The sequence below is a fragment of the Megasphaera hutchinsoni genome (assembly GCF_001553405.1).
GTDB classification, from domain to species: domain Bacteria; phylum Bacillota; class Negativicutes; order Veillonellales; family Megasphaeraceae; genus Megasphaera; species Megasphaera hutchinsoni.
The window spans coordinates 269,307-326,977 of record NZ_KQ960952.1 but is presented as its reverse complement, the minus strand read 5'-3'; the positions used below and the strand labels follow the sequence as shown (position 1 = coordinate 326,977).

The window sequence follows — 57,671 nt, the reverse complement described above, 5'->3', positions numbered from 1 at the left end:
CTACGGGCGGATTTTCGCCTTATAATGATAGTGTCGCCCATTTTCATAGTCCCTATATTGAAGGGATACTTATCGTCTTTATGTTGCTTTCGAGTGCAAATTTTGGGATGTATGTTGCGATGTGGAAACGAGGGTGGCGTGTTGCTTGGGAGAACACGGAATATCGATGCTATTTGGCGTTGGTTGCTATTGCTACGCTTACCATTGCTGGCAATATTATGATGGTTATGGATGTACCGGGGATTACGGCGGTACGACAAGCATTATTCCAAGTGGTGTCATTGTCTTCTTCAACTGGTTATGTATCAACGGATTTTGATCAATGGCCAAGTTTTTCAAAATTGGTCTTATTATTGTTGATGTTTATTGGCGGTTGTGCTGGTTCAACAGCTGGTGGTTTTAAAGTTACGCGTGTGATGTTGTTAGGGCATTTGCTACTGAACACGATACGGCAAAAAATTCATCCTGGTGCAGTGATGACGGTATATTCTAATCATGAGGAAGTATCAGCGGATATTGTTCATGGCGTTGCCCGATTTTTTTTCGTATGTGTCATGATTAATGTGGTATGTGTTTTTTTGTTAGTATGGGATGGTGTGCCTCTTTTTGCGGCGATGAGTGTAAGTGTTTCTTGTTTGAGTAATTGTGGACCAGGGTTTGGTATGTTTGGCGCTACGTGTACGTATGCACCCTTACCAGCATTTAGTAAGGTTATTGTGTCCATCGTCATGTTGATGGGACGGTTGGAGTCTTTCACGGTGTTAGCATTATTCATGCCGTCTTTTTGGAAAAGTTATAAAAATTGGTAAAGACGATAACGTAAAAACGTATCCTTAAAATATATTTTTGGGATACGTTTTTTATTTTTATAACGTTGTTATTGGGGTTGTATGAAGAATTGATGAAGTTTTGCCTCTTTCTATATGTTGTTGGTTACAATAAAAGCAAGGATACGTATGTACTGTAAGGAGGACATGTGATGAAAAAATGGAAACTTGGGTTATGTGTGATTGCAATGAGTGTAGTTGGTTTGACTAGTTGGCAAATATACATGTCACAACAGGTTACAGCAAAACCCGTTCCTGTTGTGACGAAACCAGAAGATGGGATTCATTATGTGTTTATTACGGGAGCGGTTCGGCATCCGGGATTATATAGTTTTGATGAAGGCGTGCGTATTGGGGAAGTGGTCCATGCTGCAGGCGATGTGGTGGCCTATGCGGATGTTAGCAAAGTAAATATGGCAGCGACGGCTACTGATGGAAGTCATATTCATATTCCTTATACTCGTCAAGGGGTGCCGAAAGATACACAAGAAGATGATGGATTGGTGAATATTAATCAGGCCGATGAACGAGAATTAAGTACATTATCAGGGATTGGCCCGACCACGGCGAAACGGATTGTCATGTATCGCAATAAAAATGGCCCTTTTACAACTTGTCAGGACATTTGTAAGGTTAAGGGAATTGGACCATCTAAATATGATGAGTTTAAATATTCGATAAAAGTATGAAATATGTCGGCATTAGTATGGCCCTAGCTATGATTGCAGGAATTTTGGGAACTGCATATGGTTTTCCTATTTGGGGGAGCGGTGGAGTTGTCTGTTTAGGGGCGTTACTTTTAGGACGGAAACATTTGCCAACGGCACAGCTTTTTGTGTGTTTGATGTTGATTGCTTTAGGCATAGGGGTAATACGAATTCAATTTGCTGAAAGTGAGTATGCACAGCTGCCATATTATATGATCGGTAAATATATACAAGTCGTAGGCGTGGTGGAAGAGAAAAAAAGAACAATTATAACGAATACGGGCGAGATGACTACGTATATAGTATCGTTGCAAGCACCTTATAAGGGGAAAATATATCTTCGCATACCGGCAGAACCAAAGTATCAAATAGGGGATGTATTGCGGGTGCGTGGAAAGATACAAGCACTTTCGTATTACCAAAATCGAGGTAGTTTTGATCGCTATCATAGGGATAAAGAACAGCATATATTTGGCTCCATGTATATTAAAAAAAACACAGAGGTATTTTATGTAGCAACTCGTTCGGGCTGGCGATATCGTATGATGAATATACGTCAGCAGCTGTATTGGAAGTTTCAGTCCGCCCTTGGTACTAAGGATGCACGCGTTATGAGTGCCTTGTTATTTGGGGGCGAATATGAAACGTTACCCCCATCTTTAGTAGAGTCTTTTGCGATAACGGGTCTTATTCATATTCTTTCGGTGTCGGGTTCACATATGATTTTATTATTTACGATTTTACAATTGATTGGTCGAGGGATAGGTGTAAAAGGGTATTCTTGGTTTTTTGTTGTTGCAACGGTCATGATTATTTATGGTGCATTATCGGGGTTTGTAGCTCCTGTCACGCGTTCTTTATTGATGAGTTTAATCAACGTATATAGCCTCGTAGCTAAACGCGAATATATAGGGGTGCATGCGTTGGGTATAGCTATGGGTATCATGATGCTAAGCAGTCCGTTTATTGTATTTGATTTAGGATTTCAATTATCTTGTGGTGCTACGGCTGGAATCTTGTGTTTTTATTCGCGCATGAAAGAATTTTTTTCTTTTTTACCGTCTTTTTTGTGTGAAACTACGTCGCTATGTGTAAGTGCACATGTATTTATCGTGCCCTTATTATTTAAGGCATTTCAAGCATTTCCCGTTTATTCGTTGGTAGCCAATATATTGGTAGCACCTGTACTAGATGTAGTAATTATATTAGGCTTGAGTGCGGCTGTTATAAGTTTTTTTTCTTTAGGCATGATGCATGTATGTTTAGCCATCGCACAGCCGTTATTGTTGCTTGCTATTAAGGGAAATGATTTTTTAGCGGCCCTGCCATATAGTCGTTATTGGCATGGTGCTTGGTTGGTGCCAGATGTGATTCTTTGGTATGTTTTTATTGGGTGTTTACTTTTTTCTTCTTGGCGTTGTCGTTCCGTTATTTATTCCTTGGTTATGAGTTGTGTGCTCTGGCATATGGTGTTGTGGTGGTATCAGCCAACGTATCGTGTATATAGTTTTGATGTTGGCAAAGATACGGCAATTTGTGTAATAGATAAAGATAATTTAGCTCGATTATGGTATAATAAAGAAAGTCGTAAAACGGCAGAACAAGTCGTATCTACAATAATACCTTTGTTACGGTATGAAGGCGTTTTCGTTTTACAGGAATGCACCCTTACGGGCAGGGAAACGCCGGCGTTAGCTTCCTTATTAGCACCATATATGGACATAGGTGCATCTATCCATCAGTTGAAAAAGGGAGGATGTGAAATGCTTTGTAATCCAGGTATTCCTTATTTCTGGTGGGATGGTATTGGTTTGTATAAGGTGCCGACAGGATCCTGTGTAGAATTATATCGTGCTGATACGGGTAATGTTATTCCCCCAATAGGTGCGGGAGTGTGGATTGTTCATTGTCCGGTTAAGGGTATTCCTGCTTGTACGGCGTGGTTACAAAAAGCAGCATATGAGGGAATTTCTTGCTTTTCGCCAGCTACGACAGGCGAGTTGATTGCTTCATATTATAAGGGAAAATGGTATTTTCAACGATATAAAGGAGTTACCCTATGAACGGAATTTGCTTTGTTTTGGGACAAGAAGAATATTTATTAGAACAGGGGAAAAAGTCTTTTTTACAAGCTTGTTCGACACGGCTAAAAGCGGAGATACGGGTACACACTTATGGCGCTGCGGCAACGATGCAAGAAGTCGTTGAGATGTTAGAGTCAACCGATTTGTTTGGCGGAAAAGATATTGTCATATGGCAACAACCCAGTGTTATACGAGGAAAACACAAAGGGGCCTCGCGAAAAAAATTGACGTCTCAAGAAGAATGGTTTATAGATAAAGTTACTTCATTGGCAGAAACAAGTGGTTTGTTATTCTATATAGAAGGAACAGTCGATGAAAAAGATCCTTTATTTAAGGCACTACTTCCGTTTGCTTCAGTTGTACGTTGCAATCCCTTAGAGGTATCCGATATTCTTACGTTTATACAACAATATCTGCAGCAACAGGGGCATCGTTTATTGCCAGCTGGGAGAACGTATTTGCAAGCATTATTTTCGACATGGGAAACACTCCCTCTTCGTTATATTGTTTCAGAATTAGAACGTTTATGCCTTATCATCGAGCCGCATCAAGATATCCGAAAAGAGGATGTCGATCATTTATTTGTGGATAATATGGATAAAAAATTGTTTACTTTTATGGATTATTTTTTTGCTCAGCAGCAAGAGAAAATACAGCCTTTTTGTGCATCCTTGTTTAATAGTAAACAGTATATAAAAAATTTAGGAACGTTAGGTAGGACCGTGCGGTTAATGATTGCTTATAAGGAATTACAAGCGATGAGGATGGGCGAAAAGCAGCTGTTAGAGATTATGCAAGAAATCAATATGGGAAGACCGATGAGAGGCGAATTATGGCATATTAAACAAAAGGGAAAGAATTGGTCGATTGCATCATTAAGAGCATTATCTCTTTTTTTGTTTCATTTACAGTTTGATATTCGTCAAGGGGTATTATCAATTGACGATATAGAACCCTTGTTGTGTAGTGCATGTAAGCCTAATTATCATAGTATATTATGATAGTGGGTAGGGATAGAAAGGTAAGGAGTGTAGTATGAAAGTATGGCGTATTGTTCCTAAAAAAACATTCGTTGTGCCGTGCACCGAGAAGAAATCTATACAAATAAAAGAAATACGTGTCAATCCATCGACAGAAGAATATTGGGTGTATACAACATCTGATACGGCTACTGTCACTACAACAGAAATTCAAGCACGTGTAGCTGAGGTATTAGCTATTCATGGAAAATTGGAAATACACCACACTCAGCCAGAGGGGAATTCCATTGATGATAATCCAGTTGAGGGGATGGAGGAATTACAATCCATTGCTACGTTTGATAATACGCCTAATATAGGGGAATATGATATTCCTCATGAAGACTATTACGATCTGGTGCATAAGGAAAACGAAGATATTTATGATGAAGCTTATTGGAATGCTTGTAAAGTAGTAAAACAATCTTCGAAACAAGTAAAGGCGGATGAACAGCATACTTCGGATGTATTGTTAGGCAAAGCTATTACAGCTGAGCCTACTGCGATTAATGAGGTGTTAGGAGAAGAAGACAATAAAGTTGTGCTAAAGGGAAAAGTGGTTAAAGTCGATTTTCGTGAGTTTAAATCTAAGCGTATTTTACTTACCTTTCAAATGGCGGATAAGACCAATGGGGTAAGTGGTAAACGTTTTTTTGAGATATCAAATCAAACGAATGGAAAGTTTAAACGCCGTAATTCGCTTACGCAAGGTATGTATGATAGTCTTAAGGCACAATTTGTGGTGGGAGCACATGTCTTGGTAAGTGGAAGTATGCAATATGATGAGTATGAAAAGGATTATCTCTTGAATGTAGAAGATATTATGCTGGTTGAAGATGATGCAGTAGAACGAGAAGATAAGCATCCAACACCGCGTGTTGAATTACATTTACATACAGTGATGAGTGATATGGATGCCCTTATTACGGTTAAAGATTTGATTAAAACGGTAAAAAAATGGCGTCATCCTGCTGTTGCCGTGACGGATCATGGAGTTGTGCAGTCTTTTCCACTATTACAAGAAATATCGCAGGATAAATCTAATCAGGTAAAAGTTATTTATGGTATGGAAGGATATTTATTTGATGAGCATATCGATCAATCGTATCACATCATTATTTTAGCTAAAAATCAGATTGGTATCCGTAATTTATATAAAATAGTTAGTATTTCTCATCTTAAATATATTTATCGCGGACGTCCGCGTATTCCACGAAAAGTGCTAAATGAGTATCGTGAAGGGTTAATTTTGGGAACAGCCTGTGAAGCAGGGGAATTGATTCGGTCCATGGTGCAGAAAAAATTGCCATATGCGGAATTAAAGAAGATTGCTTCGTGGTATGATTATTTAGAAATTCAACCTATTTCTAATAATGAATTTTTATTACGTGAGGGATATGTGAAAGATGAGGAAGCACTTCGTCAGATTAATCGCACGATTTTACGCTTAGGGGATGACTTAGGAAAATTGACCGTAGCCACTGGTGATGCACATTTTTTAAATCCTGAAGACAAAATTTATAGAGAAATCTTAATGACTGGAAAAGGATTTAAAGATGCACAGTATCAACCTGATTTGTATTTCCGGACTACCGATGAAATGTTAGAAGAATTTGCGTATTTAGGTGAAGATCGAGCTAAAGAAGTGGTTATCACTAATACGAACAAAATTAACGATATGATTGAAGCTGTACGGCCGATACCAAAGGAAACATTGTATTTTCCAAAAATTCCTGGTTCATCGGATGCATTAAAAAATATGTGTTATACAAAGGCTCATCAAGTTTATGGAAATCCTTTGCCCGAGATTGTTACAGCTCGCTTGGAAGAAGAATTTACGTCTATTTTAGGAAATGGGTTTGGTGTGTTATATTATATTGCGCATAAGTTAGTTAAGCACTCGCATGATGATGGTTATTTGGTTGGTTCGCGTGGATCCGTAGGTTCGTCTTTTGTAGCGACGATGGCGGATATTACGGAAGTAAATCCATTGCCACCGCATTATGTTTGCCCTTATTGTCAATATAGTGAATTCTTTACGCATGGCGAAGTGGGAGGTGGTTTTGATTTACCTGATAAGGTTTGCCCACATTGTGGTACGGTTTTACATAAGGATGGGCATAATATTCCGTTTGCTATTTTCCTTGGGTTTGATGGAGATAAGGTACCTGATATAGATCTTAATTTTTCTGGTGAATATCATCCGAAGGCTCATAAATATACGGAAGAACTTTTTGGTAAGGATAATGTATTTAGGGCAGGCACGATTGGTGCTGTTAAGGATAAAACGGCATATGGATATGTGATGAAATGGGCAGAAGCGAAAAATATTACTGTTAATGAGGCTTACATTAATAGTTTGGTAAGTGGGTGTACAGGTGTTAAAAATACGACGGGGCAACATCCAGGCGGCGTTATGGTCATTCCTCGGGATATGGATGTGCATCATTTTACGCCCGTGCAATATCCAGCTAATAAAAAAGATTGTGGCATTATTACTACTCATTTCGATTATCATTCTATTGAAGGTCGATTGGTAAAGCTTGATATATTAGGACATGATGATCCAACAGTTATTCGGTTGTTAGAAGATTGGACGGGAGTCAATGCACGTGATATTCCTTTTGATGATCCCCAAACGATGAGTTTATTTTCTAGTACTGATGCTTTAGGCTTAACGGCGGAAGAATTAGGTTCACCTGTGGGAAGTTTAGGTATTCCTGAGTTTGGTACATCTTTTGTACGTAAGATGCTTGTTGATACACGTCCTAAAACATTTTCTGAATTAGTGCGCATTTCTGGTTTTTCACATGGAACAGATGTATGGTTAAATAATGCTCAAGATTTGATTACGTCTGGAACGGTACCTTTAAAAGAAGCCGTTTCTACACGTGATGATATTATGAACTATCTCATTCAGCATGGCATTGCACCTAAGACGAGTTTTAAAGTTATGGAAAATGTGCGCAAGGGAAAAGGCATTGATAAAGTTAATAAAGTAGGAGAAAAGACAACGAATTATGAAAATGAATTAAAAGAGGGAAATATCCCGGCATGGTTTATTGATTCCTGCAAGAAAATTGGCTATCTCTTTCCACGTGCTCATGCGGTAGCGTATGTTATGATGGCATTCCGCATCGCCTGGTTTAAGATTAACTATCCTTTAGCTTATTATGCTGCGTATTTTTCCATTCGTGCAAAGGCCTTTAAGTTGTCGGCGATGATTCACGGATTGGAAACACAAAAACATGTGATGAAAACGATTGCCGCCAAAGGAAATGCCGCATCGAAAATAGAGCAAGACTTGTACTCGGCCTTAGAGCTAGCCGTGGAAATGAGCTTGCGTGGGTTCTCTTTTTTGAATGTAGATATTCAGCGTTCGCATGCGAAACATTTTATCATCTGTGAAGGGAAAATTTTACCTCCTTTGACTGCTGTTGAGGGATTAGGTGAAAATGTGGCGGAACAAATCGTGGAAGCACGTAATCACGGTTTATTTACATCTAAAGCCGATTTGCGGGTTCGGGGTAAAGTAGGGCCGACGTTAATCGAATTAATGGCAGAAGAGGGTTGTTTAGGGGGGCTTCCCGATGATGAACAAATGGATTTATTTGCAATGTAAAGATATCGACATGTATGCTGGTGTGCATTATAATAAGCATGAATTTAATTGATAGGAAAGCTTGAGGTGTGATAAATGAGCACTAATAAAAAATTACAAGGTCCTCTTAATGATCAGCTATTTGCAGCTATTTTAAAGCTTAAAACGATGGAAGAGTGCTATGAATTTTTTGAAGATATTTGTACAATTGCAGAAATTAAGGCAATAGCTGCTAGGTTAGAAGTAGCACGTATGCTCAAGCAGGGCGAAATTTATGAAGATATTGTAAAACAAACAGGGGCTAGTACGGCTACAATTAGCCGTATTAAACGGTGTTTAGTATACGGGACGGGTGGTTATGATAAAATTTTAGAACGATTATACCCTTCTCATAAGAAGAAATAAATGCAGTTTGTTGATAGAATAAATAGAGTTACTTCGTTTTGGAGTGAATCAAGTGATAGTATGATAGTACCAGTGCATAAAGAAAAGACTCCTTGATGAGGAGTCTTTTCTTTATGCGGAATATATCTAAAGGAGTGTATAGGATGCGTTCAAGCTTGGATATTACTATTTTTAAAAATGGGGATATAAATATATGTAAAGGATCAATGTATAATATCTTATGGGAAGATTATGTTTTTTATCGTGATTGTGCTAATCATGCTTGGCGGAAGGGAAATAAGCATGATGATTTTTTGGCTAGTCGGTATGAACGAGCGGCGTGGGTTACGTTAGTTTATTTTTTTGATAGTATTATAGAGCAATGGTTGTTAACGTTGATGGCAGAAGAGCCAATTCTGTCGGCATCACGGTGGCAGAAGTGTTTATTTATATTGCAGTCTCAGTATACACAAGAAGATATTAACCAATATGATTTTTCTCGTTTGCAACAGCAGGTAATGCATTGGGAAAAACAAAAAATTATGTTATTAGAACAGGTGTCGTGGGAAACGTTAGAAGAAATGGAAGAGGTGATTGATTCGTTTTTTTCTTTCATTGAACAACAAGGTACGTTATATCGTTTTCCCATAGAAACGAAGGAAACAAAATCGGTTGTAGAAAAAATCAGTTCTTTATTTCATCGCCGTGATCATATATAAAAAAGCTATACGTATGCAGTATAATTGTATACGTATAGCTTTTTTATATGTTGCTTATTTCCAAACAATAACTAGAGAAGTATTAAATTCTTTTTTAAATTGCTTGATATATTGATGAATGGCTGAATCAGAAGCGTCGTGATTAATACCTGGAACAGACGTTAATATTAACACAACGATATTATCTTGTAATGTGACATGACATTCTGTTATTACTTGTTCATACGTAATATCAGCTGCATCGGCAATAGCTAAAAGGGTAGAAAGCTTACGAATCATAACCCAATCTTCGGGCGAAGCCATATTGGCATACCGATAAGCAATCCAAGTCTTGCGACTAATACCATGATGGAAACCAGCGATAAATGCAGCGATCAGTTGTTCGCGATGGGTAAGTCCATATAATGGGGCATGGCCGATCATAAAAGCAGAATGCCTAGCGTGATTATAAAAATTAATCACTTTGCCGATATCATGTAAGCGTGCTGCTGTCATGAGTAATTGTCTCTCCGTTGGGCCATAGTGATGTAACGATTGTAATTGATCAAAGAGTTGCAGGGACAAGGCAGTTACATGTTGATTGTGAACTTGATTAATAACAGAGCCAAGTGTGCCAATAAAATTGGTAATGCTGAAATCAAGTATATTGGGAATTTGGGGTGACGGAAAATGGCAACGTTTGGTGTAGTATTCGTAAAAAATGCCTTCGCGTAAGCCACAACCGCTGATAATCATTTCTTCGCTTTCGGCAAGAGCAAAAACTTCTTTGAGTACAGCGGCTCCAGAAACGATGACATCGACTCGATCATTTGAAAGACCAGGTATTTTTTTCCGCCGACTATGCGGTTTGGAAACAACTTGCGTATATAGGGCAAGGAAGCGGTCGAGGGAAAGATGATAATTATGAATTTTAGAAAAATCGTAATTTGTTGCCTTTTGGTTCATTTTAGCAAAGGTTCGTGCAGTGCCACCAATTCCAATGAGTGGTAGTTTAGTTTTATGTAACCAAGAGATAGAGGACAAGGTTTTGCGAATGTATTTTTCACAATTTTGTAAGGCCTTTTCGGTGATATTGTCTTGGAGTTGAAAGCGCTCCATCAAGGTAACGGCACCAATAGGTAGTGAAACGGATTGACGAGGAGAACCATCGCGAACTAAGGTTAACTCGATACTTGCACCGCCCAAATCAAAAAGAAGAAAATTTCGTTCTTTTATCGTATTGATAACTCCTAAATAACCTAAATAGGCTTCTCTTTCGCCAGAAATGACGTCTAACTTAATTTGTGTTTCTGTGTAAATTTGTTCTAAAAAAGCCTGTCCGTTTGTAGCGTTTCGCACGGCAGCCGTAGCGACCGCTAAACAAGTCGTAATATTCATGACAGACATTAAATGTTTGTACATGGTTAAACACTGTAAGGCTTTTTGCATTCCTTCGTCACGTAATTTTCCTGTTTTGGCAAGTCCTAATCCCAACCGGATGGTTTCTTTCTCTTGATAGACAAAGGAAAAAGAGTTATTATCAGCTATTTCCAATACTAAAAAACGAATAGAATTAGAACCCATATCGATGATGGCCAGTTTTTCCATGAAATACCTCGTTTGACTTATTTTTTGATGTACATAGGTTAATATGTATCTATTATACACAGTATTATGATGATTTTCTATTTTTTATGAAAGAAAATAAGGGGGATTTTACTTTTGATTATGAAACTCTATTTTATAGGAATATTTAGAGATTGGTTTCTATTTAGTTTTTAGGAGATTATTTGTGGAGGATGTAGCAATAACGTATATAATATAAGAATAATAAGTATATTTTTTATTGCAGGAAAGATAATATACATGTTTTTTGTATGGTGTATATAATAGAATACATTACATATATATGGTATAATAACATTAATTAACAGTAGTTTGGGAAGTATAGGCGTTACGTTTCTATGGGGAGAAGATAGGCATGTCTACATATGAATCGCATGAGTATTTTTTAAATCGAGAATGTACTTGGATTACCTTTAATGAAAGGGTGTTACGTGAAGCGGTTGTTCCGTCAAATCCAATTATGGAACAATTAAAGTTCATTGCTATTTCGGCATCAAATTTGGATGAGTTTTTTATGATTCGTGTTGCTGGTGTAAAGCATTTAATTGAAAGTGGTGTAAAGCATATTGATATTTCTGGATTAACCCCACGTCAACAATTTGCCGCAATTCAGGGGATGGCACATGAATTGGTACAAACTCAATATCGATATAGTCGTAGTATTCTTGCTCGTTTACGGGATAAAGGGATCGCATTTATACCTGTATCCGCACTGACGGAGGAACAACAAAAATGGTTAGAATCCTTTTTTGAACGTGAAATATATCCGGTTGTTACGCCGATGGCCGTGGATTCTAGTCATCCTTTTCCGTTTTTGGCTAGTTTGAATTTAAATTTAGCGGTGTTATTGAAAAAACGAGATGGCACTGTGAAAACCGCTATTTTACCAGTGCCATCGCCAATTATTAAGCGAATTGTCAAGGTGCCATCATCTACGGAAATAAGAGAATTTTTGTTCTTAGAAGATATTTTGGCGGCTTTTGCAGAGCGATTTTTTTTGGGTTATGAAATTTTAGAAACAGTTCCTTTTCGGGTTACTAGGGATGCCGATTTTGATATTAATGAAGATGTAGAAGATGTGCTAGTGGAAGTTGAAAAATCTTTGAAAAAACGAAAAAAAGGGGCGGCAGTACGTTTAGAAATTGCGAATACGTCTAGTAGGTTAGTAAAAGAATTTTTGCGGAAAGAATTACAACTTGAAGAACGTGATATTTATACTGTTGCGGGTCCGCTAGATCATACAGTATTTTTCTCTGTTGCGAATACGATGGGAGAAGAAGGAATGCATTATATTCCATATAAACCACAACCTTCTTTTGAATTGGCTGAAGTAGGTGAAAAGGATTTATGGAAAGCAATTTTGGCAAGAGATATTATGGTACATCATCCGTATGAACAGTTTGAAATAATCGAAGAATTTATTCGTCTGGCTTCAGAAGATCCAAAAGTTTTAGCTATTAAGCAAACCTTATATCGTGTGAGTAGTAAGTCGCCCATTATTTCAGCTTTAGCCGCGGCAGCGGAAAATGGCAAGCAAGTTACGGTGCTAATGGAAGTAAAAGCACGGTTTGATGAAGAAAATAATATTTATATGGCACGGAAATTAGAAAAAGCTGGTTGTCATGTTATTTATGGTTTAGTGGGTTTAAAGACCCATTCTAAAATTACGTTAGTGGTGCGGCGTGAAGAGGATGGGATAAAGCGATATGTTCATTTGGCTACGGGAAATTATAATGGGAAAACGGCACGTATTTATACGGACGTAGGTATTTTGACAGCCAATTCGTTAATAGGCGAGGATGCTTCCGCTTTTTTTAATTTTCTTTCGGGATATTCTGATCCACCTAAATGGCATAAATTATCGGTTGCTCCGATTCATTTGCGAGAAGATATTTATAGAGAAATCGAGCAGGAAATAGCCCATGCGAAGGCGGGTAAAAAAGCATTAATTCAAGCGAAAATGAATTCATTGTTAGATAAAGCGGTTATTGCTAAGTTGTATGAAGCGTCTGCAGCGGGGGTTAAAATTCAATTAATTGTACGTGGTATTTGTGTGTTACGGCCCGGTGTACCAGGGGTTAGTGAGAATATAGAGGTTCGTAGTATTATTGGAAGATTTTTAGAGCATAGCCGGTTGTTTTATTTTTATAATGATGGCAAGGAGGATGTATTTTTATCTTCTGCTGATTGGATGCCCCGTAATTTGAATGAACGGGTTGAATTAATGGTTCCTATCGAGTACGAGCCACATAAACAACGGGTGAAAGAAATTTTGTCACTTTATTTACAGGATAATACGAAGTCATATATTATGGATTCTGATGGCGTGTATCATTATGTAGGGATAAAAGGAGAAGCACCTATACAAGCACAGGAACAGCTGCAACGTGAAGCAGAACAGCGGATCAAACATTTACATACGATAAGGGAGCATTAAATGAAATATCCTTTTTACTGAAATTGGTAAAGAGGATATTTTTATATGGATTATTTTTATGAAAAATGATCGGTCATATAAGTAGTTTTTGGGCAGAATGGAAGTTCTTATAATGGCTTGGTCAAAAGAAAAAAAACGCAATGTCCATTACTGAGGGACAGAGAAAAGGGGCATAAAAATGGGAAAAAGAAAAAATATGAAGAGCGTCAATTTTAAAGTGGGTGAAATTAGTTAAAATCATCAAAAAAATAAAAATTAAGGGATTCTAAATAGAAGTTTTTAAATGAATTTTAAAATGAAAGTGGTGATTAACGTTAACCTTTATCAAATTCCCTCAATACGCAGTATTACAAGCTAAAACAACCGTACTATAAAGTTGACAATTAGACGAAAAATGAATGAAAAAGCCAATTAACCCCTTTATTGTAAACCACGTAAAATTGACAGTCGTGTCCGTCTTTGGTAGAATGTGGCTCAGTTAGGAGGGATTTGATGACCAAACGATATCAAGGGCCCATAACTCGTATGTATGTCACTATTGTTGCTCTTATTTTAGTGGTTTCGCTAACTGGTTTTGTGAAAAATGGCAAAACGGTTGTTATCGAATTAGATGGGGCAAAACAGATTGTCTATACGTATGCAATAAAAAAAGATGCATTATTACGAGAACAGAATATTCTATTGGGACCATATGATGAAGCAGAACTTTCTACGCCGAATTTAGAAGATGGAACTACGATTACAGTGAGAAGAGCTGTTCCCGTGACGTTAGTCTGTCGTGACCAAGTAAAACAGGTGATGACAGCGAAAAAAACGGTATGGGAAGTAGCAGAACAATATGGGTATAGTCGCAAGCATTATCGCCCATATGGCAATCCTCAACAAGCGGTTGTTAAAGGTATGACGATTACAGTTGGTTCGTTTAGTGAAAAAGAAATCCAAGAAGACGAAATAGTTCCATTTGCCATAGAAAATATTCCTGATGAAACGCTGCTGAAAGGGCAAGAAAAGCAGATCCAATTAGGACAAAATGGGGTTAAAAAGGTAACTATTAAAACCATTACGATGGAAGGAAATGTAGTTTCGCGTGAGGTGGTTAAAACAAAAGTAGTCACCGAAATGAAACCTTTAATTCGTCGTGTTGGTACAAAACAAGCTATTCACACAGGAGCAGGAAATATATCTGCATATACGAAACGGATTTCGATGAAGGCGACGGCTTATCTACCTACTGATGGTAATGGCAAGGGGCTGACGCGTATGGGAACTCGTGCGAGGCGTGGGGTTGTAGCTGTGGATCCTCGTGTTATTCCGCTAGGTACAAAAGTATATGTACCTGGTTATGGTGTTGCCGTAGCAGAGGATACGGGTGGTGCTATTTTAGGAAATCGCATTGATTTATGTATGGAAACGTATAATGAGTGTCGTACTTTTGGGCGACGTAATGTTTCTGTATATATTTTAAAATAATAGTAGTATGATTCATAAGAACGAGGGATACATCTTGTTTATCTCTCGTTCTTGTGATATAATAGCAAAGGTTTATATTACACACGTTCACAGAGTCTGTACCTGTGCTTAAAATAGTGATGGCAGATGATGAAGGAACGGCGGAAAAAACAGGAGGAATGAATTATGGCAGTAGTATCAATGAAACAATTATTAGAAGCGGGTGTTCATTTTGGACATCAAACACGTCGGTGGAATCCTAAAATGAAACGCTTTATTTTTACAGAACGCAATGGGATTTATATTATTGATTTGCAGAAAACCGTGAAGAAAACGGAAGAAGCGTATAATTTTGCTCGCGACATAGTAGCTAATGGCGGAAAATTGCTTTTTGTAGGAACAAAAAAGCAAGCTCAAGATTCGATTAAAAGTGAAGCTGAACGGTGCAATCAATTTTTCGTTAATGAACGTTGGTTGGGCGGTATGTTGACTAACTTCCAAACGATTGAAAAACGTGTGAAACGCTTGAAAGAATTAGAAAAACAGGAAGCTGATGGTATTTTTGATGTATTACCTAAAAAAGAAGTTATCTTGTTAAAACATGAAATGGAAAAATTACATAGATATCTTGGCGGTATTAAAGAAATGAAGAAGTTGCCGGATGCACTTTTTGTAATCGATCCGAAGAAAGAAGAAATTGCTGTAGCGGAAGCACGTAAATTGCATATTCCTATTATTGCAACCGTAGATACAAATTGTGATCCAGATTTAATTGATTATCCAATTCCCGCAAATGATGATGCTATTCGTGCAGTAAAATTATTAGCTGGTAAAATTGCTGATGCTGTATTAGAAGGTAATCAAGGGGAACAGGTTGAAGCAGGCGAACAAGCTGAAGAAAGTGCAGAAAACTAGATATATCGGAATTATTAGTCGTAAATATGGTATAGTTGGAGGTTGTATAGAATGGCAATTACAGCAGGTTTGGTAAAAGAATTAAGAACGAAAACTGGCGCTGGTATGATGGATTGTAAAAAAGCTTTAAGTGCTACGGATGGAGATTTAGACAAGGCCATTGATTTTTTACGAGAAAAGGGATTGGCTGCTGCTGCTAAGAAAGCAGATCGTATCGCTGCAGAAGGTTTAGTATATTCTTATATTCACGGAAATGGTCGTATTGGTGTATTGGTAGAAGTGAATTGTGAAACAGATTTTGTGGCACAGACAGATGGTTTTAAAGATTTGTGTAAAGATATAGCGATGCAAATTGCTGCAGCAAAACCGGCTTATTTAAAACGTGAAGAAGTACCTCAAGAAGTATTGGATCATGAACGCGAAGTATTATCGAAGCAAGCGTTAAATGAAGGAAAACCACAACATATTGTCGATAAGATGATCGTGGGCCGGATTGAAAAATATTATAAAGAAAATTGTTTACTTGACCAAGAATTTATTAAAGATGCAGATAAGACGATAAGTCAAGTCATTACAGAACAAATTGCTAAAATTGGTGAAAAAATTGATATTCGTCGATATGTTCGATATGAATTGGGCGAAGGCATGGAAAAACGCAATGATGATTTCGTTTCTGAAGTAATGGCACAAGTTAAAAAATAAGTTTATTTAAATAAGAGAACGCTTTATTTGGTGTTCTCTTATTTTCTCATACTATTTGAACAGCACGGGAGGCCTAGATGGAGACGAAACAGTATAAACGCATTATTTTAAAGCTAAGTGGCGAAGCCTTAGCAGGAACAAAAGGATATGGAATCGATACAGAAACTGTTGAAAGAATTGCAAAGCAGATCGCGTTTGTTAATCAAGCAGGTATTCAAGTAGCTATTGTTGTCGGTGGTGGAAATATTTGGCGGGGGTTATCGGGTAGTTCACGTGGAATGGATCGCGTATCGGCTGATTATATGGGGATGCTTGCGACGGTGATGAATGCATTGGCGTTACAAGATGCGTTAGAAAATTTTAATGTTGCTACACGGGTGCAAACGGCAATTAATATGCAACAAGTAGCAGAACCCTATATTCGGCGTAGAGCTATTCGACATATGGAAAAAGGTCGGGTTGTTATTTTTGGCGCGGGCACAGGAAATCCTTATTTTTCTACGGATACAACTGCGGCTTTGCGTGCTGCTGAAATTGAAGCAGATGCTATTTTAATGGCTAAAAATGGCGTTGATGGAGTATATGATAGCGATCCAAAGGTAAATAAGGATGCTAAGATGTTTACTACTTTATCGTATTTAGATGTCATTAATAAAGATCTTAAGGTAATGGATGCTACGGCAACGACACTTTGTATGAATAATCATATTCCTATTGTTGTTTTTAATTTAGATCAGGCTGAAAATATTGTTTTGGCAGCACAGGGAAAAGGGATAGGCACTCTTGTGAGTGAATAACTATAAAGATACGTACATTGAAAAAGGAAGTGATTGTAATGGATGGTAAAGTATTATTGGCAGGATATGAAGAAAAAATGGATAAAACAATTGAAGCATTGAAACGGGATTTTTCATCGGTACGTACTGGTCGTGCAAGTACGAGTTTATTGGATCGAGTTATGGTGGATTATTATGGTGCAGCTACACCTATTAAACAAGTGGCAAATGTGTCGGCACCCGAACCTACGTTATTGACTATTGTGCCGTGGGAACGAAATATTTTAGGTGATATTGAAAGAGCTATTTTAAAATCAGATTTGGGATTAAATCCAAATAATGATGGTACGATGATTCGCCTGGAAATACCAAAACCTACGGAAGAACGGCGGAAAGAATTGACGAAAAAAGTAAGTAAATACGCCGAAGAGTCTAAGGTAGTTATCCGTAACATTAGACGTGATGCAAATGATTCTATTAAAAAGATGGAAAAAGGAAAAGAAGTAACCGAAGACGAAAGTAAAGAAATACAGGATCAAATACAAAAGTTGACTGATAAAAAGATTAAGTTAATTGATGAGCTAAAAAGCAAAAAAGAAAAAGAAGTTATGGAAGTATAATGGAGAAAAAAGTTTTTATTGGCATGCCTTTGGGGTATGCCAAATCTATATTAGAACAAGAAAATATTCCGTATCAAGTAGTGCGTACACGTGCTATTAGTCGTTTTTTTACCTGTGATGAAACAGCGGATTATGTAGTACGAGTAACAGAAGACCAAGGGAAAATATGTCTTTTGGTTAATTATAATTTGATTATGAGTAATTCCGTATTACAAGCTTTAGCAAACGAGGAATAAAAAGATGTTTAAATTTTTGACAGCATTGTTAGGAAATAAAAAAAAAGATGTGGCATCAATAATTGATACAACCAATATACCTACTCATGTTGCCATTATTATGGATGGAAATGGGCGTTGGGCACAGCGGAGAAATCTTCCACGCAGTATGGGACATCGTGCTGGAGCAGATACGTTAAAAAAAATTGTGATAGGTGCACATGAGTTGGGAATTAAAGTCCTTACGGTTTATGCTTTTTCAACGGAGAATTGGAAACGGCCAGAAGCAGAGGTTTCATATATTATGAAGCTTATGGGAGAGTATTTACAAAATCATTTATTGGCACTAGGTGAACATCATGTGCGATTACGTTTTATTGGTGATTTATCACGAATTCCAGATTCGTTACAAGTACAATTGAAAGAGGCTGAAAAAAATACAGTCACGAATGATGGGTTAGTCTTAAATATTGCGATTAATTATGGTGGTCGTGCAGAATTAGTGCAAGCTATTCGGAACATTATTGTGGATGTTCAAGAAAAAGCCGTTTCCCCGGAGGATATTACAGAGAAAATGGTTTCTCATGCTTTGTATACGGATCCTTATAATGAAGTGGATTTAGTCATTAGACCTGGAAATGATAAGCGTCTTAGTAATTTTTTGTTATGGCAAGTAGCGTATGCTGAATTTTGGTATACTCCTGTATGTTGGCCAGATTTTACAATAGATACATTGAGAGAAGCAATTATCGCATATCAACAACGAGAACGTCGATTTGGCGGGTTAAAATAGAATAGGAGATTAGTATATGTTAGGTAAACGAATACTTTCCGGTATAATCGGGGGGTTATTGGCGATTGGTGTGATTTATGAAGGCAATTGGCTGTTTTTTATTGCTATCATTTTATTGACAATGTGGGGGTGGCGAGAATATATTCGATTAGTACGCCATATTTCTGTTAATGTACCCATTCTTTTTGGTTATGGGTGGTTACTTTTGTTTTTAGGATCGGTTTGGTTTTCACAAATACAGTGTACGATTCTATTGGGTGCTATATTGGTTTATTGGTCTTTACTTCGTCCCATATTTTTTCATAATAAGATTAAATTCGTCGATTCGGCCTATGCTTTTATGGGCTTAGTGTATGTTGCATTTGGTTTTACGGCGATGCTAGCACTTCGGTGTAGCTCTCTTGGAATTCACTTAGGATTAGATCAGGTTCCTTTTGGGGTAGATTCAACGAGGGTGATTATGTTTCTACTTATTTTTTCTACTTGGGCTAGTGATACGTGTGCTTTTTTTGTGGGAAAATATTGGGGAACGCATAAATTATGTGTTGCCATTAGTCCTGGTAAGACGAAAGAGGGGATTATAGGTGGTTGTATCGGTACGATTGTAGTGGCTATGATTGTTGCAGTAGTAGGGCAGATTCCGGTTATTCATGGCTTTTTAATCGGAATTATCATTGCAGTTATGGCACCATTGGGAGACCTCATTGAATCGGTATTGAAGCGCACTTGTGGAGTGAAGGATTCGGGTACATTAATTCCTGGGCATGGAGGCGTGTTAGATAGGTTTGATAGTTTATTGGTAGCGGCACCGATGGTATTACTTTATGTATATATCGTTACCTAGTAAGAAGGGGTATGAATGAAAAAAATTATTATTCTTGGAAGTACAGGTTCGATTGGAAGCCAGGCAATGGATGTGATAGAGGCCAATCCCACGGCATTTTCAGTAGTAGCAGTAGCAGCGTATTCACATTGGCAAAAATTGGCGAAACAAATTCTTACCCACCATATCATGTTTGCTTGTATGATTGATCCCGCATCTGCACAACGATTACAAGCGGAAGTGGGTGAGCAGTGTACTGTTTTTGTTGGGCGAGATGGGTTATTGCAATTATTAGATGAGGTCGATGCAGATATGGTATTGACTTCATTAGTAGGAGCGGCTGGGATTGAACCAACCTTAAAGGCTATTGACAAGGGTATAGATATTGCATTGGCGAACAAGGAAACATTGGTTGCTGCTGGCGAATTGGTTATGAAACGGGCAGCAGAAAAAAATGTTGCTATTTTACCCGTAGATAGTGAGCATGGAGCTATTTTTCAATGTTTACAGGGAAGAAAAAGTGAAGAAGTTGATGCATTAATTATTACTGCTTCAGGTGGTCCTCATTTTCATACCCCGAAACAATTGTTTGATGATATTACGGTTTCTTCTTGTTTGCGTCATCCTACATGGCATATGGGAAATAAAATTACGATTGATTCGGCTACGATGTTTAATAAAGGGTTAGAAGTTATTGAAGCTCATTGGTTATTTTCTATCCCCTTTGAGCGTATTCAAGTGGTTATTCAGCCTCAGAGCATGATTCATTCGATGGTGCAATTTACAGATATGTCTGTTTTGGCACAATTGGGCATACCCGATATGCGGTTGCCTATACAATATGCTTTTTCTTATCCCAAACGCTTCGCTGTTAAGGGGGCAAAATCGATTAATTGGCAAACTTTAGGCGAATTGTCTTTTTTTACTCCAGATGATGATAAATTTCCTTCTTTGCCTCTAGCCTATGAAGCAGGAAAAATAGGTGGAACGATGCCTTGTGTACTAAATGCTATAAATGAGGAAGCTGTATATGCTTTTTTACAAAAAAGAATATCTTTTTCACAAATTTTTACTATGGTAGCACAAGGGATGAAAGAACATCAGGTTATGCCAATTATGTCCTTAGCGGATATACAAGCTGCGGATGAATGGGGGCGGCATTGGGTAAGGCAAGTTATTGATAATAGAAAGGGTGTGTAGTATGCTCGTTACTATCTTGGCGACCATTTTTGTATTTAGTGTGATCGTGGTCATTCATGAATTAGGGCATTTTATAACGGCTAAGATTACAGGAATGCAAGTGGATGAATTTGCTGTTGGGTTTGGTCCAACGTTGATTAGTCGGCGGTGGGGCAGTACGCTCTATTCATTGCGTATGATTCCCTTGGGCGGCTTTAATCGCATTGCTGGTATGGTAGATGTCAATGGTGGAGAAGATGATACTACGGTAGAAATAGATAAAACCAAGTGGTTTACGTCTAAACCGTTAGCTGCTCGTTTTTTGGTGATGGTAGCTGGTGCGATGATGAATTTTTTATTGGCTATTGTTTTGGTTTGGGGAATTTATTGGGTTGAAGGGACTGTTAGTATATCGACTGAACCTGTTGTTGGTGCGACAATTGCTGATTCGCCAGCTGCGCAGAGTAAGTTGCAAGCTGGTGACAGAATCCTTTCTATCAATGGTAACCCCATTCAGCAATGGGATGATATTACGGTGGCATTAGCTAATCATGATAAAGAAGTGCTGACGGTTGAGATACAGCGTCAGGGAAATAGGATCAGTAAAAGTATTATTCCGCATGTTGATGAAACGACTAAACGTGTAACTATGGGAATTTATCCAGTACAAAAAACGCATACCCACCCGTTTGGCGAAGCAGGAAAATTAGCGGTTATACGTGTAGGGCGATTAAGCTCTGTCATGGTGCAAGGTATTTATCAGATGATAGTGGGTAAAACGGGTGCCGATATAGCTGGACCCATTGGCATCGCACAATTAGCTGGTCAAGTAGCATCTCTTGGTTTTTCTTCATTGTTGATGTTTACGGCATTTTTGAGTACCAATTTGGGAATTATTAATTTGTTACCTATTCCCGTACTTGATGGAGGGCATATTATCCTTTTGTTATTGGAAGCCGTGCGTAGGAAACGATTGCCTGAACGTGCATTGATGTATGTACAAATTACAGGTATGGTTATTTTAGGATCTATATTTCTTTTTTCGTTAGTAAAAGATATATTGCGGTTATTATAGAAAGGACAGAATTACATGAAGGTAAGACGTGTAGCTTTGCCAGTTAAGCTGCGCCATATGGGAATAGGTGGAACCTATCCCATTTCTATTCAGACGATGTCGACAGTAAATCCCAAAGAAGAAGTGGCTGCTGTACAAGATACATTGCGCTTAGCATCCTTAGGTGCTGAAATTATTCGTTTTGCCGTACCAGATATGACGGCGGCAAAAGGATTGCGTGCTGTGGTTGAGGCATCTCCTGTGCCTATCGTAGGGGACATTCATTTTGATTATCGATTAGCTTTACAAGCCATTGATAGTGGTGTGGATGCGTTACGGATTAATCCAGGTAATATTGGCAAAGAAGAACGGGTAATAGAGGTTGTAGAAAAGGTAAAACCTAAGGGGATTCCTATTCGTATTGGTATTAATACGGGGTCTTTGCCGGCGGATATTTTAGCAGCTTATGGCGGGCATCCCAATGCAGCCGCGATGGTAGAAGGTGCTTTGCGGCATATTCGTATTTTAGAGCGATTGGATTATAAGCAGATGGTTATTTCTCTAAAAGCGTCAGAGGTTCCGTTAATGATAGAAGCTTATCAGCGGTTAGCTGATAAGGTTCCTTATGCGTTGCATTTAGGTGTTACTGAGGCAGGTTTGGTTAAGGAAGGAACGATTAAATCGGCAATTGGAATTGGAACGTTACTTGCCGAGGGAATTGGCGATACGATTAGAGTATCTTTAACAGGGGATCCAGCGGAAGAAATTAAAGTTGGGAAGGAAATTTTAAGTGCTTTAGGATTGCGTTCTTTTGGTCCTACACTTATATCTTGTCCTACTTGTGGACGGACTCAAGTAAATTTAATTGGTTTGGCTGAACGTGTACAGGAAGCCATTTCTAAGTTGAAAGTACCGATTAAAGTAGCGGTTATGGGCTGTATTGTTAATGGACCAGGGGAGGCAAAAGAAGCTGATTTTGGTATTGCCGGCGGTATGGGGAAAGGCATTGTTTTTTCGCATGGAAAGGTATTGCGTACCGTTCCAGAGGATCAGCTGGTGGATAGTTTATTAGAGGAAATATATGCTTCTTTAGAAAAAAATAAGGTATAGTGATATTGTTTGATATACAACTAAAAATGACATCGATATATATATCGATGTCGTTTTTAGTTGTATATCAATGTAACGCTAGTAGTTGTTTATTTTCCTTGTAAACAGAGTCGTAGAAAAGAGGGAAGTGAAATTTTGCCTAGGATAGAGGCGTAGATGTAAGAGAGTAAGGTAATACTTACATATAATAACAGGATATAACGAGTAGAAGGAATAATGTGATAATGATTTAATAAACCTGTACCCATACTTAAAAATAACGGATGAATGAGATATATCGGGTATGACGCATCGCCTAGTCGTTGAAAAAAGGTATGCCAAAATGGAGGAAAGGTATGGCATTCCCAAATGTATAGGCAAAACAGCAACGTTGAAACGGTATAACACATCCCGATAGGACTAAGTTGATGGATGGTAAATACAGCTGACAAGGGATCATAGTGCCATGCATGCATAACGCCGAGATAGGCACTTATCATTCCTGCTGTTGTAACTAGTTGAGCAAAACAAAGTAGTTTTCCATGTTGATGAAGCCAATGAAGTACTATTTGCCAATGGGTGGCGACAAAAGCACCGAATAAAAAGATAAAAAGATAATGGAAAATTAGATAATTTAAGCGATAAGCGATAGCATCGTGCCAAAATGAATGGGCGGGAGTTATCCATATATAGGATGAATAATAATTAAATAGCACATTACTAATAAACAATAGAGGCATGATGAGTCGAGGATATTGATTAATGTAGGTTAATAGATAGCGCCAAACAGGCATGAGCAGATAAAACCACAATAAAATGACGAGAAAATACAAATGATACATACCCAAGCCGTACCAAAGAGATTTCAATATCGCTAAAGGATAAAGTAGTTGCACTTGATGGCTTATGGTAGCAGTGTAGAGAAGATAAAAAAGAGACCAGGCTAAATAAGGAATCAAGACTGTTTTCAATCGTTTTTTTATATACTCTAAATAGGAAAAAGATTGGGTTAAAGGATGATTGTAGAATAAACCGAAAGCGGAAAGAAAGAAGAACGCTGGTACGGAATATCGTGATAAAATTTCGAGAATCCCAATTAACCAGATATTAGGATAGGGATTCGTCAATGCAATAGAACCAATGTGAATGGCAATGACACCAAGCATACATAATCCACGCATATTATTTATGGAATAAACAAATCTTTTTGACATTTAGCACCTCTAATTATACAATAAGATATAATGTGGTTATTATATAGGGTTATGTCTATTATAGCAAGTTTTAGTAAAAAACATAGAGAGGGATGTTTTTCATGAATCAAACTGGACAACTTACGCGTACCGCTTTATTAGTAGCACTTACTTTAGTATTACAAGGGATACGTTTAGTATTACCAGTGCCACCACAGGTTAGTTTATTTTTTATTGGTTCGCTCGTTAATGCATGCTTAGTTGTTGCCGCACTACGGTTAAAAGGAAATGGATGGATAGCCATAGCCATCATTACGCCTATCTTTGCTTGGTTAGAGGGTATGTTGCCGTTTCCCTTGTTTATCCCTTTGGTCGCGATAGGCAATCTTGTGTATATTATCATCTTACGTCTATTTAAGTCTTCATCACGCAGTTTGGGAAATATATTAGCAGTCATTGTAAAAACGATCGTATTATTTGGGGGTTTTACCTTATTATTCATGTGTATCAATGTACCACCAAAAGTATCAAAGATGATTTTATTCGCTATGAGTTGGCCTCAACTTATTACGGGAACATTAGGAATTGTTATTGGTCGATTGGTTAGTTCGTATATATCGGAAACATAAGGTGTCAAGTTACGGTTATTTATTGTTGTTATGTTTTGGCTAAGTACATAAAAAGCAAACCGGTATATTAGCAAAAAATGATTTTAATGAAGGAGTATTTTCAATTATGATAGAAATACGACAGCCACAGATACAACGAGAAAAGGCTGTACAGGCAATGCAAACTTTTTTAGAGACCCTCGGCTTAGACCTCAAGGTATTACAGATGGAGAAAACGCCGAATCGGGTAACTGATGCATTTATCAATTTTTTTTCTGGTCTTTGGAAAAATCCAGATGATGAATGGGCACAACCGATTCAAACAGAAGTAGATGGCTTAGTGGCTATTCGCAATATCCGTTTTCAATCCATGTGTGAACATCATTTATTGCCTTTTTTTGGGACAGTACATATTGCTTATTATCCTCATAAAGGAAAGGTTGCTGGGTTTGGTCATTTTGTTAGTGCTGTGGAAACACTGACGAAACGTCCGCAGTTACAAGAACGATTAACACAAGAATTGAGTCTTTCTTTATGTCGTGGTTTGCAACCTGAAGGGGTATTAGTGGTAGTTGAAGCGACTCATTTATGCATGACCATGATGCATGGATTAGCTGGTGATACGAATATTATTACAACGGCAACGGCTGGTATTATTCAAAGTGGTAGTGATATGTATCATCAAGCATGGAATTTATTAATGGAAGGAACGAGTGATGATGGGCGTTGAAATGAGACATTATACATGGACCGATGGAAAAACGTTAACCTTAGGCGAACGGCCTCTTATTATGGGGATTTTAAATGTTACAGCTGATTCTTTTTCTGATGGAGGACAGTGGAATACTGTGGCTAAAGCGATTGCACATATGGAAGAAATGATTCGTGATGGTGCAGATATTATTGATATTGGTGCGGAATCATCTCGTCCAGGTTTTACTCCTATTAGTGCTGTCGAAGAAATTAATAGATTATCACGTTTTTTACCAGACGTATTAGCACATTCAACGGTACCTGTTTCGGTTGATACGTTCAAGGCAGAAACGGCTGAATATGCGATGTCGCTAGGTGCCCATATTATGAATGATATATGGGGTTTGCAATACGCTAAAGAACCTGGAAAAATGGCAAAAGTAGCAGCTAAATATAATGTACCGGTGATTGTGATGCATAATCAAGATACGACAGATTATGGTGATTTGCTTTTAGATATGAAAAAATTCTTTCGTACTTCCGTAGAAATAGCGGTTAAAGCAGGAGTTGATCCATCTCGTATTATCACGGATCCAGGTATTGGTTTTTTTGGCAAAACAACGGAACAAAATATATATATTATCAAACATCTGCATGAATTTACGGCATTACCCTATCCATTATTGTTAGGCCCTTCGCGGAAGGGTTTTATTGGTGATGTGTTGGATCTGCCCGTAACTGAACGGCTGGAAGGAACGGGTGCTGTATGTGTGTCCGGTGTATTACGTGGAGCTTCGATTATTCGCGTGCATGATGTAAAGCCTATTAAGCGTATGTGTATTATGGCAGAAGTACTAAAGGAGAAATAGTGATGGATAGTATTCATTTGCAAGGGTTAACATTTTGGGGATATCATGGTTGTTTTGCAGAAGAAAAAACGAATGGGCAACCATTTTATGTTGATGTCACGTTATATTTATCGTTAGAACAAGCAGGAAAAAATGACACTTTGTCAGAAACGGTTGATTATGGTACAGTATATACTGTAATAAAAGAAATCGTAACAGAAAAATCTTTTTGTTTAATTGAAGCTGTAGCAGAAGATATTGCTCAAACTTTATTGTCTACTTTTGCGATACTAAAAAAAGTAGGGGTAACCGTACATAAACCGCAAGCACCTATTGGTGGATTGGTGCAAGATGTTAATGTGTCTATTGAAAGGGCTGTAAATGAATAGATTTTATCTTAGTATAGGGGCGAATATAGGACAACGGGAACAAAATTTAGCTCAAGCTGTTTTTTTATTACGTGGTGATAATGCTTGCTCGATACAGCACGTTTCGTCATTATATGAAACGATGCCGTGGGGAAAAATAGATCAACCGATGTTTTTAAATGCCGCCTTAACGGTAGATAGTACGTATACGGGATCTGAATTATTGCAGCGATGTTTGCAAATAGAAAAAAAATTAGGACGTATTAGGCAAGAAAAATGGGGGACTCGGACGATAGATATAGATATCGTGTACAGTCGTGATGAGGTCTGTACGAAACCGGATTTACAAATTCCTCATCCTTATTTAACAAAACGTGCATTTGTACTTGTGCCATTACAAGAAATTGAGCCAACATTAGAAATAGAAGGACGTCCCATAGAGGAGTGGCTTACTTTATTGGTAAAAGATGTATCTCAAATACATAAATATAGAAAGGCGAAACTATGGAAAAAATATTAATTGCAGATGATGAACAATTGATGCGTCAATTAGTAAATGACTTTTTAACACCCGAAGGATATGAAGTTATCGAAGCGGCTGATGGTAAAGAAGCGATCGAAATGTATGACAAATATCATCCTGATTTAGTATTATTAGATGTTATGATGCCAGGATATGATGGTTGGACGGTGTGCCGAGAAATTCGGCGTGAATCGATGGTTCCTATTATTATGATTACGGCGAAAGGAGAAGAAATTGACCAATTATTTGCATATGATTTAGGTGTAGATGAATATATTACGAAGCCCTTTAGCCCTAAAATTTTAGTTGCAAAAATCAAGGCGATGTTTCGTCGTTCCACAAAAGAGAGTGAAATGGAACAAGATGGCGTTGCTATTGATAGGGATGCACGACAAGTGGTATTAGATGGAAAGAATATTGATTTAAGTCCTACGGAATATAAGTTATTAAATTACTTAATGAGTAATGCTGGAAAAGCTTTGAGTCGGCGACAAATTTTAAATCAAGTATGGAATTATGAATATTATGGGGATTTACGTACGGTTGATACGCATATTAATCGTTTGCGCATTAAATTAGGGAATAAAGGTTGCTTTATTCAAACTGTACGTGGATATGGCTATCGTTATAATTCAAAATGAAAACATTATCTTTAGGTACCAGAATCTGCTTGTTTATTGGCATTTTTACACTAGTATGTGTGGCGTCTTTAATGCTTGCAATTGGCATTGGCTTTAGACCGTATTTTTCTATGGTGAAGAAAGAAAAAATGCTTTTCGCAGGTTACCAGATAAAAAAATTTTATAAAGAACATCAGTTAAATTACAATGCTTTAGGGCAATTAGGCTATGATTTAGGTGCTGATATTGTTATTGTTCATCAGGGAGAAATTATTTATACGACGTTGCCTATTTATACGGGGCCGGAAGATATTTCATCCGCTAGTGATATTACCTTTTTTATGACTCCTATTGCACCTACGTATTATGGGAGAGAAGAATTACAGTACATCCAAGTACTACGAGATCTATTAGAAGGAAAAAATCCATCGCCTGATAAATTGGATAAAGTGCAGCATTCGCAGCGGAATCGCGAGTTTCAATACTTTAGTTTAGTGGGAAAAATAGATGCTAATACGTATTATATTATTTGTAGTCCCATGTCTACAATTGGGCAATATAGCTCGGTTATTCAACAATTTATTGTTACTATTGGACTTATTTGGATTTTTGCTGCGCTTTGTTTATCTTTCTTTGTTTCGCGTTGGATTACGTTGCCTTTACGTGAGTTACAGCATATTTCAGCGGCTATGGCAAAATTGGATTTCACTAAGAGATGGCGACAAAATCGTACGGATGAAATTGGTTCTCTCGGGAAAAGCTTTAATGATTTAGCAAGACAGTTGCAAGGTGCGTTAGCGGCAAGAAATAAAGTAAATAACCGTTTACAACACGAATTATTTAGGATTAAAGAATTAGAATCGATGCGACAGAAATTTTTATTTGCTGTTTCGCATGAATTGAAAACGCCTTTAGCAATTATTCAGGGGTATGCTGAAGGATTAGAAACGTTATCATTGGATGAAGAGACCCAAAGAAAATATTGTCGTATCATTCAGCGAGAAGCAGGAAAAATGGGTGGGTTTGTAAAAGATTTACTTGATGTATCGCGATTGGAAATGGGAACGTTGGAGTTACAACCTGTTTTTTTTGATTTTGCAGCATTAATTTATGAAGTGCAAGAACAATTTTCACAGGTGATTAGGAATAAAAATATTAAAGCTCATTGGGATATTCCTCATAAAATTACTGTTTTTGGCGATCCTGCTCGAATTGAAGTTATTATTAATAATCTTATTAGCAATGCTATTGATTATACCTCACCGAATCATGAAATGCGTGTTTTTGTAGAAGATATTCCCCAAGGGTATCGTATTAATATTTATAATCAAGGTATTACGATTCCGCCAGATGAGCAAAAATTAATTTGGCAACCTTTCTATAAAGTAGATACATCGCGGACACGAAAGATAGAAAGAACGTTTGGTGGACATGGTCTTGGGTTAGGAATTGTTGCGGCTTTGGTTTCGTTACACTGTGAATCTTATGGTATGCGTAATGAAACGGACGGGGTGACGTTTTGGTTTACCCTTAGCAAAGATGAATCGAAATATAAAAAAAGTAAATAAAAAAGACACTTCTATCATAGAAGTGTCTTTTTTGGTGCGAGTGGAGGGACTTGAACCCTCACGCCGTGAGGCACTGGATCCTAAGTCCAGCGCGTCTGCCATTCCGCCACACTCGCAAGTCTGATGATTATTATAGCATATCATTAAAGGTGGTTCAAGTCATATAGATAAAGTTTAATAGCGCCGAAATACACCAATTACTTTTCCTAGAATAGAGCAATGTTTTGTGTATATTGGTTCATAGGCATCATTTTCTGGTTGTAGTCGAATACAATCTTTTTCGAGGTAATAGCGTTTTACTGTTGCTGAATCATCAAGTAAGGCTACGACAATATCGCCGTTGTGAGCGGTGTTTTGTTGTCGCACAATCAGTAAATCACCTTCTAAAATGCCTGCATCTTGCATACTATCACCTTTTACCGATAATAAAAAGGCGTCATCTTCACCGATAAATTCAGCAGCAAAAGGATAGACATCTTCTACACATTCTTCTGCTAATAAAGGTTCCCCGGCACGGACTTGTCCAACGAGAGGTAACGGCGTTAGTTTTTTTGAACGCCAAGTGCTTTCATCGACCAATTCAATTGTACGATTTTTAGAAGGATCACGACGAATAAATCCTTTGGTTTCTAGTGTTTGTAAATAACCGTGAACAGTAGAAGTAGAGCTAAGGCCTACTTCTTTACAAATTTCTCTTACCGAAGGTGGATAGCCATAGTGATGTATGCAATTACGAATATATTCTAATATTTGGCGTTGCCGTGTTGTTAATGTTGTTTCTGAAGTCATAAGCTACTACTCCTTATATTAATATATTTTAATTATAGCTGATATATAGAATGAATTCAAACGTTTGTTCTATTTTTTGTTGACAGAACGAATGTTCGTTGATATAATAAATTCAACAAACAAACGAACGTTCGTTCTATAAATATAGAAGGAGTGACGATTATGAAACGAGTACATAAAAAAGCTACATATACTATACAAAAAAGAATGGCCTCTTTATTTTGCTTATGTGCTTTTATCTTAGTTGTGGGCAGCCAGTTGGGATGGGTATCTCCTGCTAAAGATATGACGTATGTTACTGTGCAGGTGCATGAAGGTGATACACTGTGGCACTATGCTCATGTTATAGCTGAGCAACATGAAGATGTTCGGCCAGTAGTCGATCGGATTGTTACGATTAACGGTTTGCAAGAAGATGAAAGTTTACAACCAGGGCAAATGTTAAAAATACCAGTTTTGGTTACACAAGCAGATGAAGTTAGGGCAAAACTTAATAGCTAGTGGCAAGAATTTAGACTGTATACTGTATTGAAAAATAGGTTATTCTATCTGTGATACGAGTAAAAACACCAAAAAATAGTGAAATAGATAACACCGTCAGATGATGGTGTTTTTTTTTGCAAAACGATAGGGCTAATGCAAGTATATAGTACAAGGTTACGGTTAGTTCCTTCTTTGAAAAGTTACTGTAAAAAAGAGAGATAATCAGTAGCGGTGAAAAAAATGTCACGTTTCTTAGGATAACGTTATTTTCATGTAGAGGGGCTTATTATGTATAATACCAATAGTGGTGGTGCGACTAAGAATTATTCTAAGGACGATTAGAATTTATCGTATTTATGATAATACTATATCAAAAGAAATGTTATAAAATGAAATGATTGTTGCTTTTATTAAAGAGGACACATATAATATACAGTATAGGTGCGTATTCATATAGAAAGGATGGAAAAAAATGAATTTAGGAATAACTACCTCCGTTTGGATTGGCGTGGATGTAGGAACTACGGGTGTACGGGCAATTGCCTATACAGCAGATGGAGAAAGAATATGTGGCTTTGAAGCATTTTATCCATTGATGACGCCGCATCCTGATTGGGCAGAAGAAAGTCCATTACAAATATATGATGCTGTTGTGGATGTGATTAAGAAGACGTCTCATCAATTACGGTATAAAAATAAAGTATTACAAGGTATTGTGTTAAGTACGGTTATGCATAGTTTTGTAGGGCTGAATAAAGAAAAAGAACCTATTATGGATATGCAAACATGGGCAGATAGTAGAAGTGCTTCTGTGGTACGAGCTATTAAGTCTGATGGTAATACAGAACGTATTTTTTACGAACGAACAGGCTGCCCGATTCATGCATGTTATCCTTTAGCTAAAATTAAGTGGTTACGGGAAAATCAATCCGAATTATTTGCAAAAATGCAATATGTCGGTTCGATTAAGGATTATATTTTTTATCATCTGACAGGTGAATGGCTAATAGATCGTTCAACTGCTTCGGCAAGTGGCATCTATAATGAACATACTCTCGCATGGGATGATGATATTTTATCGTACATAGGTATTAATAAGGAATATATGCCACCAGTCGTATCTACTACTTATCGTAGTGCATTGTCAAAAAACGCAGCTCTTGCAATGGGATTACCCGTGGGGATGCCTGTCGTTATCGGGGCAACGGATGGTGTGTTAGTAAATGTAGGGATTGGTGCGGTAGCACCAGGCCAATTAAGCGGGACGATAGGAACAAGTGGTGCCTTGCGGATGCTCATTGATAAACCACGTGTGGACGCACAAATGCGTACATGGTGCTATAATTTAGTTGATAATATATGGGTAGCTGGAGGTGCTATCAATAATGGCGGTATTATTTTACGGTGGTTACGAGATAATATTTGTCATTATGGGGGCAGCACATTGGAACATTTAGATATTGATCCATATGATTTGATGACGATGAAAGCGGAACACGTGCAACCTGGTTCTGAAGGGTTGATTTGTTTACCTTGTTTTACCGGTGAACGAGCTCCGTATTGGAATTCGGAATTGCGCGGTATGTTTTTTGGTTTTTCCCTAAATCATAGTCGTTCTCATATGATTCGTGCGGCGATGGAAGGAATTTGTTATAGTTTAAATAGTGTTATGTCTGCTTTGCGTGAATTTGACACCATTCAAGATATTCGTGTTAGCGGTAGTTTTACAAAATCAAAATTATGGTTGCAGATGTTAGCGGATATTTTGAATGAACCGTTAACCCTGCCTGATAATAGTGAAGGTGCTGCGTTTGGTGCAGCTGTATTAGGTTTTATTTCTGAAGGCGTATTACACGATATATCTGATACAGCACATTTAGTTCATTCTCAAAAAGTATATACGCCGCAACCTGAAAATAGAGTGATATATGAAGCATTGTATGGTGTGTTTGAACGACTATACCATCGTTTGCAAGATGAATTTGCGATTATTACAGCATATCAAAATAAATTATAAGTAGGAGGTTTTTATGATTTTACATACCATAGGCGTGCTTGGCATGGGGGTTATGGGAAGCAATTTAGCACTTAATATGGCTGACCATGGTTACGATGTAGCTGTTTATAATCACACGCCTCAGACAACAAGACAGTTTGTTCGTATGAATCCGCATGAACATATTACGGCGTATTACGATTTGGCTACTTATATCCAGTCATTAGAGCGACCACGTAAAGTGATGTTTATGATTAAGGCTGGGGAGCCCGTAGACACGATGATAGATAAGATTTTACCGTATTTAGAAGCAGGAGATATTCTTATTGATGGTGGAAATTCTTATTTTAAAGATACACAACGACGGGTAAAACACTGTCAAGAACAAGGTATTCATTTTATAGGTATGGGAATATCCGGTGGTGAAAAAGGAGCGAGACGAGGACCGGCGATTATGATTGGCGGGGCTAAAGAAGCGTATGAAGAAATTCATGCTATTTATAACGATATTGCCGCGAAGGCACCTGATGGCAAACCTTGTTGTGCATATATGGGTCCCGATGGAGCCGGTCATTTTGTTAAGATGGTGCATAATGGTATTGAATATGCGGATATGCAATTAATCGCTGAAGCTTATTTGCTATTAAAATATGTGGGGGCATATGATAATCGTAATTTAGGTAATATTTTTCACCAATGGAACCAAGGTGAACTACATAGTTACCTCATCGGTATTAGTGCGGATATTTTTGCGGAAACTGATGAAAATCATAAATTTGTATTAGATTATATTGTTGATAAAGCGGAACAAAAGGGAACCGGACGGTGGACATGTTTGGAAGGCATAGAGGAAGGCGTAGATATTTCTCTTATTATGGCAGCATGTAATGCCCGTGTGTTATCGCAAGCAGTTGAAAGAGAAAAAGCTAAACAAATATATCCTTCGGGCGATATAACAGTCCAGCATACAGATGCATTTATTGAAGCTGTACGAAGAAGTTTATATGCAGCTAAAATAGTGGCCTATGCACAAGGATTTTCTTTATACAAACAGGCCTCACAAGTATATCATTGGCAGTTACCGTATCAACGCATAGCGGAAATTTTTCGTGCAGGATGTATTATTCAAGCTGATTTTTTGAGTACGATTAGTCAAGCTTATGAAGGTGATTCCCAGTTGGATAATTTATTATTTTATCCATTTTTTATTGATCATCTTAAAGCGGGAGAAGCAGCATTGCGGCATGTTGTAGCTATAGGAATTGCATCGGGGATTCCTATGCCTGCCTTTACTAATGCTATTACGTATATTGATGCATATCGCAGTCCTTGTATGGGGGCAAATTTGATACAAGGATTACGTGATTATTTTGGTGCACATACGTTTCAACGGATCGATCAAGAAGGGGCAGTACATCACTTATGGCAAGAACACTATAAAAAGTAATTTTAGACGGAGGAGGAGATGATCATGACGCTTGCACATATGCAATTATTTCCTTTTTTACGTAGTGTTTATGGGGAATTGACCAAAACAGAAAAACGTATTGCTGATTATATGATGAACAATGCGATGCAAGTAATGGATCAGACAATTACAGATATTGCAAAGCATACACAGAGCTCAGAGATTACCGTTTCTAGATTTTGTAAAAAAGTCGGTTGTCATGGACTACAAGAAGTAAAAAGACAACTCACGACAGGCCTTTCAGTAGCTTTAACTGAAGGATATCATGATATACAAGGGGAAGATTCAAGTTATACGGTCATGTTAAAGATATTTAGAAATATAACAGAGGGATTGCAAGATACGGCATCCCTCTTAGATTATGCTCAAATCGAAAAAGCTGTGGAACTCCTGCAAAAGGCGGATCGTGTAGTGGTATATGGGTTTGGTAATTCCGCAACGGTATGTCAAGATATAGCTACAAGATTTTTGCGATTAGGTCTTGTAGTTCAAGCGTATAGTGATTCGCATATGCAGGTTACATCGGCGACATTGTTACATGCGGATGATGTCGTGATTGCCGTTTCACATACGGGACGATCAAAAGAATTGATTCACTCTGTACAAGTGGCCAGAAAACGAGGTGCTCGCATCATTGTAATTACTAGTCATGGGCAGTCCTATTTAGCTAAGCTAGGAGATATATGCTTGTGTGGAATGGGAAGAGAAGTTCAATTTACATCAGAAGCAAGTTCTTCTCGGCTTATTCATATGGCAATCGGGGATATTTTATATGCCCGTTTGACCATGTTACGTTTGTCTAGTTTTAATGAAAATATGGAAAATATGCGGCGAGAAATCCATAAGCAAAAATTACCTTTGTAACGGTATGCAATTATTGAATAAAGAAAATCGGGTTGATGTCTTCCAATCGATAAAAATAATGATATAATAGAAACAATCGTTTTTGTTGAGGTAAGTTATATTCCTACATGTGTTACATCGATATAGTAAGAACATGGTTATAATAAATAACAAAAACGTATACACTTATTTAGGAGGACGCGTTATGTTTCATTGGGATTTGATTCAGTTTGTTGCCAGTGTGCCGGGATTATTATTAGCCATAACGATACATGAATATGCTCATGCTTTGATGGCTGTAAAAATGGGGGATATGACACCTAAATTTGCCGGTCGATTAACATTAAATCCATTTGCGCATCTTTCCGTGACTGGAACCATTTTTTTGTTATTGCTTCAATTTGGTTGGGCTAAGGGCGTTCCTGTTGATGGGCGTAATTTTAAAAATTACTACAAAGGGGAAATACTTGTTTCTTTAGCAGGTCCGTTTGCCAATTTTCTCTTTGCTTTTATCGCACTAGCTATAGATATATTTTTGATGTCACGGGTTTCGTTTTCTATGCCTGCGTTGGAAATGGTTTTACAACTTATTGTTTTGTATAATATCAATTTTGGCTTTTTCAATTTATTACCTATTCCACCATTAGATGGTTCTCATATTTTATGGTGTATATTGCCGGGGCAATATAGGCGAAAGTATTTTTTCATATTAGAAAAATATGCCTTACTTATCTTCCTTGTTATACTAGCAACGCCTATTTTAGGGTATATATTGATTCCTGCACAGCAAGGGATTTTACACTTTTATATGTTTTTATTAACGCCGTTATTATAGGGAAAAATTTATCCCAATGCTTGCGAAAATGGCATAATCATTGACAAAAACTATGTTTTTACGTATAATAAAAATATAAATTAAACTTTTTGACCTTTAGGAAAGTAGAGGGTTACTATGAACAGTGTAAAAACAGCGTTTTTAATGACGTTATTAGCCTGTATTATGATGGCGATAGGTGGGATTTTTGGTGGTCGTTCGGGATTATACATCATGTTTATTATTGCGATTGGCATGAATTTTTTTTCATACTGGTTTAGCGATTCGATGGTATTACGTATGTATCGGGCAAGAGAAGTAGATGAACATCATGTTTTGTATCAAATTGTTGCTGAATTAGCGAAAAAAGCAGAATTACCGATGCCGCGTGTATATATTATCCCGACAGATGTGCCCAATGCTTTTGCAACTGGGCGAAATCCTTCGCACGCCGCTGTTGCTGCAACGGAAGGAATTTTAACATTATTAGATAAAGATGAAATGCGTGGCGTCTTGGCTCATGAAATGTCACATGTATTGCATAGGGATATTTTGATTAGTACGATGGTCGCTTGTTTTGCTAGTGTGATTACGATGTTAGCCAATGTAGCTCAATGGGTAGCTATATTTGGTCGCGGTGGCGATGATGATGATGGAAATAATCCTGTTGCTTTGTTGGTTACCATTGTGATTGCACCTATTGCTGCTGCGTTGATACAGTTTGCTATTTCTCGAACAAGAGAATATATGGCGGATGAAGAGGGTGGAAAATTATGCGATGATCCAATTTCTTTGGCACGTGCATTAGCTAAAATAGATAATTATGCCCATCATAGAGTTATGCCGGGAGCAACAAAGGCAACGGCTCATTTATGTATTATTAATCCACTAGCGGGGATTCGCGATGGCATGTTAAATTTATTTAGCACACATCCATCTACGGAAAAGCGTATTGCCAAACTACAGGAACTTGATCGAAAATTGCATGGATAAGTAGATTTTATGAAGCGGACCAATAAGGTTCGCTTTTTTTATTTTTGTTGACAATTTGTTGTAATTGCTAGAAGTACCTTTGTAAGTAGTGTATAATACAACCCATACACGAATAAAAGGAGAGAAAATCATGTCATATCAATCGAATAATACTAGTGTTTCAGATATACGTATAGTGAATAGTCGTATGATTCTTCCTTTAAAAGAAAGGGTTTTACAAGTAGCGGGATATGGCAAAAATAGTATAGGCTATGATAAGGGGGAGAAATATTATAGTCAGCTATTGCCTTCTTTTCGAGTAACTGTACAAGCAAAAGGGGCATTCACGTTAGATCTGGTAAATAATCAATTATATGCAGTGCTGACGCTAGGTTCAAGCATTGATAAATGGATTGATCGACAATTTGAAAAAGGAGATTTTTTTGCGGGCTATATAGCTAATGCAATGAGTGATGCTGGATTATATCAATGGGAAGAGCAAGTTTTACAATATATTGAAGAGGCTTGTCGTCAAGCGAATGTGGGTATTATCAAGCGCTATGAACCTGGAATGAATGTGCCTTTAGGGATACAGATTAAATTAGCTACGGCATTAGCTACTCAGCGGACATTGAATGTTACGTTAGACGAAAAATGTATATGGCATCCTTTAAAAACGATGAGTATCCTTTTTGATATTCGCAAAGGTAGCACGGAGATGAATAGTAAGCATGATTGTAGTCAGTGTAGTCGTGAACATTGCTTTATGAAAGCCGAACCGACAAAGGCGACAGTTAGGATAAATTGTCCGGCGGGAGAAGCGGTTCAGCACTATTTACAAGCACAACAGGTTTTTTTGCCGCATGATTGTGGAGGTATGGGTAAATGTGGTAAATGTAAAATTAGGGTGTTACAGGGAGATATACCGATTACTACTGCTGATAAGCAGGTGTTTACAGAAAATGAGTTGCAGGCAGGATGGAGAATGGCTTGTCAAAGTGTAACTAAAACGTCGACACTATTAGAAGTGCCGAAACAAGAAAATACATATCTTGCTTTAGGACAATCGGCAACAAACAATACAGATATATCTTCCGTTGCTGATTTAGGGATAGCCATAGATATTGGAACGACAACGCTAGCTCTATCTCTCGTAGATATATCAAAACAACAGGTAATTGATACGATTACGGGTGAAAATGGTCAACGTATTTGGGGAGCAGATGTAGTTAGCCGTATTCAAGCTTCTTTACAGGGAAAGGATAAGGAACTACAACATATTATTCAACAAAATATAGTAGAATTGATTCGTCGCTTAATGCATATACAGGGAAATCTTTATTCCCATATTCACCATATTGTTATTTCTGCTAATACGGTTATGTATCATTTATTACGTGGTTTTTCTTGTAAAGGATTGGGGAGCTGGCCATTTGCACCAGTTTCGTATGGTGGAGAAACTATTCCTTGTCAACAGATATTACCACAGATACTAGAATTGTCAGGGTGTGATGTAACCTTTTTACCGCATTTAAGTGCATATGTTGGTAGTGATATTACGGCAGGGATTTATTTATGTGACATGACGAAATATAAGGATATATCGTTGTTAGTTGATTTAGGAACAAATGGTGAAATCGCTCTTGGTAATTGCGATCAGTTGCTGGTTGCATCTGCTCCAGCGGGGCCAGCATTTGAGGGCGGTAGTATTCAATATGGTTGTGGCAGTATTCCTGGTGCTATTAGTCAAGTAGAGTTTCGATATGGTTCTTTTTTTGTACGGACAATCGGAAATCTTCCGCCAAAAGGGATTTGTGGTACTGGTTTAGTTGCTGCTTTAACTGCTCTTAGACGAGCAGATTATGTGGATGCATATGGAACGTTAGTAGAGCCGTGGCAAGAACAAGGGGTACCGTTGGTACAACAAGAAACGGGAGAATTTATTTATGTTACACAACGTGATATTCGTGCATTACAAATGGCAAAGGGTGCCATTCGGGCAGGAATGGAAATTGTGCTAAAAAAATATGGTATAACATGGCAAGAGATAAAGCATTTTTATGTAGCTGGTGGGTTTGGATATTATCTACAACCAGCTATGGCAATTGATATTGGGCTATTACCAAGTGATTTAGTTGTACCGATTCAAACAGTAGGTAATACGTCTTTACGAGGTGCTACGGCAGTTTTATATGATCCTTCTTGCATAGAGGAAATGAAAATACTTCGACAGAAGACAAAGGAATGTATTTTGAGTAATGATGCATCTTTCCAAGATATATATATTAACGCGTTGAATTTTTCAGGTGGAATGGTAGTAAAGGAGGAAGTATATGAAAAGAGATGAATTTCATGCATGGCTCAAGGAAGGTATTCTTTTTTTAGATGGGGCAACGGGAACTAATTTACAAGCGGCAGGAATGCCTGTTGGTGTTTGCCCAGAAGCATGGATTTTAGAAAATAAACAGACGATTATTGTACTACAACAGCAATTTGTACAAGCTGGGACGGATATTTTGTATGCACCAACGTTTACGGGAAATAGAATTAAATTAGCCGAATATGGGTTGGAAGATAAGATCGTAGAAATAAATACACAACTAGTGTCTTTTTCTAAAGAAGCGGCGCAGGGAAATGCAAAAGTAGCTGGTGATATGACTATGACGGGGCAGCAATTATATCCTTTAGGCGAATTGACTTTTGAAGAATTAGTTGATGTTTATCGAGAACAAGCACAGATTTTATATGATGCAGGTGTAGATTTATTTGTGGTTGAAACGATGATGAGTTTACAGGAAACGCGTGCTTGTGTTTTAGCTATTCGGGAATGTTGTGATCTTCCCATCATGGCAAGTCTTACTTTCGAGGCTGATGGGCGAACGTTGTATGGAACGCCACCAGAAGTAGCGGTAGTAGTATTACAAGCAATGGGAGTGGATGCAGTAGGGTTAAACTGTTCAACTGGACCAGAAGATATGGTAGAGATTGTAAAAACGATGCATGCGTATGCATCCATACCTATATTAGCTAAGCCTAATGCGGGATTACCTGAACTAGAACAAGGGCATACGGTATATAAAACAACACCGGAAGTATTTGCTGAAGCGGGAACGGCTTTAGTTCATGCTGGAGCACGGATTATTGGCGGTTGTTGTGGTACAACGCCTGAACATATTAAGGCGTTAAAAGAAGCAATGAAACATCTTTCTCCACTTCCTTATAAGGCAGAACATAGACGAATAGTGACATCAGAGCGAAAGATACAAGAAATTGACTTACATGGTTCATTTTGCGTCATTGGTGAACGTATTAATCCAACGGGAAAGAAAAAGTTACAAGAAGAATTACGAGCAGGTTCCTTGCGTCTGGTACGTACGATGGCCCGAGAACAAGAAGAACGTGGTGCCGCTATCTTAGATATCAACATGGGAACGAATGGTATTGATGAAAAAGATATGATGGTGCGAGCTATTTATGAAGTTACTTCGGTTACGGGTTTGCCTCTTTGCATTGATTCTAGTTATCCTGAAGTATTGGAAGCGGCGTTACGCATTTATCCAGGTCGAGCATTAATTAACTCTATTTCCTTAGAAACAGATAAAATAAAGCAGGTGTTACCATTAGCTAAAAAATATGGGGCTATGTTTATTGCTTTGCCTGTATCAGATGAAGGCATTCCTCAAACGATTGAGGAAAAACATGCAATTATTGAACAAATTGTGGAAAAAGCAAAAGAATTTCATTTAACGGAAGCCGATATTGTAGTTGATGGCTTGGTCGCAACTGCTGGTGCTACGCCTACGGCGGCATTAGATTGTTTGGCTACTTTTACCTATTGTAAAAAACGAAATTTAGCGACTGTATGCGGGTTATCTAATATTTCTTTTGGTTTGCCGCAACGGACATATGTCAATATGACCTTTTTAGCGATGGCTATTTCTGGGGGCTTAAATTTGGCGATAGCTAATCCGTCGCAAGATATGCTGATGAATGTAGCAGCTGCCGCGAATATGTTGATGCATCGGCCTGAAAGTGATATCGCTTATATTAAGCAGATTCAATTATTTGAAAAACATTCAGCTGAAGAACAAACGATGATTAAACGAACGCAGATAACGAATACAACATCAACACTAGAATCAGCACCCAAAAAGGAAAATGATAATAAAGTATATCGTGCCGTATTAGAAGGTGAAAAGGATGAGATTGTTTCTTTTGCTCAAGAAGAGCTTAATAAGGGCATGAAACCAGAAGATATTATTAATCACTTACTCATTCCCGCAATTAATGAAGTAGGGGAATTATATAATAAGCAATTATATTTTTTACCACAATTAATTGCGAGTGCTAATACGATGGAACAAGCGATTTCTTTTTTAGAGCCACAAATCAAGCGTGCATCGAATAAAATGGCAATGCCTACTATTGTTATTGCGACGGTAGAAGGCGATGTGCATGATATTGGTAAAAATTTGGTGGGGTTAATGCTACGTAATTATGGATATCATGTCATTGATTTAGGCAAAGATGTTCCGGCAGAAACTATTTTGGATACGGCTTTAAAGGAACATGCCGCGATAATAGGGCTTTCTGCATTAATGACAACAACGATGATGCGAATGAAAGATGTCGTATTATTAGCAAAAGAAAAAGCTTATACAGGGAAGATAATCATTGGTGGTGCTGCCGTTACACCTAGTTTTGCTGAAGAAATAGGAGCTGATGGGTATTCCAAAGATGCGGCTGATTGTGTAAAATTAGTGAATACGCTATTGGCATAAGTAGTAGCTTTACAAGGAAAGTAGCTCTTTCGTTGTAGAGCTATTTTTGTTGCAAAAAGTCAAAAAGTCTAATATAATAAGACGTGAGAATAACCATTTCAATATGCAGAATGTAGGTGATAGACATGAGTGTATTAGCAGACGAAATAGAGAAATTAATTTTGCATAAATTATTAAAAGAAGAAAAAGAAAATGTTATTTTAAAACGAAATGAATTAGCAGATGAATTACAATGTGCACCTTCTCAAATTAGTTATGTTTTAAGCACTCGTTTTTCTAATGCGAAAGGGTATCACGTGGAATCAAGACGAGGATCGGGAGGTTTTGTACGTATTGCGAAGATGAGAAATAAAAAAACGGAGCACTCTCCTGTTGTTGTATCAGAACAAATGCCCGTTATTTCAATTCGGTTGCAAGATCTAGATCGAGTATTGTTTCGTCTATTAAAACAAAAACGCATTACCAACCGTGACGCCGTATTATTGCATCATACCTTTACGGCCTTATTTGCGGAGGTCGATGATGAACAACAGCGATTAGCGGTTGTTAGTCGTATTTTAGAACATATATAAACCGAGGAAATGATATGAAAGATGATAGTTATAAAATACTTCCAGCACTGACACTTTTAAAAGGAGACAAGAAAGCGGTAAAAGAAAGCACACAAGAAATCTCTTTATTGTCATGGAACGATGATTCTAGTGAAGATATGGAACAAGTCGATAATAGAGAGGAGCATATAGCTTGTCCTTTTTGTGGCACTACCTTTGAGTCGTTTCAAAAAAAGGGAATGTTTGGTTGTGCTGTATGCTATGAAACGTTTTCTTCACACATTGCAGCACTAGTACGACGCATACAAGAAGGAGAAAGACATATGGGAAAAGTACCTAATCGAGGACATGGCGTTTTTTCTACTGCACAAAAAGTACGACAATTACAGCAACATTTAGCCCAAGCGGTAGTAAATCATAACCAAAAAGAAGAAGCACATCTTCGGCAACTCATTGATAGTTTAGACGAAGGGATTGGGAAATAGAAATGGGAAACCAACGATTTCAGGATATGTTTGCGTCATGGCAAGAACATGCTCAAGCGGCGTATGATGTCGTGCTTGAAAGCAGAGTTCATATTCATCGAAATATACGTTCGTATGCGTTTCCCTTAGTTGCAACGGCAGAGGTCTTATCGAAGGTTTATCAAGATATTAAGCAAGCTCTATATCTTGCACGTGAAACGGAATTTTATTGTTTACAATGGATTGATATTGATTCGCTTACGGCAAAAGAAAAAGAATGGTTTGTTTCTTGGCATTGGATAACGGCTGAAATGACCAATAGAAAGTATACGGGACTCGCAATTTCTGCTGATGGGGCATTACAATTGCAACTTAATGGAACCGATCATATACAGATTAATACAGCTTGTACAGGGTTTTCCCTTAAGCCACTTTGGCAACGGGCTAATGCTTGTGATGATGCCTTAGAAGCGGTGTTACCAGTTGCTTTTCATCGTAAATTGGGATATATAACGGCTTCGCCCGCACTGTTGGGAACGGGCTTAAAAATTAATATCTTGTTACATTTACCTGGTATAGTACAACAACAGCGGTTACGTTATCTTATCCCTTTTATTACCAATGAAGGATTTTTGCTACAACGAGATGTAACACCAGAAACACATATTTTTCAATTAACAAATCAAGTGACTTTAGGTGTGACAGAACAGGATATAATGGAGCGAATATTCAAAGTAGTGCAACGTATTGTAAATGAAGAACGACAATGCCGTTTGCAATATATAGAAGAGAATCAAGCTGCTTTTATCGATATGGGGAAGCGTGCTTATGCGATTCTTTCGTATGCTTATATGCTTAATCGGTTAGAATGTATGCGTTTATGGAGCCAATTACGATGGGCTGTGGCCTCTCGGTATATCGCCCTTCCGCTAATTGCATGTGACCAATTGTTTTTTGCCGCACGTGATGCAGATATCGCTGATGTAATGACGAAGAATAAGTGCACTTCTATCGAGATAAATAGGGCAGCTTTTGTACAAAAAGCATTAGAAAAATATAAGGTATAGGGATAGAATTATGCGAAAAGTAAAAACACAATTTGTATGTACCGAATGCGGTAGTATTAGTAGTCGGTGGTTTGGTAAATGTCCGCAGTGCGGAAATTGGAATACCTTAGAAGAAGCACCTGTGCCTTCTAGGAATACTTCTTCGCGACAGGTATTGCCGCGTCATGGTACGAGTGCTAAATTATGTTCATTGAGTGATATTGAAATGGCTTCACTTATACGTATGGAAATAGGTATTGCTGAATTAGATCGTGTTTTAGGCGGCGGTATTGTCCCGGGATCATTAATTTTATTAAGCGGTGATCCTGGTATTGGTAAGTCAACGTTAGTGTTGCAAATGGCTGCATCTGTGGCTAATAAAGGAAAGGTAATGTACAGTTCTGGAGAAGAATCAGCGGGGCAAATTAAATTGCGGGCAGAACGTTTAGGTATAACATCGTCAGCGATTATGGTACAATCGGATATATCGCTAGATATGATTTTACAAATGGCGATACGTTTACGACCGGCTCTGCTTATTGTAGATTCTATTCAAACGATGTATACTGAAGATTGTGAAGGTGCACCTGGAAGTTTAAGTCAAATTCGAGAGTGCACTGTAAAGTTAATGGGATTTGCCAAGACGGAAAATATTTCGGTATTGGTTATTGGTCATGTGACGAAAGAAGGTACGATTGCAGGTCCACGGGTTATGGAACATATGGTGGATGTGGTATTACATTTTGAGGGGGAAAAAAATTATCAATTTCGAGTTTTACGGGGAATTAAGAATAGGTTTGGCTCTACTAGTGAATCAGGATTATTTACGATGACGGAAAAGGGGTTACAAGAAGTGCGTAATCCTTCGCAGTTATTATTAGCAGAACGGACACAAGTGTATCCAGGGGCAGTCATTACGGCTGTAATGGATGGTGTGCGACCTTTGCTTTGTGAAATTCAGGCGTTAACGACACACTCTATTTTTTCCGTACCGAGGCGAACGGCTTCAGGCATGGACTATAATCGGTTGATTATTTTGTTAGCGGTATTAGAAAAACAATTGGGTTTACGGTTGGGTTCTTATGATGTTTATGTTAATATGGTAGGTGGTTTAAAAATATCGGAAACAGCTGCCGATTTGGCAACATTGATGTCTATTTATTCAGCCTTACGGGATACTCCTTTAGATAGAAATACAGTCGTCATGGGAGAAGTGGGGTTAACGGGAGATATTCGACGTATTCCACATGTATTACGACGTATACAAGAAGGTATAACCTTAGGATTTACGACTTATATTTTGCCATATGGCAATAGAGATGACATAATGAAACAAGGCGTTTCCTCTTGCAAAATACATACAGTAAAAACAATTCAGGAAGCAGTACAAATTGCTTTTTCATCGGAATAGGATGAAAGAAGATAGGATACATGATGGATCATGATTTTTAAAGTCAGGATGTGAGATTTATGCATCAAAAAAAACGAAACGAAAAGGAGATTATGCCACGTAACTCCAGGAAATTTAACAGTAAAATTATTGCTGATAATATCATGAAAGGGATCATGGTATTAATTTTTGCTGTTATTTTTGTATTATTGGCTGATCGTTTTATTGGCTCCTCTTTTTTTGATCAAGAAGTGGAAGTTGATTGGTTTAATGGTAGTATTTTTGGTACTACTCTTGCTAAAGCTGCCATTTATGTGTTGGGGGCTATAATAGGTAGCATCATTGGCTTTTTGTTTTCTCCTTTTTTAATTCGTCTTATTTGGCGTTCTATTCATCGTATTGAACTTAGTGTCGGTGATTTTGAAGGGCAGGATTTAGTTATTGGAACTTTGGGATTGCTTTTTGGACTTATTATTGCTAATTTAGTTGGACTTACTTTTTATCGCCTGCCTCTCATTGGTGCGTATGGACCTATTGTATTTAGTGTGATTTTTGGCTATGCGGGAGTTAGTGTTTTTTTGAAGAAAAAAACGGATATATCGGGTGCAATTATGAATTTTCGTATGGGTCGACAAGGTCGCGATAATACTAAAGATAAAACCATAGTAAGTTCAGGAAAATTACTGGATACAAGTGCTATTATTGATGGAAGGATTGCAGAAATTTGTAGTACCGGTTTTATTGAGGGACCGATATTGGTGCCTGTTTTTGTCTTAGAAGAACTCCAATTAATTGCAGATTCATCGGATTCATTAAAACGTATTAGAGGAAGACGAGGCTTAGATATTTTAAAAAAAATGCAAGAAGATAAGCATGTAGAAATACGTATTTTAAATGATGATTTTGATGATATTCAAGGGGTCGATTCTAAATTAGTGCGGCTTGGCAAAAAATTACAAGTAAAGGTGGTTACGAATGACTATAATTTAAATAAAGTAGCCGCTTTGCAAGGTGTTGTTGTATTAAATATTAATGCTTTATCTAATGCCTTAAAAACAGCCTGTATTCCTGGAGAAAACATGTATGTTTACGTAGTTAAGGCGGGTAAAGAGTCGATGCAAGGGGTTGCTTATTTAGACGATGGAACGATGATTGTTGTAGAAAATGGTGAACCCTATATTGGTAAAACAATTGGTGTTGTGGTGACATCGGTTCTGCAAACGGCCGCAGGTCGGATGATTTTTGTAAAGGTATTGGAAGCGTAGGTGACATTATTGAATGTAGCGGTGATTGTAGTGGCGGCTGGTTCGGGAAGTCGTTTTGGATATAAGCGAAATAAATTGTTTTTTCCTTTATGGGGAAAACCAGTATTACAACATACATTGAGTCATGTTTTTCAGGCAACCTTAGTAACCGAGGTAATTATTGTCTATGCAGAATGTGATTATGCTGATATAAAAAAAATGGTGCATGAATTACATCCACGGCAAATAGTGAGATATGTATTAGGTGGTAAAGAAAGAGAAGATTCGGTTTATCAAGGCTTATTGGCAACGAGTGAAGCGATGGATATCGTTATGGTTCATGATGGTTCAAGACCGATGGCTGGTCCCGAATATTTTGATCGAGCCGTGCCTGTAATGGAACAGGCGGAAGCTGCGATTTATGCTATTCCTGTTAAAGATACGATTAAACAGGTTTCTCATACAGAATTGTATGGTACGCAGGAAATACAAACGTTAAAGCGCAGTCAACTTATTGCAGCTCAAACGCCGCAAATATTTCAACGTCATACTTTATTACAGGCTCATCAGTATGCTAGAAAGCATCATCTATCAGGAACAGATGATGCTTCACTGGTAGAGGCAATGGGTAAAAAAATTATCGTTTTGCCTGGAGATGAACGAAATCTCAAGGTTACGACACGAGAAGATATCACTATATTGGAAGCGTCGGTACCATGCAAATCAATTCCACGTATAGGCATAGGATATGATGTGCATCCGTTGGTGGAAGGAAAAAAGTTAATACTTGGGGGTGTTTCTATTCCTTTTTCGCACGGATTAGCTGGTCATTCGGATGCGGATGTATTAGTGCATGCCGTAATGGATGCTTTATTAGGAGCTGCGGGATTAGCGGATATTGGAACGTATTTTCCCGATACGGATCAAACATTAAAAGGAATTTCTAGTTTACTTTTATTAGAAAAAGTAAGAGAGATTATTTCTACAGGTGGCTATTGTATTCATAACATTGATGTCATGCTCTTAGCACAAAGACCTAAATTAAAATCATATATCCCGCAAATGATAGAACGTATAGCTATTGCATTACGTATTGATAAAACGGCGATATCTATAAAAGCAACGACGACAGAACATTTGGGGTTTGTCGGTAGGGAAGAGGGAATGGCTGCACAAGCGGTAGCAATGATAATAAAACATAACATGAAGTAATATAGGAGGAATTATAATGGCTAATAAAATTCGAGTTCGATTTGCACCGAGTCCAACCGGACCATTTCATATAGGTGGTGCTCGTTCTGCGTTATTTAATTATTTAATAGCAAAACATACACAGGGAGATTTTATTGTTCGTATTGAAGATACTGATAGAAAACGTTCGACTAAAGAATCGGAAGATAATATAAAAGAAGCGTTACGTTGGCTCCATATTAATTGGGATGAAGGTATTGATATAGGGGGCGATTATGGCCCATACAGGCAAACAGAACGGTTGGATTTATACAAACAGTATACAGATAAGTTATTAGCAGAAGGAAAAGCGTATTACTGTTTTTGTGACACGGAAACCTTAGAAAAGCAAAAACAAGATCAATTAGCCAAGGGTGAAACACCTAAATATGAGGGAACCTGTCGACAGTTGCCAAAAGAAACGATCGATCAATATTTAAAAGAAGGTAGACCGTATGTTATTCGTATTAAAACGCCGTGTAATGAAATTTTAGCTATTGACGATATAGTACGAGGGCATGTTGAATTTGACTCTAATCAAATTGGTGATTTTGTTATTGTAAAATCAGATGGTATTCCTGTTTATAATTACTGCGTTGTTTTAGATGATGCATTAATGAAGATTACACATGTTATTCGGGCGGAAGAACATCTTTCTAATACGCCGCGACAATTAGTTTTATACCATGCTTTAGGTTTTACACCACCTACGTTTGCACATGTTTCGTTGATATTAGGTGCGGATAAGAAAAAAATGAGTAAACGTCATGGTGCGACATCGGTTCAACAATATCGCGATTTAGGATATTTACCAGAAGCTATTTTTAATTTCTTAGGATTATTAGGATGGACGCCAGAAGGGGAAAACGAGATTTTAAGTCAACAAGAATTGATTCAGCAATTTTCTTTAGAGCGAGTAGCTAAAAATCCGGCCGTTTTTGATATTGAAAAATTGAATTGGATTAATTTTCATTATATGAAGGGGTTGGATGAAGAACAGTTATTGACATTGTGCTTACCACATTTACAAAAAGTGGGATATGTCAATGATGATATGGTTAAAACACAGCATGATTGGTTAAAAGCGATGGTAAGTGCACTGAGAAATCACATTCAATTTGGAGCACAAGTCGTAGAGGCGGCACGTATCTTTTTTACTGATGAATATGAGCCGGAAAATGAAGAAGCGGCAGCGGTTTTACGAGAACCTTCAGCAGCAGATGTATTGCGTATGTTTAAAAAAGAATATACAGACTTAGAAGTAATAACGGCTGATACGGTACGCCCTTTATTTAAAAAGATTCAAAAAGAAATAGGCGTGAAAGGAAAATTTGTATATATGCCTATTCGTGTCGCTTTAACAGGTAATATGCATGGTCCTGATTTAGATGTTATTATTTCCTTGATGGGGCATGATAAGGTTGTGACGCGCTTAATGAACAGTGGCTTAGTGTAAGCTTATCTTGACAGAAGGATTCTTTTTCAGTACCATATATATTAAGCAATAATTATATAAGATATATGCAAGGAACAAAAATAATTGTACGGATACACTACAGAGAGAATAGGGGTAGCTGAGAACCTGTTTAGATTATGTATCAACAATGATGCCTTTGGGAGCATGCTGAGTGAATACGAGTAATTCAGTACGGTAACACCCGTTATGTGTGTAGAGATTATGGTATTGCCATAAAACAGAGTGGAATCGCGGGCCACCGTCTCTGTAGGGACGGTGGCTTTTGTTTATATTAGGGAGGATTACAGATGCGAGATTTATTTGTATATAACACATTGACACGAAAAAAAGAATTATTTAAACCGCAAACACCAGGACATGTAAATATTTATGTATGTGGGATTACCCCTTATAATCATTCTCATATGGGAAATGCTCGTCCTTTTGTGACATGGGATGTAATTAAACGGTATTTAAAACATTTGGGATATGAAGTAACACATGTTCAAAACTTTACTGATGTTGATGATAAAATTATCAATGCGGCTAATGGAGAAGGTGTATCATGGGATACGATTGCTAATCGGTATATTGCGTCTTATTTTGAAGTAATGGATGCATTGCATGTTCACCGCGCCGATATATATCCGCGTGTTTCTGAACATATGGATGCAATTTTTACTATGATTCAAACGCTAATTAATAAAAATATCGCTTATGTATTAGATAATGATGTATATTATAGTGTAGAAAAGTTTGATGGGTATGGTAAATTAAGTGGTCGTTGTTTAGATGATATGATGGCAGGAGCACGTATTGAAGTAAATGACAAAAAGAAACACCCTATGGATTTTGCTCTTTGGAAGGGAGCTAAACCAGGAGAACCAGCTTGGGATAGTCCGTGGGGAAAAGGTCGTCCTGGTTGGCATATTGAATGTTCTGCTATGAGTCATCAATATTTAGGTAATTCATTTGATTTTCATGGAGGGGGTAGTGATTTAATATTCCCGCATCATGAAAATGAAATAGCTCAATCAGAAGCATGTTTTGGACATGAACCGATGGTTCGATATTGGTTGCACAATGGATTTATTACTATTAATTCTGAAAAAATGAGCAAATCTTTACATAATTTTTTCTTAGTTAAAGATGTTTTAGCTTATTACAAGCCTGATGCTGTACGATTTTTCCTTATTTCCAATCATTACCGCAGTCCTCTTGATTTTAGTGATGCTCGGTTAAAAGAAATGACTAGAAGTTTAGATAGAGTGCGTACATCCATTGTAAATGTATTAGCCTTATTGAATATGCCTACTGGTTCAAAATCGGCGGAAGCGGATAATCTGTTACAGGATGCAAAGCAAATTATGGAAGATTTTGAAACAGCTATGTGTGATGATTTTAATACGGCTTTAGCAAGTGCAGGGATTTTTGAATTGGCAAAAAAAGTAAATATTTATCACCAAGCAGTGGCACAACAAAAAGTAGCGGTAGATTCATCTGTTGTAACGGAAGTTAAACGTATTTTTAGAACGATGACTGATATTTTAGGTATTTTAGAGGATGCATGGCAAGAACAATCAGACGATGTAAAACAAACGGAGTATGCTGCTTTAGTTGAAACGATTTTAGATATTCGTAATGAATGCCGTGCTAATAAACAGTATGAACTAGCCGATTCTATTCGCAATAAATTAACTGAATTAGGCATCATAATTGAAGATTCGCCACAAGGAGTACGGTGGAAAAAATGAAATTTGCACATTTGCAAGCACTCAAGCAAAAAGCATATCAAGCATTTTTAGAAAATCAGGTATTTGATAATTCTTCTAAAGATCCTGCCGCTTTTGATTCTTTATCCTTAGCCTTTATTGGCGATGCCTATTATTCATTATGTATGCGAAAAAAATTAATCACTTTAGGCATCCCTCATGTTCAGGTTACGCATTTGTTGGCAGCAGAATTTGTTTCCGCAAAGTGTCAATCATTTGTGTACCGTCATATGCAAACGATGTTGACTGAAATGGAGAAAAAAGTTTGTTTGCGTGCCAGAAACGCTCATTCACAAGTACCTAAAAGTGCTTCTGTTCAAGAATATAAGGAAAGTACGGCGTTAGAAGCTTTATTGGGATATGTTATCATCGCTCAACAAGAAAAACGAAAAGATGAATTGATGAAACAAATTATGTTATATGTACAACAATATTGTGAGATGATACATGGTAGGAGTCGTCATGAATAAAACAAAAAACTGGATCATAGGAAGAAATAGTGTAAAAGAAGCATTACGGGCAGGACGAAAAATACGCAAATTATATATTACTAAAGGCCGGCAATCAAAAGGTATACAAGAGATTATTACGCAAGCAGAACAGGGACATATTCCACTGGAATTTATAGCGACCAAAGACATGGATGCGTTATTTCCTACGACACGTCATCAAGGTATTGCTGCTGAAAGTGAGCCTATCGTGATGGTTGGGATTGATTCTGTTTTAGCGATGGTGGAGGCAAAGGGGGAAACGCCTTTTTTAATATTATTAGATGGCATTGAAGATGTGCATAATATGGGAGCGATTATTCGTACAGCCGAATGTGCTGGGGCTCATTCGGTTTTAATTCCTAAGCATCGCAGTGCACCTATTAATGAAACGGTAGGAAAAACATCTGCTGGTGCTATTGAGTATATGCCGCTTGTTTCTATTGGTAACGTTACACAGACGGTACAACGGTTACAAAAAAAGGGGTTCTGGGTAATCGGTGCAGATATGTCAGGATCAATTGAATACGATCAGGCAGATATGACGGTGCCGTTAGTTTTAGTGATTGGTAGCGAAGGGAAGGGGATTTCCCCCTTAGTAAAGAAACACTGTGATCTGCTTGTGCGTATTCCTATGTTTGGACAAGTTAATTCTTTAAATGCTTCGGTTGCATCTGCTATATTAATATATGAGGCGGTTCGTCAAAGAAAGTAATAAGTAATGAACGAGTTATTTATTAGTGGAGATCATACACTTATTTACGTGTGGTCGTAATTGAAAAATATATAGTGAATCAATGGGAAATGCACAAGAATTAGTAATTAATATATTATCTGGGGATGAAAAAGTGGCAGTAATAAAAACGAATTATCTACCATTTAAAACAAAGTAATGCGAGCAGTCTTCTTGTTAAGCCTGTGCAGATAAAGAAGCGCTACGATTTTTTGTGCTTATACTTATATTGGATATGTTTATTCATTACATGTGCAGGTTTAATCGTTATATTTATAGATAAATATAACGATTTATCAAAGGAGGTAGTGGGTGATGAAAGATTTACTTATTGTTGATGGGTATAATGTTATTCATGCTTGGCCAGAATTAAAAAAGACATACAGTGAATCGATGGAGCATGCACGAGATCAATTAATTGATATAATATCAAATTATGGAAAATTTAAAGGTATAAAAGTAATTATCGTATTCGATGCTATGTATACTGTGGCGGATGCTAATTCTTATACTATGGGAGATGACTGTGAAATTATTTTTACCGCGAAAGGAGAAACGGCTGATACGTATATTGAACGTTTAGCGTATATACAAAAAGATAAAAGGCGTATAGTATATGTAGCTACATCGGATGGTTTTGAACAGCAGCAAATATTATCAACGGGAGCATATCGCTTATCTTCACGTGAGTTACATGGAGAAATAAAACAAATGAAAAAAGAAATGGATCATTACAAGCATACGCCAGGAAGTATATCTCCAATACAAGGTTCATTTAATGAGTTAAAAGAAAATGTTCGGAATAAAGTAGTATTAGATAAATTGGAAAAGTTGCGGAGGCAAAAATGAATAATAAATCCCCTAAACAGAGAGAGCATCGACAGTCATTATTTCAACGATATACGGATGAAGAAGTAGTGACTATATTACAAAAAACATATAATGATGAAGCGATGGAATACATTGTTAAGAAGTATCGTAATTTTATTAAAGCAAAAGCACGTACTTATTTTTTAGTTGGTGCTGATCGAGATGATATTATTCAAGAGGGGATGATTGGGTTATATAAGGCTACTCGTGATTTTCGTAAGGAAAAGAATGTTTCTTTTCGCTCATTTGCAGAATTATGCATTACTCGTCAAATTATTACGGCTATTAAAACTGCTACACGTCAAAAACATATTCCGCTAAATACTTATGTGTCATTAAGTAAACCAGTATATGAAGATGAATCTGTACGAAGATTAGAAGATATTATTATTGGAATTAAAATTATGGATCCAGAAGAATTATTTATTAGTAAAGAAAACTATACGGATATGAAAATTCATTTGGAATCACTGCTCAGTTCTTTAGAACAGCAAGTATTGAGCTTGTATTTAGAAGGGCAATCATATCAAGAAATGTCGCAATCTTTGCAACGTCCTGCTAAATCTATTGATAATGCCTTACAGCGGATAAAACATAAAATAGAAGTATATTTGAAAAACAGGGACAACGAGTGTCCTTAAAAAAGTGTTGATAGAAAATAAAAATCAGTGTAAAATATTAGTATTGAGTGTGTTTGTTAAGGAGGAATATAGTGGTTACGGTATTGGAAATAATCGTTATTATATTAGCGCTTTTATTAATCGGTGTAGTCGTGGCACAGAAAAGCAAAAGTCAAGGTATGGGTGCTGGTTTCGGCGGTGGTGCAGAAGATTTATTCGGCAGTAGAGCTCGTGGAATGGATGCCTTGCTATCTAAATTAACAATTATTATATCAATTGTATTTGCTATTTTAGTGTTACTATTAGGTGGAATGTTGAATTCGTATTAAGAAATGGATGGCCTGCGGTTTTCCGCAGGCTTTTTTTCATAGGAGGTCATATGGAATTAGATCTTAGCTGTGCTATAATGACTATATGCCATACAATGGCACCTCAAGGGGCAACTGTTGAGGATTGTGCGGAACAATTACACCTGCGAGGAAATGAATTATCTGCACTTTTTAAGACGTTTTCAACGTTAATTGAACTGGGTAAACTTGTAGAAACGTCTTCTGATAGGTATATCGTTAGTAAATCAAATCCGTTTCAACGTATAGGCATTTATAAACAGTATACGAAACAATTTGGCTTTTTAACTTCAATAGATGGCGAAGAGGATATTTATATTGCCGAAGAAGATCGACAAACGGCAATGCATAATGATAAAGTATGTGTTCAACTAAGACCCTCTATACAGGGAAAACATAAGCGCTCTGGCCAAGTAATATCGATAATAGAACGGGCAAATGAATATATTATCGGTACGTTTCGTTGGGAGAAAAAAGGGGCCTTTGTTCAACCAGATGATGAACATTTGCAAGAGGATATTTATATTGCTGATACTTCAGATATTTCTATACGTACGAGTGCTCGCGTACTAGTAAAAATTATTAAATGGCCCCAACCTCATCGTAAGGCTGTGGGAAAATTAATCGAATTAGTTGGCTATAAAGGAGATAAAGACTTAGATATTAAAATTATTATGGCCAAGCATCAATTGCCCACTGCTTTTTCAAAAGAAACGCAACAAGAAGCATTACAAATAGATAAAACAATTATTCCCCAGTCAGAGCGTTATGACTTTCGCGATCGCCCCTTGATTACTATTGATAGCGAAGATGCAAAAGATTTAGATGATGCGATTGATGTATGTCGATTGGCCAATGGAAATTATCGTTTAGGTGTGTATATTGCTGACGTCAGTTATTATGTTGTGGATGGTAATGCGATTGATCAAGAAGCATATCAGCGAGGAACGAGCGTGTATTTAGTGGATCGGGTTATTCCTATGCTACCAGAAATATTATCGAATGATATTTGTAGTTTACGTGCTGGGGTGGATCGGTATGCAATGGCTTGTGTCATGGAAATTACACCACAAGGGGCCGTTATTCACGCAGACATAGCCCCAGCTATCATTCACGTAAAACGTAGATGTAATTATGTGGAAATTCGTCGTGCATTGGAAGAAAAAATTATTCCGGAGGATTTAGCGATTTTTATGCCTATGATAAATGAGTTAAAAGCATTGGCTATTGACTTAAAACGAATGAGAACTAAGCGTGGGGCCATTGATTTTGATTTTCCCGAATATAAAATTTTTCTTAATGAAGATGGAATTCCTTTGCGTGTAGAAAAAAGAGCTCGAACGATAGCAGAACAAATTGTAGAAGAGTGTATGTTAATTGCGAATGAAACGGTTGCTTCTTATTTACAACAAACTAAAAATCCTTCTATTTATCGGGTTCATGACTTACCTGAAGAAGAGCGTGTAGATATGCTATATCGAGTATTGCATACCTTTTCCTTACGCTTGCCCGATAGGGAACATATTACGTCACGAACATTTCAGCAAATCATTCAGAATTCACTGGGAACGCCAGCAGAAAAAGTAGTACAACTTCTTATTTTACGATCTATGCAACAAGCGTGTTATGTAACTGAAAATAGAGGGCATTTTGGGTTAGCTTCTTCGTGTTATACGCATTTTACTTCGCCGATTCGGCGGTATCCTGATTTAATGGTTCATCGTTTATTACGACAATATTGGCAACACGGGCGGTTAACTAAAAAAGAAAGTGACATGTCTTTAGATTATCATAGGCAGGCAGCATTACATGCGAGTGAACGAGAACGGATAGCCGCAGAAGCAGAACGCGAAACGATTAATTTAAAAAAGGCGGAATATATGGCTGCACACGTTGGTGAAACCTATACTGCTCATATTACAGGTATTACATCCTTCGGATTGTTTGTCGGATTAGAGAATGGTATAGAAGGCCTAATTCATATTTCCTATTTAACGGATGATTTATATTATTTTTCTGAAGATTCGTATACATTACAAAGCCGATATGGAGGAAAAATATATCGATTAGGGGAAGAAGTAGAGGTTACCTTAGTCCGCGTAAATGTAGAAAAAGGTGAAATTGATTTTGTTTTAGGAAAGATTGATAATATTCATGATCTTGAAAGAATTATCGTACAAAAGGAGAAAAAAGGAAAAAAACGAATTAAAAAGAAGTCTCGTCAGACTACTCATGATTCATTTCATGCTATTACGCATACCAAAAATGCACACCATATTAATAGACATCGGCGGCGTAAAAACGGGATTCATAGGAGGAAAAAGGAGTGGCACAAACAAAAATAGGCGTAAAATATATTGCCGATAATCGTAAGGCTAGGCATGAATATTTTATTCATGAAACCTATGAAGCGGGTATTGCTTTAACTGGAACTGAAGTAAAGGCGTTACGGCAAGGAAAAGTAAATATAAAAGATAGTTTTTGTCGTATTGATAAAGGTCAATTATTATTGGAAGCAATGCATATTAGTCCTTATGAACAGGGAAATCGTTTTAATCACGATCCCTTGCGTCAACGTATTTTATTAATGCATAAATATGAAATAAATAAGCTTTGGGGAAAAATAAAAGAAAAAGGTTATACCTTAATTCCTCTGAATCTATATTTCAAAAAAGGACGAGTAAAAGTAACAGTAGGGTTAGCAACAGGAAAAAAATTGTATGATAAGCGTCAAGCTATTGCTGAAAAAGAAGCGAAAAGGGAAGCCAATCGCCATTTCAAAGAAAACAATAGATAAAGGAGAGAGAGTATGAACACGAAAAAAAATATATTTATTTGTTATAAAAAATGCAGCACTTGCAAAGCGGTACAAAATATGTTGGATGCACAACATATTACTTATGAAATTCGTGAAATTGATAAAGACACACCGACACAGGAAGAGTTATTAACATGGCATAAACAGGCCGGTATACCGTTGAAGCGGTTTTTTAATACGAGTGGATTAGTATATCGTAATTTAGGTCTAAAAGATAAATTAGCCACTATGTCTATAGCAGAACAACTTGATCTATTGGCGTCTAATGGCATGTTAATAAAACGACCTATTTTTTTAAAGGGAACGGATGTATATGTCGGAGCCGATGTTAAAAAATACCTTGCTTCACGGGAAGAATAATATAGGGCTAAGTATGTTATTCTGAAGGAGGTTTTGGTATGCATTTTGGTTTTCAAGCAACAGATACATGGCCGTTATTATTTATCATGAGTGGAGCAACGGCTTTAGCTATTTATTTAGAACAACGCTATACGTGGGCTTCAAAAATATCGGGGGCTGTTATTACGTTGGTATTAGCATTGGTATTGGTAAACATACATCTTATTCCGACACATGCACCTCTGTTTGATGTTGTCGTTTGGGATTATGCTGTTCCGTTAGCGATTCCTTTATTATTATTACAAGCGAATATAAAAAAAATATGGAAAGAAACGGGGCGGTTATTGCTTATTTTTCTTATTGGTTCAGTTGGAACCGTGTTAGGAGCTTTTCTTGCCTCCTTTATTTTTTGCACACATATACCTATGGTAGCACCCATTGCAGGCATGATGACTGGTTCGTATATTGGCGGAGGTATTAATTTTGTTGCACTGTCGGCAGCATTTCATACGGATACATCTTTAGTTTCGTCAACCGTTGTAGCGGATAATTTAAATATGGCATTTTATTTTTTAGTTTTATTATCTTGTGCCAGTAGCCGTTTTTTACAAAAACACTTTGCACATCCACATATTGAGGCTGCGTTAGTTATGGATATGACCAAGGAAGCAAAAACACAGGCAGCAGCATATTGGGGGAGAAAAGATATTTCATTAAAAGACATTTCCTTGGATTTAT

Annotated in this window: 54 protein-coding genes, 1 tRNA gene and 1 other annotated feature (2 of these 56 cut by a window edge); of the genes, 51 read left to right on the top strand and 4 right to left on the bottom strand. The window is 37.4% G+C overall.

The window, feature by feature from the left end:
* The 7 genes from HMPREF3182_RS05540 to HMPREF3182_RS05510 all read left to right on the top strand — a co-directional run.
* Positions 1–809 carry the 3' portion of a TrkH family potassium uptake protein gene (locus tag HMPREF3182_RS05540; protein WP_062486016.1) on the top strand. Its footprint begins 646 nt before the window's first position, so only the last 809 of its 1,455 coding nucleotides appear in the window; its start codon lies beyond the left edge, outside the window; it ends in the stop codon at positions 807–809.
* A 170-nt stretch (positions 810–979) separates the two neighbouring features.
* Positions 980–1,516, top strand: coding sequence for a ComEA family DNA-binding protein (locus tag HMPREF3182_RS05535; protein WP_007392406.1), 537 nt, complete (start codon positions 980–982; stop codon positions 1,514–1,516).
* Positions 1,513–3,597, top strand: coding sequence for a ComEC/Rec2 family competence protein (locus tag HMPREF3182_RS05530; RefSeq protein WP_062486012.1), 2,085 nt, complete (start codon positions 1,513–1,515; stop codon positions 3,595–3,597). The genes HMPREF3182_RS05535 and HMPREF3182_RS05530 overlap by 4 nt, the downstream gene beginning before the upstream one ends.
* Entirely contained in the window at positions 3,594–4,619 is a 1,026-nt protein-coding gene (gene holA / locus HMPREF3182_RS05525) for a DNA polymerase III subunit delta (protein ID WP_062486009.1), read from the top strand. The genes HMPREF3182_RS05530 and holA overlap by 4 nt, the downstream gene beginning before the upstream one ends.
* 34 nt (positions 4,620–4,653) lie before the next feature.
* Positions 4,654–8,259, top strand: coding sequence for a PolC-type DNA polymerase III (locus tag HMPREF3182_RS05520; protein WP_062486007.1), 3,606 nt, complete (start codon positions 4,654–4,656; stop codon positions 8,257–8,259).
* Positions 8,260–8,334: 75 nt separating this feature from the next.
* On the top strand, positions 8,335–8,643 hold the full coding sequence (locus tag HMPREF3182_RS05515) for a YerC/YecD family TrpR-related protein (protein WP_007392409.1): 309 nt from the start codon (positions 8,335–8,337) through the stop codon (positions 8,641–8,643).
* A gap of 143 nt (positions 8,644–8,786) precedes the next feature.
* Positions 8,787–9,341, top strand: a complete 555-nt coding sequence (locus HMPREF3182_RS05510) for a hypothetical protein (protein ID WP_062486004.1) — start codon at positions 8,787–8,789, stop codon at positions 9,339–9,341.
* Between the two features lie 54 nt (positions 9,342–9,395).
* On the opposite strand, the gene ppx is transcribed toward HMPREF3182_RS05510, so the two are convergent.
* Positions 9,396–10,928 carry an exopolyphosphatase gene (gene ppx / locus HMPREF3182_RS05505; RefSeq protein WP_062486001.1) on the bottom strand — a complete coding sequence of 511 codons (1,533 nt, stop codon included), beginning with the start codon at positions 10,926–10,928 and terminating at the stop codon, positions 9,396–9,398.
* Between the two features lie 373 nt (positions 10,929–11,301).
* On the opposite strand from ppx, the gene ppk1 reads away from it, so the two are divergent.
* The 12 genes from ppk1 to ispG all read left to right on the top strand — a co-directional run bounded on the left by ppk1 (position 11,302) and on the right by ispG (position 23,019).
* Positions 11,302–13,383, top strand: a complete 2,082-nt coding sequence (ppk1, locus tag HMPREF3182_RS05500) for a polyphosphate kinase 1 (RefSeq protein ID WP_062485998.1) — start codon at positions 11,302–11,304, stop codon at positions 13,381–13,383.
* Positions 13,384–13,875: 492 nt separating this feature from the next.
* A complete protein-coding gene (locus HMPREF3182_RS05495; RefSeq protein WP_062485995.1) occupies positions 13,876–14,853 on the top strand; it encodes a 3D domain-containing protein in 978 nt (325 codons plus the stop codon).
* 165 nt (positions 14,854–15,018) lie between these two features.
* Positions 15,019–15,747, top strand: coding sequence for a 30S ribosomal protein S2 (gene rpsB / locus HMPREF3182_RS05490; protein WP_062485992.1), 729 nt, complete (start codon positions 15,019–15,021; stop codon positions 15,745–15,747).
* 51 nt (positions 15,748–15,798) lie between these two features.
* Positions 15,799–16,449, top strand: a complete 651-nt coding sequence (gene tsf, locus HMPREF3182_RS05485) for a translation elongation factor Ts (protein ID WP_007392321.1) — start codon at positions 15,799–15,801, stop codon at positions 16,447–16,449.
* A gap of 77 nt (positions 16,450–16,526) precedes the next feature.
* Complete coding sequence (gene pyrH, locus HMPREF3182_RS05480) at positions 16,527–17,246, top strand: UMP kinase (RefSeq protein WP_007392318.1); 720 nt, start codon at positions 16,527–16,529, stop codon at positions 17,244–17,246.
* A gap of 38 nt (positions 17,247–17,284) precedes the next feature.
* Positions 17,285–17,845 carry a ribosome recycling factor gene (gene frr, locus HMPREF3182_RS05475; RefSeq protein WP_007392328.1) on the top strand — a complete coding sequence of 187 codons (561 nt, stop codon included), beginning with the start codon at positions 17,285–17,287 and terminating at the stop codon, positions 17,843–17,845.
* Complete coding sequence (locus HMPREF3182_RS05470; protein WP_007392323.1) at positions 17,845–18,081, top strand: hypothetical protein; 237 nt, start codon at positions 17,845–17,847, stop codon at positions 18,079–18,081. Before frr ends, HMPREF3182_RS05470 begins: the two co-directional genes overlap by 1 nt.
* Positions 18,082–18,085: 4 nt before the next feature.
* Entirely contained in the window at positions 18,086–18,853 is a 768-nt protein-coding gene (locus HMPREF3182_RS05465) for an isoprenyl transferase (protein WP_062485989.1), read from the top strand.
* A 16-nt stretch (positions 18,854–18,869) separates the two neighbouring features.
* A complete protein-coding gene (locus tag HMPREF3182_RS05460) occupies positions 18,870–19,697 on the top strand; it encodes a phosphatidate cytidylyltransferase (protein ID WP_062485986.1) in 828 nt (275 codons plus the stop codon).
* Positions 19,698–19,712: 15 nt separating this feature from the next.
* Positions 19,713–20,876: a 1-deoxy-D-xylulose-5-phosphate reductoisomerase gene (dxr, locus tag HMPREF3182_RS05455; protein ID WP_062485983.1), complete on the top strand. Its 1,164-nt coding sequence runs from the start codon at positions 19,713–19,715 to the stop codon at positions 20,874–20,876.
* 1 nt (position 20,877) lies between these two features.
* Positions 20,878–21,930, top strand: coding sequence for an RIP metalloprotease RseP (gene rseP / locus HMPREF3182_RS05450; protein WP_062485980.1), 1,053 nt, complete (start codon positions 20,878–20,880; stop codon positions 21,928–21,930).
* Between the two features lie 15 nt (positions 21,931–21,945).
* On the top strand, positions 21,946–23,019 hold the full coding sequence (gene ispG, locus HMPREF3182_RS05445; protein WP_062485977.1) for a flavodoxin-dependent (E)-4-hydroxy-3-methylbut-2-enyl-diphosphate synthase: 1,074 nt from the start codon (positions 21,946–21,948) through the stop codon (positions 23,017–23,019).
* A gap of 89 nt (positions 23,020–23,108) precedes the next feature.
* On the opposite strand, the gene HMPREF3182_RS05440 is transcribed toward ispG, so the two are convergent.
* Positions 23,109–24,212 (bottom strand): acyltransferase, encoded by a 1,104-nt coding sequence (locus HMPREF3182_RS05440; protein WP_062485974.1) that lies wholly within the window; start codon positions 24,210–24,212, stop codon positions 23,109–23,111.
* A gap of 101 nt (positions 24,213–24,313) precedes the next feature.
* On the opposite strand from HMPREF3182_RS05440, the gene HMPREF3182_RS05435 reads away from it, so the two are divergent.
* The 7 genes from HMPREF3182_RS05435 (at position 24,314) to HMPREF3182_RS07780 (ending at position 29,419) form a co-directional block, all read left to right on the top strand.
* Entirely contained in the window at positions 24,314–24,820 is a 507-nt protein-coding gene (locus HMPREF3182_RS05435) for a hypothetical protein (protein ID WP_007392346.1), read from the top strand.
* A 106-nt stretch (positions 24,821–24,926) separates the two neighbouring features.
* Positions 24,927–25,529, top strand: coding sequence for a GTP cyclohydrolase I (folE, locus tag HMPREF3182_RS05430; RefSeq protein ID WP_062485971.1), 603 nt, complete (start codon positions 24,927–24,929; stop codon positions 25,527–25,529).
* On the top strand, positions 25,519–26,361 hold the full coding sequence (folP, locus tag HMPREF3182_RS05425; protein ID WP_007392344.1) for a dihydropteroate synthase: 843 nt from the start codon (positions 25,519–25,521) through the stop codon (positions 26,359–26,361). The genes folE and folP overlap by 11 nt, the downstream gene beginning before the upstream one ends.
* A gap of 2 nt (positions 26,362–26,363) precedes the next feature.
* Positions 26,364–26,729, top strand: coding sequence for a dihydroneopterin aldolase (gene folB, locus HMPREF3182_RS05420; RefSeq protein WP_007392330.1), 366 nt, complete (start codon positions 26,364–26,366; stop codon positions 26,727–26,729).
* Positions 26,722–27,228, top strand: a complete 507-nt coding sequence (gene folK / locus HMPREF3182_RS05415; protein ID WP_007392332.1) for a 2-amino-4-hydroxy-6-hydroxymethyldihydropteridine diphosphokinase — start codon at positions 26,722–26,724, stop codon at positions 27,226–27,228. Before folB ends, folK begins: the two co-directional genes overlap by 8 nt.
* Entirely contained in the window at positions 27,213–27,872 is a 660-nt protein-coding gene (locus HMPREF3182_RS05410; protein WP_007392336.1) for a response regulator transcription factor, read from the top strand. Before folK ends, HMPREF3182_RS05410 begins: the two co-directional genes overlap by 16 nt.
* Positions 27,873–27,943: 71 nt before the next feature.
* On the top strand, positions 27,944–29,419 hold the full coding sequence (locus HMPREF3182_RS07780; RefSeq protein WP_235808653.1) for a HAMP domain-containing sensor histidine kinase: 1,476 nt from the start codon (positions 27,944–27,946) through the stop codon (positions 29,417–29,419).
* Positions 29,420–29,451: 32 nt separating this feature from the next.
* Here the strand turns inward: HMPREF3182_RS07780 and HMPREF3182_RS05400 are convergent.
* Both HMPREF3182_RS05400 and lexA read right to left on the bottom strand, forming a co-directional pair.
* Positions 29,452–29,535 (bottom strand) — tRNA-Leu (locus HMPREF3182_RS05400).
* A 58-nt stretch (positions 29,536–29,593) separates the two neighbouring features.
* Positions 29,594–30,208, bottom strand: coding sequence for a transcriptional repressor LexA (lexA, locus tag HMPREF3182_RS05395; protein ID WP_007392317.1), 615 nt, complete (start codon positions 30,206–30,208; stop codon positions 29,594–29,596).
* A gap of 162 nt (positions 30,209–30,370) precedes the next feature.
* Here lexA and HMPREF3182_RS05390 point away from each other — a divergent pair, with 162 nt between their 5' ends.
* From HMPREF3182_RS05390 to HMPREF3182_RS05270, 25 genes are all read left to right on the top strand, one after another.
* Entirely contained in the window at positions 30,371–30,709 is a 339-nt protein-coding gene (locus HMPREF3182_RS05390; RefSeq protein WP_062485968.1) for a LysM peptidoglycan-binding domain-containing protein, read from the top strand.
* Positions 30,710–31,163: 454 nt separating this feature from the next.
* Positions 31,164–32,708 carry a gluconokinase gene (locus tag HMPREF3182_RS05385; protein ID WP_062485965.1) on the top strand — a complete coding sequence of 515 codons (1,545 nt, stop codon included), beginning with the start codon at positions 31,164–31,166 and terminating at the stop codon, positions 32,706–32,708.
* 13 nt (positions 32,709–32,721) lie between these two features.
* Positions 32,722–34,134 (top strand): decarboxylating NADP(+)-dependent phosphogluconate dehydrogenase, encoded by a 1,413-nt coding sequence (gnd, locus tag HMPREF3182_RS05380; protein ID WP_062485962.1) that lies wholly within the window; start codon positions 32,722–32,724, stop codon positions 34,132–34,134.
* 24 nt (positions 34,135–34,158) lie between these two features.
* The gene (locus tag HMPREF3182_RS05375) at positions 34,159–35,019 is read left to right on the top strand and encodes a MurR/RpiR family transcriptional regulator (RefSeq protein WP_062485960.1); all 861 of its coding nucleotides are present in this window, start codon (positions 34,159–34,161) and stop codon (positions 35,017–35,019) included.
* 184 nt (positions 35,020–35,203) lie between these two features.
* On the top strand, positions 35,204–35,833 hold the full coding sequence (locus HMPREF3182_RS05370) for a site-2 protease family protein (protein ID WP_062485958.1): 630 nt from the start codon (positions 35,204–35,206) through the stop codon (positions 35,831–35,833).
* Positions 35,834–35,950: 117 nt separating this feature from the next.
* A complete protein-coding gene (htpX, locus tag HMPREF3182_RS05365; RefSeq protein WP_062485956.1) occupies positions 35,951–36,805 on the top strand; it encodes a zinc metalloprotease HtpX in 855 nt (284 codons plus the stop codon).
* 130 nt (positions 36,806–36,935) lie between these two features.
* Positions 36,936–39,131: an ASKHA domain-containing protein gene (locus tag HMPREF3182_RS05360; RefSeq protein WP_062485954.1), complete on the top strand. Its 2,196-nt coding sequence runs from the start codon at positions 36,936–36,938 to the stop codon at positions 39,129–39,131.
* Positions 39,118–41,565 (top strand): homocysteine S-methyltransferase family protein, encoded by a 2,448-nt coding sequence (locus tag HMPREF3182_RS05355; RefSeq protein ID WP_062485951.1) that lies wholly within the window; start codon positions 39,118–39,120, stop codon positions 41,563–41,565. Before HMPREF3182_RS05360 ends, HMPREF3182_RS05355 begins: the two co-directional genes overlap by 14 nt.
* A gap of 125 nt (positions 41,566–41,690) precedes the next feature.
* A complete protein-coding gene (locus HMPREF3182_RS05350) occupies positions 41,691–42,137 on the top strand; it encodes a CtsR family transcriptional regulator (protein ID WP_007392338.1) in 447 nt (148 codons plus the stop codon).
* Positions 42,138–42,151: 14 nt separating this feature from the next.
* Positions 42,152–42,601, top strand: a complete 450-nt coding sequence (locus HMPREF3182_RS05345; RefSeq protein ID WP_062485949.1) for a hypothetical protein — start codon at positions 42,152–42,154, stop codon at positions 42,599–42,601.
* 2 nt (positions 42,602–42,603) lie between these two features.
* A complete protein-coding gene (locus HMPREF3182_RS05340; RefSeq protein ID WP_062485947.1) occupies positions 42,604–43,647 on the top strand; it encodes a hypothetical protein in 1,044 nt (347 codons plus the stop codon).
* Positions 43,648–43,657: 10 nt separating this feature from the next.
* On the top strand, positions 43,658–45,037 hold the full coding sequence (radA, locus tag HMPREF3182_RS05335; protein WP_062485944.1) for a DNA repair protein RadA: 1,380 nt from the start codon (positions 43,658–43,660) through the stop codon (positions 45,035–45,037).
* A 59-nt stretch (positions 45,038–45,096) separates the two neighbouring features.
* On the top strand, positions 45,097–46,281 hold the full coding sequence (locus HMPREF3182_RS05330; protein ID WP_007392349.1) for a PIN/TRAM domain-containing protein: 1,185 nt from the start codon (positions 45,097–45,099) through the stop codon (positions 46,279–46,281).
* On the top strand, positions 46,282–47,472 hold the full coding sequence (gene ispD, locus HMPREF3182_RS05325) for a 2-C-methyl-D-erythritol 4-phosphate cytidylyltransferase (RefSeq protein ID WP_007392331.1): 1,191 nt from the start codon (positions 46,282–46,284) through the stop codon (positions 47,470–47,472). It begins immediately after the preceding gene.
* A gap of 16 nt (positions 47,473–47,488) precedes the next feature.
* Positions 47,489–48,946 carry a glutamate--tRNA ligase gene (gene gltX, locus HMPREF3182_RS05320; protein WP_007392341.1) on the top strand — a complete coding sequence of 486 codons (1,458 nt, stop codon included), beginning with the start codon at positions 47,489–47,491 and terminating at the stop codon, positions 48,944–48,946.
* 61 nt (positions 48,947–49,007) lie between these two features.
* Positions 49,008–49,216, top strand: a binding site (T-box leader).
* 38 nt (positions 49,217–49,254) lie between these two features.
* On the top strand, positions 49,255–50,700 hold the full coding sequence (cysS, locus tag HMPREF3182_RS05315; RefSeq protein ID WP_007392729.1) for a cysteine--tRNA ligase: 1,446 nt from the start codon (positions 49,255–49,257) through the stop codon (positions 50,698–50,700).
* A complete protein-coding gene (locus HMPREF3182_RS05310) occupies positions 50,697–51,188 on the top strand; it encodes a Mini-ribonuclease 3 (protein ID WP_007392747.1) in 492 nt (163 codons plus the stop codon). The genes cysS and HMPREF3182_RS05310 overlap by 4 nt, the downstream gene beginning before the upstream one ends.
* Complete coding sequence (gene rlmB, locus HMPREF3182_RS05305) at positions 51,181–51,921, top strand: 23S rRNA (guanosine(2251)-2'-O)-methyltransferase RlmB (protein ID WP_007392720.1); 741 nt, start codon at positions 51,181–51,183, stop codon at positions 51,919–51,921. The genes HMPREF3182_RS05310 and rlmB overlap by 8 nt, the downstream gene beginning before the upstream one ends.
* A gap of 333 nt (positions 51,922–52,254) precedes the next feature.
* Complete coding sequence (locus tag HMPREF3182_RS05300) at positions 52,255–52,788, top strand: YacP-like NYN domain-containing protein (protein WP_062485940.1); 534 nt, start codon at positions 52,255–52,257, stop codon at positions 52,786–52,788.
* Positions 52,785–53,450: an RNA polymerase sporulation sigma factor SigH gene (gene sigH, locus HMPREF3182_RS05295; protein ID WP_062485937.1), complete on the top strand. Its 666-nt coding sequence runs from the start codon at positions 52,785–52,787 to the stop codon at positions 53,448–53,450. The genes HMPREF3182_RS05300 and sigH overlap by 4 nt, the downstream gene beginning before the upstream one ends.
* A 71-nt stretch (positions 53,451–53,521) precedes the next feature.
* Complete coding sequence (gene secG, locus HMPREF3182_RS05290; protein ID WP_007392735.1) at positions 53,522–53,758, top strand: preprotein translocase subunit SecG; 237 nt, start codon at positions 53,522–53,524, stop codon at positions 53,756–53,758.
* Positions 53,759–53,808: 50 nt separating this feature from the next.
* Positions 53,809–56,121, top strand: a complete 2,313-nt coding sequence (gene rnr / locus HMPREF3182_RS05285) for a ribonuclease R (RefSeq protein ID WP_062485935.1) — start codon at positions 53,809–53,811, stop codon at positions 56,119–56,121.
* Positions 56,103–56,573: an SsrA-binding protein SmpB gene (gene smpB / locus HMPREF3182_RS05280; protein ID WP_062485933.1), complete on the top strand. Its 471-nt coding sequence runs from the start codon at positions 56,103–56,105 to the stop codon at positions 56,571–56,573. The genes rnr and smpB overlap by 19 nt, the downstream gene beginning before the upstream one ends.
* A gap of 12 nt (positions 56,574–56,585) precedes the next feature.
* The gene (locus HMPREF3182_RS05275) at positions 56,586–56,954 is read left to right on the top strand and encodes a Spx/MgsR family RNA polymerase-binding regulatory protein (RefSeq protein ID WP_062485930.1); all 369 of its coding nucleotides are present in this window, start codon (positions 56,586–56,588) and stop codon (positions 56,952–56,954) included.
* Positions 56,955–56,992: 38 nt separating this feature from the next.
* Positions 56,993–57,671, top strand: partial view of a DUF819 family protein gene (locus tag HMPREF3182_RS05270; protein ID WP_007392792.1) — the 5' portion only. 533 nt of this gene lie beyond the right edge of the window; the window shows 679 of its 1,212 coding nt (coding positions 1–679); the start codon lies at positions 56,993–56,995; the stop codon falls past the right edge of the window.

Excerpts from the sequence above, each read along its gene's own strand:
- HMPREF3182_RS05495 (WP_062485995.1), top strand. The coding sequence starts at position 13,876 with ATGACCAAACGATATCAAGGGCCCATAACTCGTATGTATGTCACTATT.
- ispG (WP_062485977.1), top strand. The coding sequence starts at position 21,946 with ATGAAGGTAAGACGTGTAGCTTTGCCAGTTAAGCTGCGCCATATGGGA.
- sigH (WP_062485937.1), top strand. The coding sequence starts at position 52,785 with ATGAATAATAAATCCCCTAAACAGAGAGAGCATCGACAGTCATTATTT.
- folP (WP_007392344.1), top strand. The coding sequence starts at position 25,519 with ATGGGCGTTGAAATGAGACATTATACATGGACCGATGGAAAAACGTTA.
- HMPREF3182_RS05390 (WP_062485968.1), top strand. The coding sequence starts at position 30,371 with ATGAAACGAGTACATAAAAAAGCTACATATACTATACAAAAAAGAATG.
- HMPREF3182_RS05370 (WP_062485958.1), top strand. The coding sequence starts at position 35,204 with ATGTTTCATTGGGATTTGATTCAGTTTGTTGCCAGTGTGCCGGGATTA.
- dxr (WP_062485983.1), top strand. The coding sequence starts at position 19,713 with ATGAAAAAAATTATTATTCTTGGAAGTACAGGTTCGATTGGAAGCCAG.
- gnd (WP_062485962.1), top strand. The coding sequence starts at position 32,722 with ATGATTTTACATACCATAGGCGTGCTTGGCATGGGGGTTATGGGAAGC.
- pyrH (WP_007392318.1), top strand. The coding sequence starts at position 16,527 with ATGGAGACGAAACAGTATAAACGCATTATTTTAAAGCTAAGTGGCGAA.
- HMPREF3182_RS05435 (WP_007392346.1), top strand. The coding sequence starts at position 24,314 with ATGAATCAAACTGGACAACTTACGCGTACCGCTTTATTAGTAGCACTT.
- lexA (WP_007392317.1), bottom strand. The coding sequence starts at position 30,208 with ATGACTTCAGAAACAACATTAACAACACGGCAACGCCAAATATTAGAA.
- rlmB (WP_007392720.1), top strand. The coding sequence starts at position 51,181 with ATGAATAAAACAAAAAACTGGATCATAGGAAGAAATAGTGTAAAAGAA.
- htpX (WP_062485956.1), top strand. The coding sequence starts at position 35,951 with ATGAACAGTGTAAAAACAGCGTTTTTAATGACGTTATTAGCCTGTATT.
- HMPREF3182_RS05535 (WP_007392406.1), top strand. The coding sequence starts at position 980 with ATGAAAAAATGGAAACTTGGGTTATGTGTGATTGCAATGAGTGTAGTT.
- gltX (WP_007392341.1), top strand. The coding sequence starts at position 47,489 with ATGGCTAATAAAATTCGAGTTCGATTTGCACCGAGTCCAACCGGACCA.
- rseP (WP_062485980.1), top strand. The coding sequence starts at position 20,878 with ATGCTCGTTACTATCTTGGCGACCATTTTTGTATTTAGTGTGATCGTG.
- HMPREF3182_RS05410 (WP_007392336.1), top strand. The coding sequence starts at position 27,213 with ATGGAAAAAATATTAATTGCAGATGATGAACAATTGATGCGTCAATTA.
- ppk1 (WP_062485998.1), top strand. The coding sequence starts at position 11,302 with ATGTCTACATATGAATCGCATGAGTATTTTTTAAATCGAGAATGTACT.
- HMPREF3182_RS05385 (WP_062485965.1), top strand. The coding sequence starts at position 31,164 with ATGAATTTAGGAATAACTACCTCCGTTTGGATTGGCGTGGATGTAGGA.
- ppx (WP_062486001.1), bottom strand. The coding sequence starts at position 10,928 with ATGGAAAAACTGGCCATCATCGATATGGGTTCTAATTCTATTCGTTTT.
- tsf (WP_007392321.1), top strand. The coding sequence starts at position 15,799 with ATGGCAATTACAGCAGGTTTGGTAAAAGAATTAAGAACGAAAACTGGC.
- HMPREF3182_RS05465 (WP_062485989.1), top strand. The coding sequence starts at position 18,086 with ATGTTTAAATTTTTGACAGCATTGTTAGGAAATAAAAAAAAAGATGTG.
- holA (WP_062486009.1), top strand. The coding sequence starts at position 3,594 with ATGAACGGAATTTGCTTTGTTTTGGGACAAGAAGAATATTTATTAGAA.
- HMPREF3182_RS05330 (WP_007392349.1), top strand. The coding sequence starts at position 45,097 with ATGCATCAAAAAAAACGAAACGAAAAGGAGATTATGCCACGTAACTCC.
- frr (WP_007392328.1), top strand. The coding sequence starts at position 17,285 with ATGGATGGTAAAGTATTATTGGCAGGATATGAAGAAAAAATGGATAAA.
- folB (WP_007392330.1), top strand. The coding sequence starts at position 26,364 with ATGGATAGTATTCATTTGCAAGGGTTAACATTTTGGGGATATCATGGT.
- HMPREF3182_RS05350 (WP_007392338.1), top strand. The coding sequence starts at position 41,691 with ATGAGTGTATTAGCAGACGAAATAGAGAAATTAATTTTGCATAAATTA.
- HMPREF3182_RS05300 (WP_062485940.1), top strand. The coding sequence starts at position 52,255 with ATGAAAGATTTACTTATTGTTGATGGGTATAATGTTATTCATGCTTGG.
- HMPREF3182_RS05470 (WP_007392323.1), top strand. The coding sequence starts at position 17,845 with ATGGAGAAAAAAGTTTTTATTGGCATGCCTTTGGGGTATGCCAAATCT.
- HMPREF3182_RS05310 (WP_007392747.1), top strand. The coding sequence starts at position 50,697 with ATGAAATTTGCACATTTGCAAGCACTCAAGCAAAAAGCATATCAAGCA.
- HMPREF3182_RS07780 (WP_235808653.1), top strand. The coding sequence starts at position 27,944 with ATGCTTGCAATTGGCATTGGCTTTAGACCGTATTTTTCTATGGTGAAG.
- HMPREF3182_RS05440 (WP_062485974.1), bottom strand. The coding sequence starts at position 24,212 with ATGTCAAAAAGATTTGTTTATTCCATAAATAATATGCGTGGATTATGT.
- HMPREF3182_RS05510 (WP_062486004.1), top strand. The coding sequence starts at position 8,787 with ATGCGTTCAAGCTTGGATATTACTATTTTTAAAAATGGGGATATAAAT.
- HMPREF3182_RS05355 (WP_062485951.1), top strand. The coding sequence starts at position 39,118 with ATGAAAAGAGATGAATTTCATGCATGGCTCAAGGAAGGTATTCTTTTT.
- HMPREF3182_RS05345 (WP_062485949.1), top strand. The coding sequence starts at position 42,152 with ATGAAAGATGATAGTTATAAAATACTTCCAGCACTGACACTTTTAAAA.
- HMPREF3182_RS05275 (WP_062485930.1), top strand. The coding sequence starts at position 56,586 with ATGAACACGAAAAAAAATATATTTATTTGTTATAAAAAATGCAGCACT.
- HMPREF3182_RS05520 (WP_062486007.1), top strand. The coding sequence starts at position 4,654 with ATGAAAGTATGGCGTATTGTTCCTAAAAAAACATTCGTTGTGCCGTGC.
- HMPREF3182_RS05340 (WP_062485947.1), top strand. The coding sequence starts at position 42,604 with ATGGGAAACCAACGATTTCAGGATATGTTTGCGTCATGGCAAGAACAT.
- HMPREF3182_RS05460 (WP_062485986.1), top strand. The coding sequence starts at position 18,870 with ATGTTAGGTAAACGAATACTTTCCGGTATAATCGGGGGGTTATTGGCG.
- folE (WP_062485971.1), top strand. The coding sequence starts at position 24,927 with ATGATAGAAATACGACAGCCACAGATACAACGAGAAAAGGCTGTACAG.
- rnr (WP_062485935.1), top strand. The coding sequence starts at position 53,809 with ATGGAATTAGATCTTAGCTGTGCTATAATGACTATATGCCATACAATG.
- folK (WP_007392332.1), top strand. The coding sequence starts at position 26,722 with ATGAATAGATTTTATCTTAGTATAGGGGCGAATATAGGACAACGGGAA.
- HMPREF3182_RS05360 (WP_062485954.1), top strand. The coding sequence starts at position 36,936 with ATGTCATATCAATCGAATAATACTAGTGTTTCAGATATACGTATAGTG.
- cysS (WP_007392729.1), top strand. The coding sequence starts at position 49,255 with ATGCGAGATTTATTTGTATATAACACATTGACACGAAAAAAAGAATTA.
- HMPREF3182_RS05375 (WP_062485960.1), top strand. The coding sequence starts at position 34,159 with ATGACGCTTGCACATATGCAATTATTTCCTTTTTTACGTAGTGTTTAT.
- radA (WP_062485944.1), top strand. The coding sequence starts at position 43,658 with ATGCGAAAAGTAAAAACACAATTTGTATGTACCGAATGCGGTAGTATT.
- HMPREF3182_RS05515 (WP_007392409.1), top strand. The coding sequence starts at position 8,335 with ATGAGCACTAATAAAAAATTACAAGGTCCTCTTAATGATCAGCTATTT.
- HMPREF3182_RS05530 (WP_062486012.1), top strand. The coding sequence starts at position 1,513 with ATGAAATATGTCGGCATTAGTATGGCCCTAGCTATGATTGCAGGAATT.
- rpsB (WP_062485992.1), top strand. The coding sequence starts at position 15,019 with ATGGCAGTAGTATCAATGAAACAATTATTAGAAGCGGGTGTTCATTTT.